Origin of the sequence: Dolichospermum sp. FACHB-1250 (assembly GCF_014696335.1) — a bacterium.
Lineage (GTDB): Bacteria > Cyanobacteriota > Cyanobacteriia > Cyanobacteriales > Nostocaceae > Dolichospermum > Dolichospermum planctonicum.
This window is the reverse complement of sequence record NZ_JACJPZ010000032.1, coordinates 1-53,543: the sequence shown is the minus strand read 5'-3', so window position 1 is coordinate 53,543 and position 53,543 is coordinate 1. Positions and strand designations below refer to the sequence as shown.

Below are 53,543 nucleotides of genomic sequence, written 5' to 3'. Positions count from 1 at the left end.
GATTTACTGTTTCTCAAATGCCTTTTTTCACTTTATATGTTTGTTTTGATGCTCTCTTTAATTTTTTCTCTACGTAATTTACCTCTGTGACAGTTTGGGGTGCGGAATGTGGGATTAAAGACTTTTGCACCTGCCAAGTCGCGGTTATTACCATAGATTGCTGGGAAATAATCATCCGCATAAGTTCCCCAAACCAGCCAACAAGCTGTTAAATTTAGCTCATGCTCAGAACCATTTGGATGTATCCACGCACCGCATAAAGCCACGTCAGCAACATCAAACTTATGGTCATTCCAGATAAAAGCATCAGGAATCTCAGGTAATGATTCTAACATTCCCATCCGACGCGCCCATTCTTTGGAATGATTCCGTGCGGCATCCAAATTAGGATTTAAGGTGGTAGAGAAGGGCATATAAAACTTAGGCAGTTTTACTGATCCTACAGTTTGATAAGGAACATGAGTAAAACTTTTAAACCTTCTCAAACCCAAAGTAGTGGATAAGGATTCTAGCCGCGCGGCCGATGTTCCTAGCCCAGTAGGCCCACCCAAAGTCACAGATGTACCTGAATTATCCGGCTCTTGCTTGTTCATATAGCGGCTTGACCTCATGTGCCACTCGTGACCACCAGATTGCCAATCTTGAAGTCCTTTAATGTAAAGGAGAACATTCACACGCTCTACTGGATCTACTCCGTACTCCTCAAAAAGAGAGGGTAATTCCGTGACAGCAGTGTTGTCAAATTGGTATAAACGGGAGTTGAGTAGTTCGTTAGTGAGGTTAGCGGCCTCTTGGGTACTCACATTCAAGAAACGCTCAACTACAAGCACACAGTTAGAATTTTCACCTTCCTCTTCCACCTCTCTTTGGTAGGAGAATAGATCATTGCGGAGATGTACACCATCAGCAAATGTGTCTTTTAAAACCCGCATGGGTCTAGTTGCCGCAATTTTAGCCGGAACTTCCACAAAGGCCGCGTGTTCGACTAAATCTGCTGACCAAGGTGCGCCCCCAACTTTCCGCCGCATTTCAATGTATTCAATGGGGTTAGCAATACGATTTTGATTAATATTTGCTAGTTCCCACATTGACTCATCTAAAAGATTTTTGGTACTTTCAAAGAATCTTTGCCGCCATTCTACGGACTTAGTAAAGGCAGTACGAGACCACAAGTCAGCTAAACCGCGCTCTACTGGGTTCGTGGGAAAGGGAAGGTTATCTTGGGGATAAATTGGCATAAATGCCGGTAGTCGGTCAAGATACTCCTTTGCCCCAATTAGATCCTGACTGCGCTTATAGATTTCCAGAAAGTGATCATCGAAAAAGAATACCCATACATACCAATCCGTTACCAGATTCAACTCTGTTGAGGGCGTGTCTGGATGAGTATAAGAACAAAGTAAAGCATAGTCGTGAGCATCAAATTTACGTTCATCCCATATAGGCTCACCTTGGGACTCCTCTTTTGAGCCAAGTATTCCCATTTCATAAGCCCAGGCTTTGGAATGCACTCGTGCCGCTTCCAGGTTTGGATTCAGCCGCGCTGGCCAGGGCATATAAAATGCTGGCAGTTTAAATGGTTGCATTGTCTGTCAGCCACATTGTGTTGATTCACACATAACAACAAAATGATTATTTTATATCCTGGATACTTTTTCAACAATCATTTACAAAAGTTAATTTAATAATATGTAATATTGGGACTCAGTTATTTAAAACCCTTTGACAGAGGGAAATTGATATGGGTTTAGTCGCAAGAACCAATGAAACTATAGGCATTATGCAATTCTTATTGAGAATAAAGATTTTTGTCTAATTTTTTAAAAGCCTTATTAATCAAGGATTTTAGAGATTTATCTCTGACCTGAATTTCAGCTTTACTATTCAACTTATTTAATTTATACTCAGTAAATTACTGTATATATGGTATATTAAAAGTATAAAAATACTCCACTAAAATAGATTTTAGTACGTATGAGTGGAGTATACTGCATAAACTCAGACAGTTTGTATCTTATTTAGATACTCCCAGAGTTAAAACTCAATTCAATGATACTAAGGAGTTTTTATATAAGCACTCATGGGTTCTTTGATAAATCGGATGTAAAGATGTCTAAAGGTAGATTTAATCACACGGGGCATGGCAAAATCTATAGGCATTAATTTGTCGGGTAATTGCCAATCTGTAATTTGTAGTAAATCAGGTGATAAATTAGGAAAGTGAATATCATTTAACTCTGGACATATTCCTAATCTTTGAGAGGCTGCAACTGTGGGAACTTGTGCCGGTGCAACTTGGAGAATTTCTAACATTGCTCTATCTAAAGCAAAGACATTACTAGAAGCTGCTAAAATTTCTAAGTTTCGAGGTTCTCCGGCACTAGGTCCATTACCTTCATGACCAATAATACCATCCAAAATTGTTAAAGTGGGATTAATTGCTCTGGCAGTTTCTACTAACATTTCACCGAATTTATTAGCATCTTTACCAGCTTCTAGATGCCACCAGGCTTTCATTTTACCAGGAACACAACCAAACAGATTTTTTACTCCCAATGTTAGGGTTAATTGCAGATGAGATTTAACTTTGGGAAGGTTAATAACCACGTCTGCTGACATTGCTTCTTTTGATAAAAGTAAGTGATTGAAATTGTCATTTACTGTTTGATAACGTTGGCCATGAAATTCAACAAGTGGTAAATTCAGTTCTGCTAAAATTGGTAATAAACCATTGGCTATTGCTACACCTTTAGCACTACCAAAAGCAGGACTATCCCCTAAAAATGGGTTTCCACCAACTGCAATTACCATTTCAGCAACAGCACGGACTAATTCTGGTCGTGTGGTACATTCTTTTGTAGGCCGAGAACCTGTGAGCAGGTTAGGTTTGAGTAAAACCCGATTTCCTGGTTTCACAAAGGCAGCCATTCCCCCCAAAGGTTCTAGCAGTATTTCCAAAGATTCTTTTAAAGCTTCTTGTTCGTAGGATTTGGCACGAATTAGACTAACAGATGGTTTTGGGGTTTGCATGGGTAATAATATGCGTAATAATTTGGTGACATGATCATAATATAAAGCAAATGGCCATAAAATCAATGTTCCCGGCTTCATCAATTCCATGACTACAACAACTGAAAATTATTTATCTAAATAGTGACAGAAAATCGTTAATACTTGTTCTATTGATAGTTTTTAGGAATACCAACTGGCGATAAACCGGCGATTACTTTCAAGTTTTGACAACGAATTAATTCACTAAAATTCAGTCCAGAACGCTCTTCTATTTTTGCTACAGCTTCAATGGCTGTTAACAAATGTTCGGCGGCTTCGGTTTCTGAATAACCTCGTCTTTGGGCAATACGAATAGCCGCTATATCAGCATTTAATTTTGATTCCTGAGATCTATTCATGCGCCAAATCTGTATGGCAGCTAAAGCAGTTAATCCCCCAGATATTACCATACCTACTACATCAGACTGCACCGCCTCCAATATTCCCCCCATAAACCCCGCTAAAACTACTCCTTGATAAATATTGGGTTGTAACCATTTTACCCCTGTTAACCAGCAAACCATCTGCAATAGCAGTAAATCCCGTTGGGGTTTTGTTAACCGTCGCCACAAATCGAAATTAATATATATCGGTCTTGATTGACTCAAAGGCAGGGGAAAAGCAGCATCTATTACCTGTTTTTGTTCTGGTTTACTGAGGATTTTCGTCATCATTCGCCCAGAAGCAGGCATGACATCCAATAAACGACGAATTTCAATATTTGGCTCCATAGCATCCATTATTAGTCATAATTATCTATATTCCGTGGCTATTAAGATTACACTTTATTACACTTTATCACTTTATATTTATATGGACGCTTTTGATCCTCATCCCCCAGAATGGACAAATCAGGCAACTCACGCCTATCAGTTTCATTGTCCCAAATGCCACGCCAGTAGTCGAGAGGCTGTTAATGTGTGGTTAAATAGGCGATCGCCTGTAACTACCGCAGATCGTCTGCGTAAATGGCAAGAATTTTATCATTGTCATTGCGGTTATGTCTGGTGGGCTTGGAGTAATGATCGGCCACCAACAAATTTATCTGCGGAAAAATGATTTTTATCTGATATCCCCGACTGCCTTGAGAAGTCGGGGATCTATCTTAACTAAGACTTTAATGCAACATTTTAATTTAATCTAAATTTAATCTATTAGTTAAATATTTAGGAAAGTTGTGCATTTACTAATTCCCGCAGCCGGAAGTGGCAAAAGAATGGGCGCGAACCGTAATAAACTTTTATTACAGGTACGTTCAAAACCTTTGATTGCTTGGACTTTGTTAGCCGCAGAAGCCGCAAGTTCTATTAGTTGGATAGGAATTGTTTCCCAACCACCCGATTGGGATGATTTTAAATCCATTATCGCTGACTTAAAGCTGAAAAAAACAATAGCATTAATTCCTGGTGGTTCTACTCGTCAGGAGTCTGTTTATAATGGTTTACAGGCATTCCCAACTAATGCGGGACAAGTATTAATTCATGATGGCGCTCGTTGTTTAGTAACACCAAATTTATTTGATGTTTGTTCGGACGCAATTCTAAATTGTTCTGGTTTAATTGCGGCTGTACCTGTTAAAGATACGATTAAAGTTGTTGATGAAAATGGTATTATTACAAGCACACCAGAGCGTAAGCAATTATGGGCGGCTCAAACTCCCCAGGGGTTTGATGTTAATTTGTTAAAACATTGTCATGCTGAAGGTGTACGTCAAGGTTGGGAAGTTACCGATGATGCGGCTTTGTTTGAAAAATGCGGTCTGGAAGTGCGAATAGTTCCTGGGGAGGAGACTAACTTGAAAATTACCACTCCTCAAGATCTAGCGATCGCTGAATTTATACTTAGTCATAGGTAGCAGGCAAGAGGTAAGAGTTTTTTTTAGTGACTAATTTACAAATCTAAAATCCCAAATCTAAAATCTAAAATTCTGAATGGTCAAGAATATATCTATAGCCACAACGATAGAAGCGATTCTTTATTTAAAAGGTAAACCCTTATCTATCAGTGAAATTGCTGAATATGCCAAGTGCGATCGCCCTAGAGCAGAAGCGGGGGTTATCGAACTAATTGAGAATTATGCCCGACGGGATACGGCTTTAGAAGTCGTAGAAACTGAACATGGTTATAGTTTACAACTGCGCTCAGATTTTCATGATTTAGTACAAGTTCTGATACCAGTAGAATTGGGCGTAGGGGCTTTAAGAACATTAGCAGCGATCGCTCTTCATAATCCCATATTACAAAGCGAATTAATTAACATTCGTGGTTCTGGTGCTTATCAGCACGTTCAAGAATTAGTAGAATCTGGTTTTGTTCGCAAACGCCGAGAAAGTGATTCTCGTTCCTACTCCCTGCAAATAACGGCAAAATTTCATCAATATTTCCAAATCGAACAACTTCCTCAAATTTTGACAACTCCAGAAAAAGAACAACAACTAGAACTGAATTTAGAGGATAGTCCCAGCCATTAGGAATCATCACCACACAAACAGAATCCACGCAGGTAGCCTACCATACATTTTATCTATTCCCCGTAGAAAATGCGCTAGTTTACTAATATGGTTTAGAGTAGAATCAGCAGTTAAGCTAATATAAATCGCCAATGGTGTTTGATCCTGACTTTTCGCATGACGACTCTGAGCAACACCCTAATCAACTTCTGAATGATCGCTTTGGGGAAAACCCTAATCAATTACTCAAGTATTTACAGCATCAATCTCCCGAAGTTTTAGCCCGTGTCGCCCAATCTGTCAGCCCCGAAATTAAACAAATCATTTCCCAGAATGTCCAAGGACTAGTGGGGATGATGCCACCAGAGCATTTTCATGTCCAGATTACAACAGATCGGGATAATCTAGCAGGGCTACTGGCCTCGGCAATGATGACGGGCTATTTTCTCCGCCAAATGGAACAGAGAATGCAATTGGAACATTTATCCAATCAATAGTCAACCCCACAGGCGTGTTTATTCATGCCTGTATTTTTATTTATAGCAGTTTTAGGCATTGTGGTATCACTGATGATAATTTGCTGTAACCGCTGCTAACCTCTCCCCTAGATGAACCTATAGATATAAGCAAAATCTTTATCCTATCTTTAAGAATCCGCAACTAAAATCTAAAAATTAGCGATTTGTGGACTTGTTTACATGAAATTTTCCTATTGTTCACTTTGTTTTCTCACATTTTTTAGCACGTTGGGATTATTATCTACACAGCCGCAATCACAAACCGCCAATGCTCGTCCCAGAAATTGCCCTAGTCCGGTTTTAGCTCGTATTCAACGTCATCAGGTAAGCCCTGGTGAAACTTTAGCAGCTATAGCCAGTCACTATCATCTAGCACCAGAAACAATTATCGCTATGAATCCATCCGTGGGGAAGGGGGTGGTAAGTGCGGGAACAACACTACAAATTCCCCCTTTTAATGGCATGGTTGTGGAAATTCCTCCCCATCAAACTTGGCGACAAATAGCATCTAAGTATCAAGTTCGCCCGGATACGGTATTTGAAATTAATGGTTGTCAGGAAAACCCTAAATTTGTCTTTTTACCAATAATTCCAGGTGTAAAATTTCCCCCTAAGATAGCCACAAAAGCTACCACAACCGTGGGTAGTAATGGAAAAATTACTGGTTATCCTCTCCCTAATACTACAAGTGTGGCATTAGGTTATGGTTGGAACTATCACCCCGTGACCAAGGAGGCTGTTTTTCATAGTGGGGTGGATTTATTAGCACCTGTAGGTACTCCTGTGGTAGCGATCGCTCCCGGAATCGTCGTTTTTGCCAAGGAACAGGGTAGTTATGGCAAGTTAGTCATTATTAACCATGCAGATGGCTTACAAAGCCGTTACGCCCAACTTGACGGCATTAAAGTTACTCTAGGTAAAAAGGTCAATAAAGGCGATATTTTGGGAACAGTTGGAACTACAGGACAACCAACCTCTATTCAACCCCATCTTCATTTTGAAATCCGTGTTAACGGTTTCTTGGGTTGGGAAGCCAAAGATCCCAAAGGATTTTTAATTTAAACTCTGTCCATTTTCAAACATCGGGTTTTTCACAAGTTATTCCTGATCATTAACCGCAGATGAATTTCACGATGACGTTGGAAATTTTCTAAGTATATACTATGTATATATAAGTTTTTAATCCTGGTTTAATTCGTGATCGTCTGGAAAACTGAGGACAGGCAAGCGATCACCGCGAAATAATTCCTCACTTGCCTCTCCCAGGCTTACTAAAGCATCACTGGTGGCTTTTTGAGCTATGATCAACATGAGTATAGATACTGTACCAGCTTGCAAAAAACAAGATAGGGGAATGGTGAATGGAATTAAATTTAATCTGGGTTGAGAAAAGAACTGTTGGTTTACAGGTGACATTGTAATTCTTAATAGTTAGTAAATGAATAAATTTTTTCTGCTTTTTCCCAGTCTCTAACTTGATAGCACTATCTTTGTATTTTTGTCAATTTTGCCAGCCGCGAAGGTAACAAAATTGTAAAAAAACCGCTAAAGTGCGATAATTCTATGGTTATAGCTGACAAGTACAGTCAAAATCCTCCAGTACACCCTTCCTGTTAAATTTCACTGCCCATGAAAACAGTATTATTTAAATTATTTAATCGTCAACAATTTTTAGCACCATCGGTGAGTCATGCAGTAAATATAAATACTTACGTAATCAAAGTCCGATGGCTAGGTAATAACCTATATATTCTCTGTGAAAGTGTTGAGTGTCCACAAGGTTGGCAAACCCTGTTGGAGTTACTGCAACAACTAGAAGAAAACAATGTAGACAGCCTGACTAATAATGATCAATCCTCAATATACCAAGTATTAGTTTATGGTCGCAAACTAGGTGAAGATATTGCCCAATGGTGTTATAGATTGTACTTAAATCAACTGAATCAATATTTAGAACAGGTAGAAAAATCATTATTAGCAGGGACAGAAACACCCACAGGCTCAGATAGTCCACTGATGATCTCTAATGAGAGTTTGGCACATCAAAGAGATATAGAGGCAGATTGGCTGTCGCACCTAAATTTGACAACTCCAGAGGTGATGTTAAAACCATGGGATGATTCGGGAAATGTGCCAGCGATCGCTAGAATGTTGGAAACATCTGCTATCCGGGTGATGCTAATTCCCACAGAAGATTTATTACATATTATCTGTGATCATCCCATTTGTCCTACACTCTATCAAGTCTCTAGGAAATTTACTCAATTTATTATCCGCGAACTGCAAATTTCTGCTATAAGTGGTTTTTCTATTGATGTTCGTCGGGCTGCCGATAAAGAACTGATGTGGTTTCATGGACTTAACATGGTAGAACGTTCCCGACTAATCCCCACAGAGACACTGGAATTTGCTGTTACATCTGAATATGTAAGTTACCAGATTACTCATCAGACTCGTGAACCAATTCTATGTCTTAATTCAAGAAATGAGAAAGTACACAATTTGGGCAAACAAATAGCAAAAAATTGGGCAGTAAATATTAATAAACAAATCCGACAGTTACTTTTAAACAGCCAATTATTTACAATATTTAATCACGACACAAATCAAAACCCTGATCATAAAGATCATAAAGGAATTGGTGGTGGTATGATTTGGCTGGGATTAGGATTACTTCTAGCTTTACAAAGTGATTTGATATTAAGTTATGTCTTAGCACGTTCTCTTAAAAGTTATCCCCAAGTTAGTGTTAGTAACAATATTGTTTCACCTTTACCCTTAGCATCTCAGCCATCTTTGCCAAGAGAAAATAATCAAACAAGACCAGTTTCAAATCAATCAGTAACACCGAAATCACTTAATCATGATCAATCTACTTTTAATGCCTCTGGATTTATCAATGATCATGATACTAATTTCGCAGTAGCACCATTAACAGAAAACGCCACTGCCACAGCTATTCTATTAGCGGCCCGATCACAAATGCCCAGTTTTAATGCTAGGCAATTAGATGAGCAATTAGCTCTATATAAACAGCGTTTAGCTATGAAAAAACGCCCACCTGATGTCTTAATTGTTGGTTCTTCCCGCGCCCTCAGAGGAGTTGACCCCCTAGCCCTTTCTAGGGCTTTAGTCAGCCAAGGTCATAGCAATCTTGATATATTTAACTTTGGCATTAATGGAGCAACAGCCCAAGTTGTTGACTGTCTGATTCGTCAGATTTTAGAACCTGAAGAACTGCCGAAACTAATTTTATGGGCTGATGGTTCTCGCGCTTTTAATAATGGACGAGAAGATATTACTTTCAATGCAATTGCTGTCTCACAAGGATATAAACAAGTATTACAGAAAACTAGAACCAGAGTAAATGCTGATGTAGTAAATAAAAATAAAGAAGGTTTTATAGGAGAGATTAGCAGTAAATCAGCAACAAAAGATATTAACATCTATCAAGCGGCTGACAGTTGGCTAAATCAGTCTTTATCTGGGTTATCTGCTAGTTATAAAAACCGTGAGCAAATTAAAACTCTTCTGCAAAAAAAATTTGAAAATCTACCTTTTAGTTATCAACATCTCCAGGTTAAATCAAAGGTTAACCTCACAAGTTACTCCGCAATGACTAATTCTCTACAAGGAGTTGATTTTGATGGATTTCTACCTATATCTGTTCGATTTAATCCGGCTACATATTATCAAAAATATCCAAAAGTTTCTGGAGATTACGACAATGATTATAAATCTTTCCAGCTTGCGGGTAAACAAGAACAGGCATTTCGTTCAGTGTTAGATTTTACTAAAAAAAATAATATATCCTTGGTATTTGTAAATATGCCCCTCACTTCAGATTATTTAGATCCGGTTCGCACAAAGTATGAACAGCAGTTTCAAAAGCATTTATTAAAATTTACAAGTGATCCTCATTTTATTTACCGTGATTTAAGTCAACTATGGCCAACAGCAAGTAATTACTTTTCTGACCCCAGTCACATTAACCGCTATGGTGCCTATGAGGTTTCAAAAAACTTGGCACTAGATCCAATTATTTCCTGGACAAAAAAGTAATTAAATGGGAAAATAGCAAAGGGTATTATGTTATTTTTCCTCTGTGAATAATTCAAAACTATCATAATTAGTAATTAAACAATGAAATTCATATCAATTTTCTATGGGATTTTTCTGTTAAGTGTCTTGGTAATTTACTGGAATGTGTATTTAGCAAATTTCCGATTATGGATTCTCCTAATAGCCAGTATTTTGTTTTACTCATCTTTGCACATTCGATATTTACCATTACTTTTAATACTAACTTTTATCAACTTCCGCTTAGGTTTAGGAATTAGCAATAATACCTCATCAAACAAGCATTCTCAAGACTCGGATTTATCTCCAGAGGAATGGCATCGAAATCGGCGAAATCTATTATGGATTGGTATAGTTTTTAATCTTTTTATTCTCTTGGGTTTTAAGTATATAAATCATCTACAAAATTTATTTTTTCATCTGTTTAATCACTCAGATGGATCATTAACTAAGATAGTTTCTCCCTTGGGAATTTCTTTCTTTACATTTGAATGTATTGCTTATTTGATAGATGTCTATCGTGGTGATCCTGCTGCGGCTAATTTTATAGAATTTGCCACATATAAATTATTTTTTGCAAAACTTATTTCTGGACCAATTACTCGTTATCATCATCTGGAATTTCAATTCAATACACTACAACTTCCTAGTATTGATAGGACGGCTGAAGGACTGTGGTTAATTGCGCGAGGTGCGGTTAAAAAAGGAATTTTTGCCGATAATCTGGGCATATTTGTTGATTTATGTTTTGGTAATTTACAAAGAGCAGGTAGCACTGATTTGTGGTTAGCTACTTTTGCTTATGGACTACAGTTATATTTAGATTTTAATGGTTACGTAGATATTGCCCGTGGTAGTGCTTTACTGTTCGGTTTAGTTTTACCGGAAAATTTTAATTTCCCCTACTTCAGTACCAGTATTGCGGATTTTTGGCGACGTTGGCACATCACATTAGGTGATTGGTTGCGTAATTATCTTTACTTCCCTTTGGGTGGTTCTCGGCGCGGATTGATACGTACTTGCGGAAATTTATTGATAGTAATGCTATTAGCTGGGATTTGGCACGGTTCAGCCTGGGGTTTTATTGTTTGGGGTCTATTCCATGGTATCGCTTTAGCAGTTCATCGTCTCACGGCTTTTTTAAGCGATCGCTTAACAATTCTTAACCTATTTTGGCAAAATCCACTCGGAATAATCTGCGCTTGGCTGCTAACACAAATCATGGTTTTTACATCTTGGATTTGGTTTCGTCTCCCCAACCTCCGGGACTCTAGTTTAGTCATACAGCATCTTTGGGGTTATCCTGCTGATCAACAATTTGCGGAAAAGGTTTATGCAGAAGCTCTGAACAGCAATCAATATCAAATTTTTTACTTATTAGCAAGTATAACCATGCTAATGACTGTATCATATAGCTTCAAAGGAAGGATGAAATTAGATTTTAGCTGGCAAATGAAGATTGTTCTCGTCCCCTTATGCTTTTACGCAGTTTGGTTATTAGCTCCTCAAGGGAGTTTACCTTATATCTACTTTGATTTTTAGAGGAATTATCTGCTCGAATAAATTTCCTGTATACCTAATTACATCAGGAAAACATATAACTGACATAACTAATACTAATTTTAATTATCTTTACAAATTTCAATTTATCCTTTAATGTTGTATTCAGGTAGGCAAAACAACCTACCAAACATCATACGAACATAAAGCACTCATAAAATGACCACCACCTTACAACAGCGCCAAAGCGCCAACGTATGGGATCGCTTCTGCGAATTCATCACCAGCACTGACAACCGTCTATATATCGGTTGGTTCGGAGTATTGATGATCCCTACCCTATTAGCTGCTACCACCTGCTTCATCATTGCTTTCATTGCTGCTCCTCCCGTTGACATTGACGGTATCCGTGAGCCAGTTGCAGGTTCTTTACTATACGGAAATAACATCATTTCCGGTGCAGTAGTTCCTTCCTCTAACGCTATCGGTTTACACTTCTACCCAATTTGGGAAGCAGCTTCTTTAGATGAGTGGTTGTATAACGGCGGTCCTTACCAGTTAGTAGTATTCCACTTCTTGATCGGCGTATTCTGCTACCTCGGTCGTGAATGGGAACTTTCTTACCGCTTGGGAATGCGTCCTTGGATTTGCCTAGCTTTCTCTGCTCCTGTAGCAGCAGCTACCGCAGTATTCTTGATTTACCCCATCGGTCAAGGTTCATTCTCTGACGGTATGCCTTTAGGTATTTCCGGTACATTCAACTTCATGATTGTGTTCCAAGCAGAACACAATATCTTGATGCACCCCTTCCATATGTTAGGTGTAGCTGGTGTATTCGGTGGTTCTTTGTTCTCTGCAATGCACGGTTCTTTGGTAACTTCTTCCTTGGTTAAAGAAACAACCGAGAACGAATCACAAAACTACGGTTATAAATTCGGTCAAGAAGAAGAAACCTATAACATCGTTGCAGCACACGGTTACTTCGGTCGGTTGATTTTCCAATACGCTTCCTTCAACAACAGCCGTTCTTTACACTTCTTCTTAGCTGCTTGGCCAGTAGTTGGTATCTGGTTTACAGCTTTGGGTGTAAGCACAATGGCGTTCAACTTGAACGGATTTAACTTCAACCAATCAATCATTGATTCTCAAGGTCGTGTAATTTCTACATGGGCTGACGTAATCAACCGCGCTAACTTAGGTATGGAAGTAATGCACGAGCGCAACGCTCACAACTTCCCCCTAGACTTGGCTGCTGCTGATGTTGCTCCTGTTGCTTTGAGCGCTCCTGCAATCAACGGTTAATAATTAAAGCTTTCTTAACAGAGCTTAATTAAAGAAATGCTCTCCAGAAATGGGGAGCATTTTTGTTTTATAGAAAACCGCGAAGTTAGTGGAACTTTTACAACTGTTGGGGAATAGGAAGCCGGAGATAACCCCTATTATTGATTATTCACTCTAGAGGAGTTGTAGAGACAGGATTTTAAATCCCATTCTTTGGTGTTTCTGAGGGAGTGGGTTTATGTTCTTTAGGTAGTGCCTGTTTAGCGACATTTTCAGCAGCTTGTTTAAACATTGGTTCTATTTTATCGCGCCAATATTTAATATTAGGCAGCTTTTCCGGGTGGTCTCGATAAGCTAAAACCTGATGCCATTGACCATTATCAATTGCCTTATTAATATCATTAGCTAAAGCTTCTGCTTTTGCCCAATCACTTTGCCATTGATTAACAGTATCAACGGTTTGTTTAATACCAGAAACAGCATTTCCCGATGTTGACTTGAGCAGAGAAATTGCTCCTTGTAAATCTCCTGATTCAAACTTTTCCCTGGCCTTATCTACCGTTTTCACCTGATCCGCAGTAGCGGGTAAGGAAGGCTTTGCTGTGGGATTTACCACCACAGATTTTGCGGGAACTAAAGGAATTGGCCGAGATGTAATTAAAGGAATATCATCTACAGTTTGTATAGCCAAACCTTGGTCACGACGGCAAGAAATCCACTTTTCACGATTAGAAATGACATCAGAATGGGCCCAGGCCAACCTGCCAGAAGAAAGTTTAAGTTCTACCCAACCCCGCTTTGTCTGTTTACCGGTCACTTCAAACTGACTGGCCACACCCAAAGTTTTCAAAATATTATCAGAATTGATAGCGCTGGGTTCAGAACGGATATTAGAATCAGCCGTAACTACAGCTAAACATTTACTGATTAATTTGCTATTTTCTCCTGTCCAATTAATAGTTAAATTTTTAAAATTGGGATATATATTTGTAAATAAAGCCGCGACACCACCCGCTAGTAATATACCAATTAATAAAGGTAAAGGATCGGGTTTATTGGTATCTTGGGGAAGAGATTGTTGAGGAAGAGATGGAGAAGGAATATGATTAGCGGGAGAAACCGCCATTGTTTTTTGTGTCAATCTTGAAGATATAACTTGAGGAGATTGATAAATAATCTTAGGAGCTAGGGAGGGTTGGGAAAATTCAGGGATGATATTCACCAATTCTTGACAAGCTTGTAAAGCTTCCGTTGCTGTTTGATAGCGTTCTTTGAAGTGGTAACGCACCATCTTCGTTAAAATCGCCACCAAATTAGAATTAACGGGTATTAAATGCTGCCAGTTAATTTCCCCGGTATCTGGGTCATCTTGTAATTGACTAGCAGGAACTCCCGTTAATGCTTGAATAGCGATAATTCCCAAAGCGTAAAGGTCACTATTAGGGCGGGGTTTACCTTGACCTTGTTCCGTAGGCATATATCCAGGAGTACCAATAGCTACAGTAGCAGTTTTTTGTCCATTTACTGTCACCAGGGGTGAACGTAATTGTTTAACTGCACCAAAGTCCACTAAAACTAATTTATAATCAGCGGCGCGGCGAATGATATTATCAGGCTTAATGTCGCGGTGAATTACACCTTCTTGGTGAACAAACTCTAAAATCTGCAAAATTTCCAACAACATTTGTATGACTTGGGCTTCACTCCAAGGCTGTCCGGGGATAAGTTCTTCCTGGAGAGTGTGGCCGTCAATAAATTCTTGGACTAGAAAAAATTCTTGATTTTCGTCAAAATAAGCTAAAAGTCTGGGGATTTGGTCATGATTACTCAATTTTTCTAAAGTTTCTGCTTCGCTGTGAAATAGCCGTTTAGCAGTAGTAAAGATTTTAGAGTCAGAATTGGCTGGTTTCAAGTGCTTAACCACGCAGATGGGATTGCCTGGCCGTCTGGTATCCTGGGCAATATAGGTTTGACCAAATCCTCCCGTGGCCAAAATGCGAATGACTTGGTAGCGATGATCTAGCAATTTACCTATCATAATCTCCCTCCCCAGCTTTATAACCTAATTTTACCCATAGTAGTCAATATCTCCCAATTTCCTCCCCTGAGATCAGGTATCTTGAGAAAAGATTTAAATTAAAAGTACAATTCTTTCATCAAACAAAATCGTTAATTTTACTATCAGTATCCCCTTGACTAGGAATGCCACCTAAAATCACTAATTATACCTCATGGCAGCAAGCTGAAATCTTGATGCAACCTGCTTTTATTCGCGTAATTGATAATATTCGTAAGCAGCTTGATACATCCAATTGGCAAGGGACTTACCAAGATGTATTGACCTGGCCTGCTAACACGAGTGATGAAACAAAGTCTTTAGTAACTGAGTTGGTGCGGGAAATGGAAACCGCAACACCAACACAAGTAGAGGAAATTAAAGAAACTCTTGCTAGTTTGCCAATGCCTTATCCAGGATATCATTTACTTTTGCAAAATCAACAGGAACGGGTAAATATAGATTTATGGGATTTGTGTTATCAAATATGTTTTCTCAATTATAGTCCAGAGCAGGGGGCAGTTGATATTGATCCCAACTTAATTGACGAATATGGTGATGTAGACTGGCAAAATTTAGAAAATAAAACTCAGCAGTTAGTTAAACAGCTATTCGCTAGTTTACCAGCCAACCCAGACTAAATTTAAGAAGTTCTTTGAAAATCCTTAGTGTACAGAAAAACCGCTCTGGTAAACATCTCCCCCACGGGGGGAGAGGCTTTGAAAACCTCATTACAGTCACAAAAGTTTTTCCTTTTACCCTCTCTTCCTCAGAAATATGGAAATCATAGTAAAATCAAATACTTATATAGCTGGCTGTAATACTTAATAACTAGGACTGAGGAATTAAGCTGGTTGTTTTGGTGGTGCTATCCCAAACAATCCAGTTAATACTATTATCTAAATTATCGGCATTATTGGTAACTTTAAAATAGAACTTTTCTCCGTTTTTAAACTGGACAGCAAAATCAGCATTTTGGGCAAAAATAACTATAAAACCTCTATCCCGTAAACAATACATAGCCCAATTTTTTAAAGATTGTTTATGGGGTTCGTGGGGAATTGGTGGGTTAGTAATTACGTCGTTAAGAACTTTTAAAACTTTTTCCATGTTCGCATTTAATGAGGATCACAACGAATTTCAATCATAAACCCATCGGGGTCATAAAAATACAGCCCTCTACCTGTGGGACGGGAAACCGGACCATAAGCAATGACTAAATTATGATCTCTGATCACGGCAACGGCTTGATCAAATAATTCTGGAGCAATATCAAAGGCTAGATGATATGCTCTGGTAAAAGACTTGCTGGGATCTGGATCTGGTGGTAATAATTCTGGTTCTGCAAATAGGTCTATAATTGTGCCGTCAGGAGTGATGAAATTAGCGACTTTACCAGCATTGACAAGTTCTATTAATGTTTCTGGTATTTCGTCTCCTGTGAGTTCGTGTAAGCCTAAAATATGACCATAAAAATGGCGAGACGCTGCCATATTTTGGACGTTAAAAGCGATATGATGGACTTTACGGAGGTAGCCATTGGGAATAGTTTTTTGAGAAATCATGATCCCGAAATTTAGAATCTATGGATTTAAAATTATCTGCAAATCGAGAATAAAGCCTGGTAAAATATCTTCACCAGAAAGTTTTGGTGGGTTGTCAAAATCAAAATTTAAAACTTCTACATCCTTTCCGTAACGATAAATTTCTACCAAGGGTGTTTGTGGATCAATTAACCAACCTAAAAGCGCCCCATTATTTTCATATTCTCGCATTTTAGTACGTAATTTTTCTAAACTATCCGTTTCTGATCGCAATTCCACCACAAAATCAGGACAAAGGGGGGGAAACCGTTTTTTTTCTTCTTGACTTAAAGCATCCCAACGTGCTAGTTTTACCCAAGCTGCATCAGGACAGCGATAAGCACCACTGGGTAGTTTAAATTCGGTGGAGGAGTCAAATACTTTACCTAATTTAGTTTGACGATTCCATAAACCTAATTCTATATTAATATCTGAGTTCCTAATTCCACTTTCTCCACCTGTGGGAGGCATAATAATTAATTCTCCGGTTTGGGTAAGTTCTAACTGACAGGGTTCGTTAGCAATGCAAAGTTGATAAAACTGCTCATCTGTTAAATTTACTGCGGGAGGTATGTTTAAAGTGAGGGTTTCCATAGGTTTTGCTTGAGGAGACTAGTTTTATTATCAGATAAAATTCAGAAAAATTTAGGCTAGGCGATCGCTAAAATTGACCCCAATGGTAAAAATGGCGAGATGCTGCCATATTTTGGACGTTAAAAGCGATGTGATAGACTTTACGGAGGTAGCCATTGGGAATAGTTTTGTTAGTCATTTTTGATAGTTAGAGTGATGTTTGGGGAAAGTTTGCGATTACTAGGTCGCGCAACGCTTAAGCTCATGTCCCTTTGCGTCTTTGCTCCTTAGCAACTACCCTATGCCTTCGGCACGCTCCGCGAGTGGGATCTCTACGAAAGATTGCGAGACACAAAAAGCTATGTTGATTACAAAGTATCTTAATAGTATAATTATAAAAAAGTCAAAATTTTAAACAATATGGCAACGGGAATACCTAGTAAAAATGGACGTAATCACAAACAAAATACGACATCTTTCCGAATTGAATATGAAGGAAAAATGCCTGTAGAAGATATATTGAAAATTCAGCCAGCTAACTTAAATCATATAATTAGCGTTGAAGGATATCCTAGAAATCAATTAATATATGGCGATAATTTAAACGTTCTTCGCACATTATTAAATAATGAGAATGTTGCCGGAAAAATTAACTTAGTATACATTGATCCTCCATACTCCACAGGTAGCAGTTTTGAGTCTCGTAATAGCAATCATGCTTATCATGATCTCATGGAAGGTGCAGAATATTTAGAATTTTTGCGTCAACGTCTAATCTTAATCAGAGAAATTCTATCAGAAGCAGGTTCTATTTATCTACATTTAGATGAAAAAATGGCTTTTCCTGTAAAAATTATCATGGATGAAATTTTTGGAGTTAAAAATTTTCGTAATTGGATTACGAGAAAAAAATGTAATCCTAAAAACTATACACGCAAACAATATGGTAATGTTGCTGATTTTATTCTTTTTTATACAAAAACAGATAATTATGTATGGAATCAACCTTTTGAAGCTTGGACAGAAGACTCGATTAAAAAAGAATATCAATATGTGGAAGAAGGAACAGGAAGACTATATAAAAAAGTTCCTATTCATGCTCCAGGGGTAAGAAAAGGAGCAAGTGGTCAACCTTGGAGGGGTATTTTACCACCTCCCGGTAAACATTGGCAATATACACCAGAAACATTAGATGAAATGGATGCAAGAGGGGAAATATATTGGTCTTCAACAGGTAATCCTAGACGAAAAGTATATTTAGATAATAGTCAGGGGATTTCAATTCAAGACATTTGGCTTGATTTTAAAGACGCTCACAATCAAAATATTAAAATCACTGGTTATCCAACGGAGAAAAATTCAGAGATGATCAAACGGATAATTATGGCTTCATCAAATCTAGGAGATATTGTTTTAGATGCCTTTGCGGGAAGTGGAACTACTCTAACTGTAGCTGAAGAATTAGGTAGAAAATGGATAAGTATTGATAATTCTCCATTATCTATTGATACTATAATTCAACGTTTAGTTAATGGTAGTGAAGTAATGGGTGATTTTGTTAATGGCAAAAATGATGGTTGTAAATATAAACAAATAAACTTAATTGACGTTAGTAGAATTTTAAAAACAGGCTTAGACTTGTATATTGAAGAATCAGAAAGTTTAGAGTTAATTTCTGATCAAATCATCAAAAATTGGCATAGTAAACTTAACTATCTAACCAGCCTTGTGTAAGTCTCTCGTCTAACATTTTCAAAGTACAAACCATCACTCTACTTTGTCCATATTTTTCTAAATTAGCGTAATCATTCCACATAGAACCTAGAAGTAATCCAGGACCATCATTCAGCATCAATACTTTTAATGGTAAATTGTATGTCTTAGCATAACCCAAAATTTCTGTTATTTTATCTCGATTGCCACCTGTTCTATCATCTTCCTGAGAACCTCCCCTGTCGGAGTCATAACGAGCAAATCCAACTACTAATGGAGTTCCATCTAAGCGGGAGATTAACATATCCGCAGGAATTTGATATGGAAACTTATTCAAAACCTTATGCAACATTACGTCTTTCCCTGCGCGAACCGGTCCTTGGATAGAATAATTTTGGCTAAATACCTTATTAAACCATAAGAAAAAACTTTCTGTTAAATCATACCCTTTTTTTCCTTTTGTCTTATATTCAAAAAGAAGTGCCATGAGAATTTCATCAGGTATAGGACGGCTTTGCAAATTTCGTTTAACTTCCTCTATCGGACGAAATTTATCACTAAAGTTTATGATAATATTAGGAATGTTACCTTTCTTTTTAGTCATTTCAACTGATGTATCTGGAGAGACGTATCTACGAAAGATTCTCAGTAATTGATTTCGTAAAGGATTATGTTCTTTAGCAATCATCTCCAGTAATTCTGTAGAAGTTTGTGCTTTATCAACAAGTTCTATAAAGCGTACTTGTACTTCTTCATAAAGCATTTTAGCATCATCTAAGTAATCTGGATAAAAAGGGGAATCAAATATAGTAATCCACTTAGATGCTGTTGCTTTATAACTAGCAAATGTAGTCAAAATTATTTCCTTATTTTTATGATCAGTACAGGTTTTTAATATAAACAATAGTGGTATTCTTGTCCAGGTCTTTCTCAAAAAAGTGATATTGGGGGGAAACTGTCCGATTTTTGCGGTGAGGTATGCGATATTAGTGTTTAGATCCCCAACTTCTAATATAAATCTATAATATATTGACAATAATATCAAAGAAGTCGGGGATGTTATTATTCAATTATCGTCTATATTCATCTCCACAATCACCAATTAGTTGATATAAATCCCGCGAATGTTGAGAAACTGCATCTATTTTCCCGATATCTTCTGCATCTAAATTGAAACTAAATACCCTAGCATTATCTGACAAATGTTCTGCAATTCCCAATCTAGCGCCGACAATTACACCCCCCACTGCTGGCTGATTTAAAATGTAATTTACAGCCACATTAGCAATACTCACTTGATGTTTATCAGCAATGGTTTTTAAGGTATTTAGTAACTCTTGAAATAGTCCCCAACCACCCCAATTATCAATCATTTGTTTGTATTTTCTCAAGCTGGTGGTATTTATTTCTGAGCCTTTAGGTTCTGGTTTTTGCAAATATTTTTCTGATAACAAACCACCACAAACAGTACCATAGGTAAACAATTTAATATCATGTTCTTGACAAAAATTAACCATATTTACCTGTGGTCTTCTGTCTACGAGAGAAAACTGCACTTGATTAGAAACAATTTTGATTCCTGCTGCGGTAATAATTTGCAAATGTTCTGTATCAAAATTAGTTAAAGCTAAATGTTTGATTTTACCTTCTGTTTGCAATTCTACCATATATTTGAGAGCATCTAAATAATTAGGATCTCGATATTCCCACCAGTGAAACTGCATTAAATCCAATGATTTAACGTTCATTCTTCTCAAAGAGATATCAATATTTTCCTCAACCAATTTTTTCGTCATTTTCCCAGGACGAGGAACCCATTTTGTAAAGGCTTGAATATTATTTACAGATTCCTCTCCACGAGTTGCGATTAATTGACGACGAAACTCACCAATAAAGTCCTCTGCTGGTCCATAATGGTCTGCTAAATCCCAAGTTGTAAAACCAGCATCAACATATTGAAACATAGACTCAATCGCAGTTTTGGGGTTAATGCGTCCATGTCCTCCCGAAACTTGCCACATTCCATTTAAAATTCGGCAAATTTTCAAATTCGGGGTAAATTGTAAATAGCTTTCTTGAGGTAAAATCATATTGTTTATATTGTTATTTCCAGTTTTTTTCTGCTTGTTCCAAAACATAATTTGCAACTTGTTGAATTTCCGCTGTTGTCAATCTTTCTTTGTAAGCTGACATATTATTTTTACCATTGGTGACAATAGCTGTAATTGCTTCCAAAGAATCCATTTTATATCTTTTGAGTGCATTCTTTTTTAAACTTTTACCGCGTCTAATGATGTTTTCTCCATGAATATGACAACCAGCACAATGGAAATCAAAAATTTTTGCACCTTGAGAAGTATTTAAGGCGTTAACTGGTGAAGTAGAATTAATTATCCACAAGCAAAAAGTGAATAATATCAATGTTACCATTTTTGTTACCATTTTTTTCATAAAGATGCAAAATCTCCTGTAAAACCGACAAATTTTGTACATTCTTCTGCAAAAGCTTCGGCTTCGCTGATATCTTCAATTTTATAAGACATAATGCGTTTTCCGTCGGGCATTTTTTTAGAACCCATTAATTCACCTTTGTAATTTTCTGCTATTTTCTTAAATTCAACACCAGAAAGTTTCCAAGCTTGATCATCACAAGTGATATTTACCTGCCACATAATTTAAAATTTATTTATTGATCAATATTAATTATTTCATAAATTGGCAACATTTAACTAATAACCCTGGCGAATGAAATTCGCGGCTATACAGACAAAACCCACCCAGGTGGGTTAGAAATTTCTCATTCCTGAGTCCGGGTAGACGGACTTTGCTTGTGTAGTAGCGACTTTTAGTCGCCGAATATACTACCTTGAGATAGATATGATTTTCTATCTTTAGGGAGTGTTAATAACAAAAATATTTTACCATACTGAATATAAGTATTGCCTGATATCTTCATTAAATATGGCCATGAATAAGAACATTAAAGAACAAATTCAATTAGATTTACGTCAAGCTAAAGAAACAGGACAATTAAAGTCTGAACGCATTCGAGAAATTGTCAAATCTGCTGTTTCTCAAGTCAGTTCTGAATTTCAAGAAGGTTCTCATGAACTGAGTAATTTAGTTAATGATGCTGTTTCTACTGTCGTTGATAATTTACAGGAGAAAAGCAGTGAAGTTAAGGAGGGGGTAGTAGCTTCAATTGAAGGTGCTATGGAAGCGATAAATCTGAAAAAACACTCAAATATCGTTCAAACTCAAGCAGAAATAAAGCAGTTACAAGCAAAATTAGATCAAGAGGAAGAAAAACTACAAACTGAAATTGAAGGAATTTTTACAAAGATAGTAGAAACAAGTCAAGATAAATCTGTTGATACCAAAATTGCTATTAATTCAGCAATTAATTCTATTAAAGATAGTGAAGAAGTGGGATTATTAAGAAAACGTTATGCACAATTACAAGCACAATTAGCAATTGTCAGAGCAAATTTATTTGCGCGTTATAGCGGAAGTAATCAAGAAGTACAAGATTATTTGAATGAAGCAAAACAATGGTATGATAAATCCCATCCACAAGCTGAATCTATTACTTTACAAGTAAAGGAAAAATACTCCCTGTTAGAACAGAAATTAGCAGAAGCAGGTTCAGCAATAGCTAAACAAGAACGTCAATTAAAACAAACTTTGCGGGAGTTACTATTAGCAACGGCTGATTTATTTAAAGATAAAGATATTCGGGCTTAATATCCGCAATTTTGTTTTCTCAAAATTTCTACATAAATGAGTAAATTAATTTTGATAATTTTTAATTTACTCATTATTTTTATTTATATTATTTTTATTTATAACCTATTAACCTATTCTATTAGAGACTTCCAATTAAATTAAAATTAAGAAAAATTAAGAAAATATCTTAACCTGTAGGGTGTGTTAGCTGTCTTTGTAACGCACCATTCTGATTCTCATTAATTTCATATATTTAATATAAAAATATAAAGATAAAGGTGCGTTGATAACGCACCCTACAAAATTAATAAGTACCTTCCTCTCTATTAATGTTTTCTTCATGCTTGACAATTACCCAAACCGCATGAATGCTACCAGGAAGCCAACCCAGGAGGGTAAGCAAAATATTAATTAACAAAGTTGGACCAAATCCAACTGTAAGGAAAACCCCCAAAGGAGGTAAAAATAAACCGAGAAGTATACGCAATAAGTTCATGGATATTTCCTATTTTTCAAATTGGGTTTACCTATTGACTATCTTGTAACTGAAAACCTTTTTCTGCGAAGTATTTGCTAAGAAATGTATTAGCTAAAGACAGAATTACAGGACCGATAATAAAAGCAATAAATCCTTGAACTTGAAAACCTGGAACTAAAACTGATGCTAACCAAAAGCAAATTCCGTTGACAATTAGGGAAAAACCACCTAATGTGAGATATGTCAAGGGTAAAGATAAGATATTAATCATTGGTTTAATTCCACTATTGATTAAACCAATGACAACAGCAGCAATTAAAGCTGCGGGAAAGTTAGCAATATCTACCCCAGGAACAACTATATCAACAATCAACAAACTTAAAGCTGTAGCAAGTGCGATGAAAAAATATCCCAACATTTTTTACCTCAGTAACAGCAATATCAGTGCTATTTACTATTTTTAAATATAGATTAATATTTGACATCTTTACTTAGGTAGAATCTTGATCTATCTTAGGTTAGACTAAAAGAAAAGATCCCCGATTTCTTAAAGAAGTCAGGGATCTAAATCCCGTTAAGTTTGATTACTATAGTAAAGAGAAGATTTATATAAAACCTGTTCTTGATGAGTTTCTAATACACAATCAGATAAGGGATAACTGACACAGGTAACAACATAACCAGCTTGAATTTCCTGGAGACGCAGAAATTTTTGCTCACTTTGATCAATTTCTCCACTAATAAGTTTAGCAATACAAGCGGAACATTCTCCTTGTTTACAACCTGATGGTAAACGAATACCAACTTCTTCCGCTATGTCAATTATATATTGATCATCTGGTACTTGAATGGTGCGATTCAATTTTAGGTTAGGGTTGATGAGTTGAATTTGATAAATGGCCATACTAATTTAAGATTTTTTCAGTCATAGTCCCAGAGAGAATTAACTTATTGTTTGATTCCTTTCATTGATAAACTTATGCGTTTGAGTTTTTCGTTGATTTCTAAAACTTGTACTTTAACGACTTGTCCAACTTTAACAATTTTTTTGGGATCATCTACAAATTTATCAGCAAGTTGGGAAATATGCACTAAACCATCTTGATGTACTCCAATATCAACGAAAGCACCGAAATTAGCAACATTGGTAATAATTCCTTCTAGTTCCATTCCTACTGTTAGATCTCTAATTTCCTTAACTCCAGCTTTAAAGGTAGCATATTTAAATTCAGCACGAGGATCTCTTCCTGGTTTTTCCAATTCCCTGAGAATATCGCGCAGGGTTGGTTCTCCGATAGTATCGGTTACGTATTTTTTGAGGTTGGCTTTTTTCAGGTTTTCCGCAATTTGTGTAACTTGATTTAAAGATATTCCTAAATCAGCAGCTATAGATTTTACTAAAGGGTAACTTTCTGGATGAACTGCGGTATTATCTAAGGGGTTTTCGCTATCACGAATTTTTAAAAAACCTGCGGCTTGTTCAAAAGCTTTTGGTCCTAATTTTGCTACTTTTAAAAGTTGACGACGATTTGTAAATGCTCCATTTTCGTTGCGATAGGTGATAATATTATTGGCTATAGTTGGGGTGATTCCTGAAACAAATGTTAGCAGTTCTTTGGAGGCAGTATTCAAATCTACACCCACATAGTTAACGCAACTTTCTACAGTTTCATCTAATTTCTTTTTCAGTAATTTTTGATCAACGTCATGTTGATATTGTCCGACACCAATTGATTTAGGATCTATTTTAACTAGTTCGGCTAAAGGATCTTGTAATCTGCGACCAATACTAATTGCACCCCGCACGGTAATATCTAAATCAGGAAATTCTTCCCTTGCTACTTCACTAGCAGAATATATAGATGCACCAGATTCATTTACCATAACTTTAACTGGTTTATGGGCTATATTTGGTAATATTTCGGCGATAAATTCCTCTGTTTCCCGTGAAGCTGTACCGTTACCAATAGCTATTAATTGAATTTGGTATTTTTCCAGTAATTTTTTGATAGTTTGTGCCGCTTTTTGGCGTTGTTCTGCTGCTTGGTGGGGAAACACGGCTTGATATTCTAAAAATTGCCCAGTTTCATCTAAAATAGCTACTTTACACCCGGTTCTAAAACCAGGATCTATAGCCATTGTTGGTTTCATCCCTGCTGGTGCTGATAACAGCAATTCTCGCAAATTTGTCTCAAAGGTTTTGATTGATTCTATGTCAGCATAGGTTTTTTTATCTTTGATAACTTCGCTAATTAATGAGGTTTTCATTAAGCGATTAAAACTATCTTTTAACATTCCTTGATAAAAGTCGCGCAGGTTGCGAACTTTAGTTTTAACTTCCTGAAATTCTAAATAACCCAGAACAAAATCTTCATCAAAAGCAATTTCAAAACTGAGAATTTTTTCCTCTTCTCCTCGACATAAAGCTAACATATTATGAGGAGCAATATTTTTGACTTTAATTTGATAATTTCGGTACATTTCAAATTTTGTCGTCCCTTCGGGATGTTCATCTTTGATATGAGAAATAAATACCCCATTTTCTAGGAAAAAATCCCGGATATATGCCCGTAATTCGGCTTTATCTGCTACTTCTTCCGCTAAAATATCCGATGCACCTTTTAAAGCTTCATCTGCATTTTTTACTCCTAAAGTTTCGGAAATATATTTTGCTGCTTCTGCTTCCAAGGATACAGAAATCGCATTTTTCACATTCACCGATTTAATGAATATTGCCAGGGGTTCTAAACCTTTTTCTCTAGCAATGGTAGCGCGGGTACGACGTTTAGGACGATAGGGTAAATATAAATCTTCCAGTTCAGTTTTTTGTAAACAAGATGCTATTTTTGTGTTGAGTTCTGGAGTAAGTTTATCTTGTTGAGCGATCGCATTCACAATTACTTTTTTTCTTTCTTCCAATTCCGTTAAGTAATTATATCTATCTTGTAAATCCCGTAATTGCATTTCATCCATTTCATCTGTTCGTTCTTTACGATAACGCGCAATAAAGGGAATTGTCGCTCCTTCAGCTAAAAGTTCCAGTGCATTTTGTACCTGGTGGGGCTTAAGTTTTAGTTCACTTGCAAGCAGTTGAGAAATATTCAACATCTGTGAGTTCAATTAAAGAAGTTTGAGAAATTTATATTAGCGTCAATAGGTATTATTATATCACCTAACTCAGAATCGGGTTGTCAGTCACATTATTAGTTTTATATCCCACATCATGAGACTATTTGCCAATAGCTGCACTATGGCTTAATATTGAATGTATTGCCATTTTTCCTTAGTTAAGTATAACATAAATAACGTTGCTGAAAATGGCGCAAATCTACTGGTATTAAACAGTAGTTCGTAGTTTAGAGGTGAGTGCAAATGCCTTTATTTTTCTTAATGACATTATCTATGGGTGTAATTACTGGCTATCTTTTCCAAAGAAAGGATGATGAAATTACCAATATTGCTGGTGTTTTCACAGCTATCATTTTCATTGTGAGTTTAGTATTAGCGCCTTGGCAAGTTCAGTTTGGTCTGTTGATGTTTGTGGTCATTGTTAGTAACAAATTACTGAAGAAAAATTGGTTTTAAGCCAATTTTTTCAGGAACTTTAGCAAGTTAAATCCAAAATCTAATTAAGTCGGCAATTATCCACCCTCTGTCAAAGATAATAATTAAGGGGAATGAGGGTGTTGATAGTTGGATAAAAAATATCATCAGCTTGTCAAGTTCCCTCTGATTGCGCCTTTTTATTACACTAACATCAAAAATGACTATATTAATCAGCAAGACTGATGCAAAATAAAGAAAATTTGATTTAGAATACAAGTATTAAGTAAATAAAATATATGTAGTTTTGATCATGCTGAAAAAACTCATTCTCGAAGATTGGAAAAGTTTCCGTTATGCTGAACTTCCACTTGATCCTTTAACTGTGCTGATTGGCACTAATGCAAGTGGTAAGTCTAATGTGGTTGAAGCTTTGGAATTTTTGCAAAGAATAGCTAACGGTGAAAATATTGAAGCAGCTTTAGCAGGAGATAAAACACTTCCTTCTCTTCGTGGTGGTGTAGAATGGGCTGCAAGAAGACTGTCAAGAAAATTTACTTTAAAGGTAATTATGTCAGATGACGATGGACAAGGAGATTATTTATATTTTATAGAAATATTCACCACAGGAGGAGCAAGGATAACTGAAGAATATATTGAATGTTTAGATATTGAAAAGTGTGATTATATTACCAAAATTAGAATAAAAAATTTCAGAAATGATCATAGAAGTGGCTTGAAACAGTCGGGAGCTTTGATAACAAAGGACTTGTCTTTTAGCGGTATTAATTATGACGAGGATGAATCTGGATTACATCTAGATGGTGGTGAGGAGGCTGAAAATAAGTTTTTAAATTTACAAAGTGAATTTAAAAATTTTGTTTTTCCTATGCTAGAAAATATTTTAATCCTAAATCCCATTCCTTCCAAAATGCGCGATTTTTTACGACTTTCTGAAAATCTAGAAAGCGATGGTTCAAATATAGCTGGAGTATTAGCAGGATTACCAGATGATAAAAAAGCAGAAGTTGAAAATACGCTATCTGAATATTTAAAATATTTACCAGAAGGTGATATTAAAAAAGTATGGGCAGAAAAAGTAGGAAGATTGGGTACAGATGCTATGCTTTACTGTCAAGAAGAATGGAAACCAGGAGAAATAACAGAAATTGATGCGAGAAGTATGTCAGATGGAACATTACGCTTTCTAGCCATTCTCACAGCATTATTAACTCGTCCTGAAGGTAGTCAAATTGTCATAGAAGAAATAGATAATGGTTTACATCCTTCCCGTGCAGCACTACTGGTAAAAATATTAAAAGAAATTGGCAGTAAACGCAATATTGATATTTTACTCACCACCCATAACCCAGCTTTATTAGATGCGTTCGGTCCCGAAATAGTTCCCTTTGTAGTTGTCGCACATCGAGATTCAGAAACAGGAGAAAGTAAACTTACCCTTTTAGAAGATATTGACAACTTCCCCAAATTATTTGCATCTTATTCCTTGGGACAAATGACAACTAAAGGCGCAATTGAACGCAGCCTTTCTCATGGGGAGTAATTAAAAATATGAGAAAAGTTTTATTAATAGATACATCTTTATTGTGTGTTTGGTTAAAAGTTCCAGGTAAAGAAACTACTGGTAATAATAAATGGGACTTTGAACTTGTTAACGAGAAAATTCTCACAGAAATTGAAAAACGAACAACCTTGGTACTTCCATTAGCCACAGTGATAGAAACAGGAAATCATATTGCTCAAGCTAAAACTACAAATTCAGATAGTAAAAGAATAACATCAGAAAAATTCGCCGAAATTATGATTGCTGCTGCTGACGAAAAAAGTCCTTGGGTTGCTTTTCGTGAACAAATTGTATTATGGGAAGCGGAAGGATTAAAAAATTTAGCAGAAAAATTTCCTAATCAAGCTGTAGAAAAAACTTCTATGGGAGATGCGAGTATTGTAGTCTTGGGTTGGTATTATCACCAAAAAGGTTTTCATGTAGAATTTCTGACAGATGATAATCGTTTAAAATCTCAAGAACCACCACAGCCTCACCCACCGACACGCCGCAGTAGTCGCGGAAAATGATGAGAGTATTAAATAGATTCATCTGCAAATGGCGGAAAACCCTACAGCCTAAATGCCAACAATGGCTTTCATAGATTTGTTAGACTAAACACACCAGGATTATTTCAGTTACATCTATAGATAACGCCAGCAGACGAGGCACTTCATGCTTACAAACACCCTACTTCTCTCGAATCAACTCCCCAGTTTACAATATTCGTCCACCACAGAACGCTTCGATGACACTTGGGAAGCCCCCCTGGCAACCCTTTTAGGACTAGGACGCGCCGCTGGGGCAGATTTTGTAGAATACTTCCTAGAACGCCGCAACTACATTAGTTGTCTAGCGGAAGATGACACCATTACTAGCATTTCCCCCAGTTTAGCTACTGGTGCAGGAGTGCGCGTATTTCGCGGTAAAGCTGACTGCTACGTTAGCACCAATAACCTCACATTTGCGGGTTTAAAAGCAGCTTTAGAAAAAGCACTTTCTATTTTGGGACTACAATTACCAGGTCCTAGTGGTTTCATTCCCGAAATCAACCTAGAATTACTCAGAGACTACGCCAGCAAACGCGGTAAAGACGGTTGGCTACCCTTATGTAGTTCTATCCGGGAAATGGGAGAAGTCCTCCTTGATGGTACAGCCCAACTGAACAAAAAAGCTACCCACGTCCAATCTCGCCGCGCTTCCTACTTCCGTGACTGGCAAGAAGTATTAGTTGCTGGCAGTGATGGTACATTTGCTCGTGATATCCGCCTTACCCAGTCCGTGGGCTTTAATCTGCTTTGTGCTGACGGTGCTAACCGTTCCTCTATTGCTGAACGGGCGGGTAATACCAGTGACGCTAACTTCCTGAGAACCTGGGATTATCAACAAGCCTCCGAACAAATCGCCGAATCTGCTGGTAAAATGCTGTACGCAGATTACGTAGAATCAGGAACTTACCCCATTATCATGGCCAATCATTTTGGCGGTGTAATTTTCCATGAAGCCTGTGGACACCTTTTAGAAACCACCCAAATTGAACACAAAACCACACCATTTGCCGATAAAAAAGGTGAAAAAATTGCCCATGAAAGCCTGACCGCTTGGGACGAAGGACGGGCAGAAAATGCCTTTGGGACTATTGACATGGACGATGAAGGAATGCCCGCTCAAAGAACATTATTAATTGAAAAAGGCATTCTCAAAAACTTCTTAGCGGATAGAACCGGTTCAGTGCGGACTGGACACCCCAGAACAGGTAGTGGCCGCCGTCAAAATTACACCTTTGCTGCCGCTAGTCGGATGCGAAATACATACATTGATTGTGGTGAACACACAACAGAAGACCTATTTGCCTCCGTTGATAAAGGCATTTATTGTAAGAAAATGGGAGGCGGTAGTGTCGGACCTACTGGTCAATTTAACTTTAGCGTTGATGAAGCTTACCTAATAGAAAATGGTAAAATCACTAAACCATTAAAAGGTGCTACCCTCATCGGTGAAGCTAAGGAAATTATGAACAAAATTTCCCTATGTTCCCAAGATTTAGAACTAGCTCCCGGCTTTTGTGGTTCAGTTAGCGGTAGCATTTACACCACAGTTGGACAACCCCATATTAAGGTTGATTCTATTACTGTTGGTGGCAGATAACTAAATTTTAGATTTTAGATTTTGGATTTTGGATTGTGAATGAGCAACAGTTTAAGACCAGAACAAAACAACTTGCATTAAGAGTCATTCGTCTAGTTGAATCATTACCGACAACTAAAACTGCTGATGTTATTGGTAAACAAGTTTTGCGCTCTGCTACTTCTGTAGGTGCTAATTATAGATCAGCTTGTCGTGCTAAGTCTACGGCTGACTTAATTGCTAAACTTAGTATTGTAGAAGAAGAAGTTGATGAAACTCTTTACTGGTTAGAACTCCTGATTGAATCAAGATTAATAACCGGAGAAAAACTTAACAATTTAATGCAAGAAACTAGCGAAATTCTGGCTATGACAGTTGCTTCAATAAAAACTCTCCTACAAAAACCCAAATCATAACATCCAAACTCCAAAATCTAATTTCTAAAACAGTTCTTTATGGAATCCAAAATCTAAAATCTAAAATCCAAAATTCATTCACCATGTCTAACATTCAACAAATCGCCACCTACGCCCAAGAAAATGCCGCCAAACTCGGCATTAAAAAATTCGATATTTACGGCTCAACTGTGGATGATACCAGCGTTCAAGTTGACCAAGGTGAACCCAAACAAGTTAAAGCTTCTAATCGTTCTGGGGTGACAGTTCGGGTCTGGAATGAAGAAAATACCATGGGTGTTACCAGCACCACAGATGTAGATGATAAGGGATTAGAATTAGCTCTAAAAACAGCTTATGAAGCCAGTTTTTTTGGTGTGAAAGAAAATATTCCTGATTTTAGTCCAGAAGCAACTATTCCCATTCCTGATAAACATCAAGAAAAAGCCCTGCAAGCACCTGTTTCTGAATTAATAGAAAAGCTATTAGTAGCAGAAAAAGAATTAATGGCAACTCATCCTGCTATTACCAGTGTGCCTTATAATGGTTTAGCACAAAGAGATATTGACAGATTTTATCTCAATAGTGAAGGTGCGTTAAGAACTGAATCTCATTCTTTAGCTTCTATTTATTTGTACAGCAAAACTGAAGAAGAAGGTAAAAAACCTCGCAGTGCCGGGGCTTATCGAGTTAAGGAAAGTGTAGCTGATTTAGATATTGCCGGTTGTATCAAAGAAACCGCCCAGAAAACTATCAGTCATTTGCATTATGAAAAAATCAAAACTGGTAAGTATCAAGTAGTTTTTTCTCCTGAAGCTTTTTTAAGTTTGTTGGGCGCTTTTTCTAATTTATTTAACGCTCAAAGTATTCTGGATAATCAAAGTTTATCAAAAGTTGATGATATCGGTAAAGCAATTGCTTCACCTTTACTGTCAGTTTATGATGATGCTTTACACCCCGCTAATATTGGTGCAGAAAGTTTTGATGGTGAAGGTACTCCTACTCGACAAATTAAGTTAATAGAAAAGGGCATTTTAACTAGCTTTTTGCATAGTGCGGGAACTGCTAAACGGTTAAATGCTCAACCTACGGGTAATGCTAGTATTGGCGCGAAAGTCAGTGTCAGTCCTAATTTTTATCACGTTTTTGCAGCAGAAAATCCTGAGCAAGAATTGAGTTTAGAAACTGCGGAAAATGTGATTTTAATTGATGATTTACAAGCTCTTCATGCGGGTGTTAAGGCTTTACAAGGTTCTTTTTCTTTACCTTTTGATGGTTGGTTAGTTAATAAAGGTGAGAAAATTAGTATTGAGTCCGCAACGGTAGCTGGTGATTTTTTGGAACTTCTCAAATCTATTGTTTATGTGGAGAAAGAGGTGGAATTAACACCAGGAGGAGTTGCTCCCAGAGTTTGGGTGAGTGAACTTTCTATTACTGGAGATTAATATCTTTTTCACTCTGTGCGTCTGCGGTTTAAAGATATTTTATCGAACCACAGAAGCACAGAGGACACGGAGGAAGAAGGTTAAGAAGGAATTTTTTTATGGTTAATTCTTTGATGTAACCAAGCTATGGCTGCTCCGGTGGTTTCTGCTAAGATGCTAATGAGCCGATAAAGAGCGATCGCACTAATTACTAAAGCCGCCGGAAAATGATATTGTAATAGTAATATGGCTATGGTTTCAAAAACGCCTAAACCACCGGGCGCTCCCGGCATAACTAATCCCATTACCCAAGCACAACTAAAAGTGCCGAATAATAAGGGTATTTGCTGCCAAGTTAAGGAATTTATCGCTAACATAGTTAAAATGAATCCAGCCCCACGCAACCCTAAAAAAACTATTTCTCCTAATAAGGGTTTCACAGGGTAGCGGTTGATTCTAAAACTATCTATTAACTGGTTTTCTAGGTGAGATTTTTTATTTTTCCACCTGTCTAAAAGTTGAATGACTGGATTTAAAAATCGAGGATGAAGTATACCCAAAACAATTATTAAACCCAATAATTGCAGCATAACTAAATTAATTTTCCAATTATTTATATTTACAACAATTTGACTAGCAAATAAAACAATAATAATTAAAGCGGCTGCTAACATTAAGAGTGGTTCTAATAAAACACTCAAAGTAGCAATATTAGTAGTAATATTAGCGTTTTTTGCTGACATAATTCGTCCATAATAATGCCAGACATTCCCAGGTAAATATTTAGCAATATTCGTTTTTAAATAAACTTGAATAAACTCCATGGAAGATACAGATTGATTTAACTCCTTTAGCACCCAAGTCCAAACCCAACCCGCCCAAATATGTGCCAATAAAGTTACACCCGTAGCAGTACCTAATATTAACCAGCCGGTGATATTAATCCGAATAGCACTAACTCCCAACCAATTATCTTTGAAGGCTTTTAATAAAAAAAACAGCGTTCCCCCTAAAATCAACCACCGGAAAATTTTTTTCATTTTTTATTTGTGAAAATTGTAAATATCGAGAATTACCTATTTTTAAAACTAGGCACAATACCCGTAATAATATATTACTCTTTTGGGGTAGGCTTCTAGCCTACCCATTTTCTATTTAATCATTTATACCTTGTTAATTTTGATATTTTAAATACCAACTTTCTAATGCCAAACGATAAATTTCTCGCCAAGGAATATTATTTTTTCCTGCTAAAACTGCACAATCTTCATATTCAGGCTGGACATTTGTAATTACCTTTTCTGTCGCTTTTTCTCTCCAGGCCACTTTTACTGATATTGTCCCATAAATAGTTTCCACTTTTTGCATTTCTCTATGTAAAATTGATCGTTGTTCAGTAGTGCGACGAATCCCTAAAGTGCTGGTTTCTCGAAATAACACCGCTTCACAATTATCTAATTTATCTGGATGACAAATCACAGTTAACAAAATTCCGGGACGAGATTTTTTCATTCCTATCGGTTGGGTAAAAACATCCAGCGCCCCAGCAGCAAATAAAGCCTCAAATAAATAACCGAATACTTGGGGATTTAAGTCATCTATTTGAGTTTTTAATACAGTAATGGTTTCCAAATTTGGGGAATGTTCCACAAAATCAGAATTATCAGTCTGTAAAGACTCACTTTCACCAAACCAAAGCCGTAGTATATTCGGAACGGGTAAATCTAGAGAACCTGCCCCTAATCCTACCTGTTTGATAGTCATTGGTGGCGGTGAACCAAAGTCCTGCACTAAAGTAGTAGTAATCGCTGCCCCCGTCGGTGTTACCAGTTCTCTATCAATACCATTGCTATAAACTGGACAACCCCGCATTTCCCACAATTTTAACACCGCTGGCACTGGTACTGCCATTCGTCCATGGGACGCATGAACAGTTCCACCCCCCGTAGGGAAAGCCGAACAGTATAGCAAGGGAAAGCCCTGCTGATTGCTGTCAATACCCAACCAATCCAATCCTAAGCAAGTACCAACAATATCCACAATCGCATCTACAGCACCTACTTCATGAAAATGAACTTTTTCCGGTGCAATGCCGTGAACAGCCCCCTCAGCTATTGCCAAACGTCGGAAAACAGCTAAACTCCAAGCTTCCACCCGCTTTGGTAACTTGCCATTGAGAATCATCTTCTCTATTTCTGGTAAATGACGGCCATGGTGATGATCATGTTTATGTTTATGATGATGGTGATGATCTAATAAATCAACATGAACTTTAGTCGCCTCTTGAGTTTGCCGGTGGACAAATTCTGCCCACAGTCGGTATTCTTGCTCAATTCCCAAACTATTGAGTTTTTCTACTAAATACTCCACAGGCACACCTAAACTGACTAACGTTCCTAAGCACATATCGCCAGCAACCCCTGTTGGACATTGAAAATAAGCAATTTTATTCATAAATTTATTAGTCCGTTGTGCGTTATCCGTTGTCAGAAGAAAGAAGGAAAACTTTTACCCATTACCCATTACCCATTACCAACCCTATTATGGCCAAAATATTCACCATTCATCCTGATAATCCTCAAAGTCGCCGAATAGAGGAAATAAAGTTGGCGCTATTAGGTGGCGCTATTATGCTCTACCCTACTGATACAGTTTATGCAATTGGTTGTGATTTGAATGCCAAGTCGGCGGTGGAAAGAGTGCGGCAAATTAAACAGTTAGCAAATGATAAACCCCTGACATTTTTATGTCCCTCACTTTCCAATGTGGCTACTTATGCCTTCGTAAGTGATACAGCCTACCGGATTATGAAGCGGTTAATACCAGGTCCCTACACATTTTTGCTCCCTGCTACCAAATTAGTACCGCGACTAGTGCAAAATCCCAAACGCAAAACCACAGGAATTAGAGTGCCAAATCATAACGTTTGCTTGGCATTACTGGCGGCCTTAGGAAACCCGATTATTTCGACTTCGGCTCAAAGCCAAAGCGTGAATGACGAAGATGAGGAAATAAATGGAGACGGAGTACAACCAATACTGTCACGGGTAGATTTATATGACCATTTAGATAAACTGGTAGATATCATCATTGATACGGCTCAAGAGCCGACATATCAAGTGTCTACCATTTTAGACTTGACCGATGAAGAACCAGTTATTATTCGCAGAGGTTTAGGTTGGGAAGCCGTAGCCACTTGGGTTTAAGGATAAAGTTTAACAAGTACAACCCTTTGTTTTGGACTCGGTTGCGCTAATTTATGATCACCTGACTCCAAGGAAATTGTCATCCTTACGGGTGCTGTAATCCTAATTGATCAAATTATGGCTACGCCACGCAGGCTATAGGCCAATTTTACCATGACTAACCTTTTGGCGATTTGTCCTCAAAGTGAATATCTATTATGCCATCTTTGATTTAGTTGCTAAAAACAAAGCGACACAATTAACAAGCCCTTAACTTGGGAAATTTCCTACAGTATCTAAATTTCAGCCGTCCAGGTGGTGAATCTTCACAGAAAGAATACTCAAAGGTTCTCACTGCCGTGACTGCTCTTAAATACTGTATCTGCATTTGAGTTAAGGTGCAATACCAATTTTACAGAAAAGTCATGAAAGCTAATATCGCCAATCTGTCTAATTCTACATCTGCTTTTAATACCTATATTTCTCTGGAAGAATTGTCTGTTGTCAACAGCGATACATTGGTGCAACTTTTATCCCAGGAAATGCAATCTCAAGTTAAAGCTACATCGATTGGTGTGCAAGATGTCGTCGGGCGCATAGCCAAGGAAGTAGAACGGATATGTGATAAAAGCTCCCGCATCCAAAATTCAGGACAAATTCAGTCTTGGCAAATTACTTTAGGAAGACATCGTTTACAAAAGTGCCTGCGTTACTACCAACTCGGTTCTAGACAAGGACGGGTGGAATTACATAGTAGTTTGGGGGCTATTGTTTATCGTCACGTTGCTGTTGCCGGCTCAGATTTAGGCTTTGACGCTCGTTACAATCTCATTGAAGATTTTTTACAGGCTTTTTATATCGAAGCTATTAAAGCTTTTCGTCGGGAAACCGAATTACCTGAAGATTACACCCCCCGGACTCAGTTACAAGTGGCCGAGTATATGGCTTTTACAGAACAGTATGCCAAACGCCGGATTAATTTACCAGGTGGAGCTAATCAACAGTTAATTGTTTTACGCGCTCAAGGTTTTGCCCGTCGTCAACCTCAAGAAACTACTGTAGATATTGAAATGGCTGTAGATTCTGCGAAAACGGAAGAAGCGGAATCTTATCAGCGTAATGTGGCTGTGCAGCAAATTCGCTCACAAATGATTGCTAAACCTGGTTTTGACCCTTCTGAGGAGTCGGAACGCAATCGAGTAATTACGGAATTAATGAAATATCTGGAGTCTCAAGGACAATCTGATTGTATGGATTATCTGACTCTTAAACTTCAGGATCTCTCTGCACCGGAAATTGACCAAATTCTCGGTTTAACTAGTCGTCAACGCGATTATTTACAACAAAGATTTAAGTATCACGTTGAGAAGTTCGCTAAACAGCACCAATGGCAATTAGTTCATCAATGGTTGGGCGCTGGTTTGGAACACAAGTTAGGTCTATCTTCTCAGCAATGGGATACTTTTTGGCATCAACTCACACCACAACAACAGCAAATTTTTGAGTTGAAAACTGCTTGTCAAAGTGATTTACTTATCTCTAAAGCTGTTCAATGTACTCCTAAACAACTCCAAAAACGCTGGACTCAAATGTTAGAACTAGCATGGTCTATTCGTAATGGTCATGCTGAACCTAAGAGCAATTAAATTTAATTCGGTAAGTTGGGTTGACGCAAGGAAACCCAACAAAATCATGTAAATGTTAAATGTCACAATGTTGGGTTTCACTTTGTTCTACCCAACCTACAATTTTATTACCACAAGTAACAAACTAGCAACTTTAGATTTTAGTAGGACTTACGCACGAGTCACGGAATAACGAACCACTCCAGGCACAGAGGTCACGGATAAATGGGGGTTTAGGGAGAGATATTTTGCGTAAGTCCTGTTTAGCTAGAAATTAATATAGTTGTTTTTCAGTACAAAGGTATCATATTATTTTTATCGTAGTTTAGAAAAATTAAAAATTCTTATGAGTTAATCACGCCTTACTACTGCTTTTATGGAATGCTATAATAGGTATGACTTTTAGTAGGGGGGTTAAGCATGACTATGACTCAGGGTAGAAAAGCAGCTAAGGCCGGCAGTGTCTTAGAGACAACTGTAGAAGGGACTTTGTTAGGTCATAAATATGCCCAGGTAGGTTCTGATTTACCAGAAAAAAAACGCCTTGAATGTCTTTTAAACTCGAATCAATTACTCAAAAGATATGCAAAGCAAGTTCATATTGGAAAAGGAATTTATGGTAGCGAAATAACTGTAGACTTTTATATTATTAATTCTACCTCAATCTCCGATGGGCTAATTATTGAATGTAAATGGCAGAATAGCAGTGGTTCAGTTGATGAAAAACTACCCTATCTCAATTTGAATATTCAAAATTGCTATCCTGTACCAGCCCTTGTATTAATTGATGGCGGTGGCATGAAGTCAGGAGCAATTAACTGGTTAAAAACACAAGTTAATACGAATAAAAATCTCCTAGGTGTTTATGATTTGAGTTCATTTATTGCCTGGGCTAACAATAATAATCTCTAATAAGAAGTTACTAATAATTCATTTATTTTTCCTCGTTTTTGACCATGAGAATTAATTGACCTTGCTGCTAATATAGTATGAATATTAAACCCAGCATAAAGCTCACGAACAAATGGACAATCAGAATTAGATAGCATAACTTTTACACCTTTATTAGCTAATTTACTAAAAATATCCCTCAGTTTTATTTGTTGATTCTCATCAAAACAAAAATTACTATAAGCTGTAAAATTGCTAGTTCTATTTAGAGGATAATAGGGGGGATCAAAATAAACAAAGTCATTACTACCAATTGGATAATTTAAAACCTCATCAAAATTCCCTTGTTTAATTTCTACATTCTTGAGTGCAAACGACGCTAATTTTAAAACTTCTTCCTGACAAATACCAGGATTTTTGTATTTCCCCACAGGAACATTAAATTTACCCTGAGAATTAACCCGATAAAGTCCATTAAAACAAGTTTTATTCAGATAAATAAACCGAGCCGCCTTTTCTAAATCTGTCCCACCATGATGATTTCTTGCATCATAATAATAATCTGAATTATGCTTAATTTGATGATATTGCAACAGAGTTATTAACTCTCCCAAATTATCTCTAACGCACCGATAAGTAAGAATTAAATCTGCATTAATATCAGTTAAAACCGCTTGAAATGGTTGCAAATAGAAAAAAACTGCTCCACCACCTAAAAATGGTTCATAGTAAGTTTCGTAATGTTTAGGAAAATAGTCTTTATATTGCGAAATTAATCTAGTTTTACCCCCAGCCCACTTTAAAAATGGCCGTGGGTAAATTTGTTGAGGAATTTGACTTACCATCTACTTACTGTTAAAATAAAAACCAAATTAATCTAAGTTATCTATTCCCTGTTCCTTCCCGCTCCCTGCTATATGATGGTTATATTGGTTATATATTATAATCAGAGTAGGTAAAGAACACAAAAACAAACTTGCATTATATCACAAGGCGGTTTAAATTCAAATGTTTGATGGATTTTGGGATAACGTCTTCCGCTACCCTCGTTACTTGGTTAGTATCGTCTTAGGTATTTTTCTCAACACTTTTGAGCCGCTGTTTCCTCTGTTGAAACGTCCTGTGACACTGATTGCTATTTTAGGCTTTTTTGCTGGTGGTCTTTTTTTCGTAACCCTTACTCTCCGGGCTATGTTGGGGTTAAATACAATCTAGACTAGGGAAAGAAAAAGTTTTAGTCTATTGGACTTTTACTCTTGATTTAATCACATCAAGCACAGTCCACTCTAACTTACATTTAGAATCATGTTATCAAAACTTTGTGAGAAGGCGGAATTTATATGGCTACAAATCGCCGCGTTTCCCGCGTTGCTGAATTAATTAAACGGGAAGTTAGCCAAATGCTACTCAACGGGATTAAAGACGACCGTGTGGGTACGGGAATGGTGAGTGTCACGGATGTGGATGTTTCTGGAGATCTGCAACACGCCACAATCTTTGTCAGTATTTATGGGACCGAGGAAGCTAAAGCGGAAACAATGGCAGGTTTAAAATCTGCTACAGGTTACGTCCGCAGTGAACTTGGGGCGAGAATTAGATTACGGCGCACTCCAGAAGTGCTATTTGTTGAAGATAGGTCTATAGAAAGAGGCACTAAGGTGCTGAGTTTATTAAACCAACTTCAGCAGCAACGGACATTGTCAAGTATAGATGAGGTGGCAGAAGAAATGGTTGAATGATTCAAAACTGACCGGAATATAGAGAAATCTTGATATTATTGGTTGTAGGACTTACGCATGAGTCACGGAATAACGAACCACTCCAGGCACAGAGGTCACGGAGAAATGGGGGTTTAGGGAGAGATATTTTGCGTAAGTCCTGGGTTGTTCTGGAGTAATTAAGATCATGCTGCGATTAATTTAGAAAAAGAAGCGGTCAGGTTGACGGTGGTAGCCTGGGGACTGGATAGTGATATTGTTAGCTTATGTTAGCTTTTTGGGATCAGATCATCTTCCCTATTTTTAAATAATTAAAGGTGTTGTAGATCCTGTATCCTGGGATAGATGTCAAATCCCATAAATACACCTAAACTAGTACAGTTAACGTTAGAACAAGTCCAGTATAGTTTTAATAGTTTTTTCATAGATTAATGTAGAAGTTGTTGAAAATGGAAATATTTAGGTTTGAATAGTAAAATTAGTTTCTTTTATCTTGGGAATATGAAATCCAAATACCATAAATGTCATATTTTCTTGACAAATTTAACATTTCTTTAGATAATTTAGAAGTGTATAGCGTCAAAATGATAATAGTTCCGTATAGCAAACTACAAAACCCTGGATACAGGTTTAATTATTGCCATCTTTGTTCCTAGTTCCTAGCGAATAATGGGAACGCTTTCTAAATGTAATTTTGTGAGTAAAAAACCATGACTGTAAATACGGTGCCTTCTATCAATTACAATTACTATTCTCTGAATGTTATCCAGGACGAAGCCCGTCGACTGGTAGAAAGGGGAATGGTTGGCCGTCAGCAACCAATATATACACTTTGCCAATTTATACCTGCTAGGGAGTGGGTTTGCGTTGAATGTGAATTAGAAAAATGTGATTTTTTACTCCGTGATCGTATCGGTGATTTAATCGGCCGCGAAGAATGGGATAACGATTAATCTAGTCTTTATTTAATAAACTGCTGTTATTTTTAACTGTACTTGTTTGTAGTTTCTGGCTACAGGCAAGTATATTTTTTGATTTTAATTTATTTACTACTGGGTATTTCTGGAAGGGTTTTCTCACGCCAAAGCGCAAAGGCGCGGAAAGGAAGAGGAAATAAATTCCGTGAACATTTTATGGTAGCAATAAATATAGTTTATGTAGGGATAGGAATAGCTGTTATCCCCACATAAACACTTTTTAACGCAGAATATAGCAATATATATGCTGCGATATGATTATTTGCGCTTGCTAGTGCTACGTCGGGCTGCGCGGGTTTCGTCTTCGAGACGACGACGGTCGCGCCAATCTGCTAATGTTAGGTAAACAACACCACCAGTGACTCCTACCAGCAGCACTACGCCAAATAAGGCTAAAATACCCAAAAATGGACTTTCCACGATTCCTCTATAGTCCGTTGCGTCCCCAAACTACCATAGAAATCGACCAAGTAAACACAACTAACAGTGATACCCAACCCAGTGTCAAAATCATAGTTCTACTTTTCAAATAATTACAAAACGTCTCTAATATTTATCATACTGGGAAAACGCGGTTGATTCATTAACTATATTCATAGCAGGTTTGGCAATATCATGGAACTAATGGCAGAACGGTTAGAATCCCTAAAAGCGGGAGTAATTGGTAGTATATCTTTAGGTTTAGCTTTCCTTAGCACTAGCTTGATTAATGTTTTATGGCTGTATAAGTATTTTTCCTTGGTTGGTTATCATACCATTAATATGGTAAGTTTACAGGTGTTATTAAGTGGTGTAATAGCAGGGTTTTCTGGGTTTCTATTTGGTGTCACCTACCGTTATATTATCCGCGTAGATACAAATCCTCACCTGAAAACTGGGGGAATTTTGGCTTTTGGTTTAGTGCGGGGATTAACTCAAATCGAAGTTGGCTGGAATATAAATAATCCGCTTTTGCCTTTTTTAATCTTAGTAGCAGAAAGTATATTGTGGTTTGCCCTGGCGGCTTTTGCTTTAGATACTGCTATTTTACGAAAATGGCTTAAACCGTTTTCATGAATTTATAAATAACATACAGCAAGTAGCTTTGAGTGAGGTACACTTTGTGCGGGCATCTTGCCCGCACCACAAAAGTTTTATCATTAATATCTGTACTTCATAATATCGGAAACTGCTGTAAAAATAATATCCCCAACTTCTTTGAGAAGTCGGGGATATATCAAGTTTAGCAAATTTTGTTCAAAACTCAAATAGGAGTCTTATATGTTATCGAAAAATTACAGAATATCCCAGAAGTGGAGAAAGCCTTGACCGGAAAATAGTTCAATTAAAGCTGCTGCTAAAAAACCAATCATTGCTAAACGGCCATTCCAGATTTCTGCTTCCGGTGTGAAACCCCAACGCCAAGCATTGCGGTCAGTAGCTACAGGTGTAGTAGCTGTTTTTGTTGCATTAGTCATGGTTAGCACTCCAATTAGGATTTACTAAGCTATATTGCTTTATGTAAATAAATATAACAAATTTATTCAAAAATGCAACATTGTATTATTGTATTAAAATTCTTCAGACAACGTGGTCGGGTTCTAAAGCGCAGGGATAAGCAGAATCCCCCGTTTCTACCTGAATAGTAGCGTGTTTGATCCCAAAATGGTGTTCAAGTTTCCGACAAACTTCCCATAAAAAAGCATCACCAGGATAGCCTTCTGGCATGACTAAATGAACCGTGAGTGCCGTTTCCGTCGTACTCATAGCCCAGATATGAAGATCGTGAATTTTTGATACTCCAGGACGTTCCATTAAGTAATTTTTCACAGCCCGCAACTCAATTCCTGCTGGTACTCCATCAAGTGCCAAATTTATAGAGTCCCTAAGTAATTGCCACGTACCAATCACGACAACGACGACAACAATTAAACTTACCAATGGGTCAAGCCACACCCAATGGGTGAATAAAATAGCAATCCCCGCTACCACCACTCCCAAGGATAGCAACGCATCCGCAGCCATGTGTAAGAATGCTCCCCGAATATTCAAGTCACTTTTGCGTCCTGACATAAACATCATTGCCGTCAAAGTATTGATGATAATTCCCACCATGGCAACACCAATAATAGTTTCACCTGATACAGAAGTAGAATCATTAAAGCGGCGGATAGCTTCCCAGCCAATAGCACCCATAGACAAAAGTAAGACCACAGCATTTGTTAAAGCGGCCAAAATTGAAGAAGCACGTAAACCATAGGTATAGCGGTGGCTGGGAGGACGACGGGACAGGGAACTTGCACCCCACGCTAGGAGGAGTCCCAATACATCACCCAGGTTGTGACCAGCATCAGCAAACAAAGCCAGAGAGTGTGCTAAATAACCATAAGTTATTTCACAGAGGACAAAACCTAAATTAAGTACAGTACCAATAGCAAAAGCACGAGTAAATGTTGCCGGAGCGTGACTGTGATGATGGTGTCCATGTCCATGGTGATGATGGTGTTCGTGGTGGTTGTCCTGTGTCATAACTGATAAATAAACAACAAAAAAACTGAAAAATTCCCAACTCTCACTCTCCGCGCCTTCTGCGCCTCTGCGTGAAATAAATCTTCATTAAACATCTACTTCCACCACAGCAATAATTTTCTCATCTCGATTGAGTTGACAAATACTTTCACCTTTAGTATCTTTGCTGAAGCTAGGAATTATATCCACAGATACCCGAATTACCCGGTCTTTATTGGTCATGAGTGCGACTTCTCTCCCTGGTTTTACTTGTACCATTGCCGCTAAATTGTCTGTTTTGTTATGAAATTTTAAAACTTGGATACCTAAATCTCCCCGATTTGCAACCCTCAACTGATTAGCAGTCGAGGATATTGCAGTGGCAAATCCTTCTTGAGTTACTAGTAATAATTTGTGATCTTGATTAAGATTGACACAACCAACCATTTGCTGATTTTTTAAAAGGCGGAATGCTTGTAATCCCATAGCAGCGCGACCCATAATCGGTAGTTGTTCATCATTAACGGGAAACCTCAACAAACGACCGCTAGAACTCGCCAAAATTATATGTTGTCCGCTAGTAATGAATTGAGTAAAAGCTAATTCATCATTATCCTTCAGCTTTAAAATTGTAATGCCTCGCCGGGAAAGATTCACAAATTCTGATAAAGATAGGCGTTTAATACGTCCTTCTTTGGTCAACAACACCATTTCCTGGGTTTCGGGTTTTTCTGGGAGCAAGAAACGGCTAATGACACCTTCTGTGTTACCTTGGGCAGTATTGGTAAGCATGGTAATTAATGGCGTTCCCCTGGCTGCACGTCCTGTAGTGACGGGAATATCTCCCACAGTAATGGGGTAAACTTTACCACTGCTGGTAAGGATTAATAAGTCTTTGTGGGTATTAGTTAATTCGGTTTGAATAATGAAATCATGGTCTAACAACCCATTCTCCCCTCTTGATTTTTTGCTACTAGGAGAAATACGGCGCACATAACCCCGTTGAGTGACTTCTAAAATCGTTTCTTCAGTGGCCAGTTTTGCCACCTCTGTTTTGATTTCTTTCTTCTCCTGACTCCCTACTCCTGTTTTACCTTTCTCTCCTGAAACAGGGTTTTCTTTAGTGTTAACTATTTTGGTGCGTCGCGGATCATTGTATTTACGTTTGAGCGATCGCAAATCCTTTTTTAAAGCTTTGAGTAATTCCTGTCTATCTTCCAGTAATTTCCGCAATACGCTAATCTCGCGGTTAAGTTGGTCAAATTCCTCTTGTAAGTTTTGTTGCTCTAAACTGGTGAGACGACGTAATGGCATGGACAGAATTGCATCCGCTTGTAAATCGCTCAAATCTAGGCGGCTACAAAGTGTCATTTTGGCTGTACTTCCGTCCGCAGCTTGCCGTAATATAGTGATGACATCATCCAAATTTGATAAAGCTTTGAGTAATCCTGAGAGGATATTAACCCGATTTTCTGCTTTTCCCAATTCATAACTGTAGCGACGGTTGAGAGTATGTTCTCGAAACTTGAGAAATTCCTGCAATAGTTGTCGTAAGCTTAATTGGCGGGGTTGTCCATCAACTAAAGCCAATAGAATCGCGCCAAAAGTCGTTTGTAAAGCCGTTTGCTGATACAGATTTTGAAGCAGTTCTTGTGAATTTGTATCGCGTTTAAGTTCAATAACTACGCGCATACCCTCCCGATCACTTTCATCTCTAATGTCAGAAATTCCCTGTAAACGACCTTGATTGACTAAATCGGCGATTTTTTCAATCCAACCAGCCTTATTAACTTGAAAAGGCAGTTCTGTAACTATTAAGGCTGTGCGACGTTTACCCCCCCTAGTGGCAGGAATTTCCTCCACTGTTACTATACCCCGCAGGACAATACCGCCCTTACCAGTGGTATAGGCTTCTTTAATTCCCCCATGATCAACAATTTCCCCACCTGTGGGAAAGTCAGGACCGGGAATTAATTGAAATAATTTTTCATCACTTAAATCAGGATTGTCAATTAAAGCAATTAAACCATCAACAATTTCCCCCAAATTATGGGGAGGGACATTTGTAGCCATTCCTACAGCAATTCCCGCACAACCATTAAGTAATAAAAATGGTAATTGAGCCGGTAGTACCGTTGGTTCTTGTTGGGAATTGTCAAAATTACCCGTAAAATCCACAGTTTCCTCAGCAATTTCCGTTAACATTCCCTCCTGTCCCACAGGAGCGAGGCGGGTTTCCGTATAACGCATGGCTGCTGGCGGGTCATTATCAACACTGCCAAAATTACCATGTCCTCCCAGTAAGGGATAACGGCTGGAAAAGTCTTGTACTAAGCGCACTAAAGCATCATAGACAGATTGATCACCATGAGGATGGTACTTACCTAGAACATCTCCCACCACACGGGCGCATTTTCGATAAGGCCTATCTGGCGTTAAACCCAGTTCGTGCATAGCATATAAAATACGTCTATGTACTGGTTTTAAGCCGTCACGGACATCTGGTAAAGCTCGCCCCACAATCACACTCATGGCATATTCTAAGTATGACCGTTGCATTTCGGTGTGCAGGGCGGTGGTGATTACCTGTCCTTTAGAGAGAAGGTTTAACTGTTTTGCCATGAAGTTTTTCCCTGAATTTTCCCTGAATTTTCACTACACAACAGTCGCTAAAAGATAACATACCCCGCAATTTACCATCACGGATTAAATAGAAATACTCACACAATCTTAATAGTCATGAAGATAAAAAGCAGTAGTATTATCCTTGATGGGATCTTTGTAGCTTATAGATTATTAAAAATACAATAGACATTGCCCAGGTGTTAACTCTATGAGTATAAAGTTTCATGAAAACAGTTCTAATTGTCGACGATGATTTAATTAATGCTCGCGTTTTTTCTAAAATTCTGACTAAACGCGGCGGTTTGAGTGTAAAACATACAGAAAATGTGGAAGAGATTCTCAAAATTGCCCTGTCAGGAGCGGCTGACTTAATTTTAATGGATGTCTCTCTGTCCCGTAGTGTATATCAAAGTAAGTCCGTTGATGGGATCAAAATTACCCAAATGTTGAAATCTGACCCACAAACGGCTAAATTACCAGTGATTTTAGTGACAGCACACGCAATGGAAGGAGATCGAGAAAATTTTTTGAAACAAAGCGGTGCTGATGGTTACATTTCTAAGCCTGTAGTTGATCATCAACAGTTTGTTGACCAAATTTTAGGACTCTTACCACAAGCATAATTAGGTCATGAGTAATTTTATCTACTCCTTACCCCCTACTCCCTGGACTTTTGTTTGATTAGGGCGTTGGCGCTTGTCTGAGCTCCTGTAATGCTGATTTAACCTCCGGTAATTCTAAGAACTTTTTGGCTTCTAAAAGTAACCGTTCACCCCAAAGATTCTCTTTGAGAAAATCTAAATCAGCATAACGGGAATCAATGCGGAGTGCAGATACTCCCATTTTTACCCCTTGCTGGATTTCCCCTTTATTGTAGGTAGCTATTGCTAAAGCTAATAAAGGTTCTGCGGCTTTTTTATCAATCTTAACTGCCGTTTGCCATTGCTGAATTGCTCCCGAAATATCCCCTTGTTGATGTTTGATTAAGCCGATATTATTAATTGCTGGCCAAAACTTTTGATCTTGTTTGACAGCCAAATTGAATTGAGCGATCGCTTCGGGTAATTTATTGAGCATATAATAAGCATTGCCCAAATCAAATAACCCTCCCGAATAATTGGGTTTTAATTTCAAACCTGCTTGATAATCAGTGATTGATCCTTGGTAATCTTTTTTTTGAAACTTGGCTGAACCCAAAGCAAACAGCACTTCAGCATTTTTGGGGTTGAGTGTTTGGGCTTTATTCAGGGTGGTAATAGCTTGATCAAATTCTTTAGTTTGTAGATACAAACTCCCTAGTAACCACCAGACTTTATCATTCTGCGGAGCCAGTTTCACCGCCAATTCGGCTCTGATTAAGGCTGGTTCAATTTGCTGAAACTGAGCTAATTGAGCCGCCTCCCGTGCAAAGTTCAAACCCTGCTTTTCCAACTGTGCGTGATCAATTTGCACTGTATGGGGTATAAACGCTTGAGCATGAGCAGAAGAGGGAATACTCCATAAACTACAAGCAACTAAAAGAGAAACTAACCGAATGTGTTTTGGCACACTACCACCTCCTAGTCCGAATATTGGCATCTTTAGGCTAATCTCACGCTACACTATCACATAGCTTAACAAAATCAGATGGATAGGCCTATTGGTCAGTTGTCAATTTAATTCCGAAATTGGCGGTTTTAGGGGTAAAATCACAATGAAAGTAGTACCTACACCCAGTGTGCTGACTACTTGAATTTGTCCTTGATGATGAGCGATAATGGCTTGAGCGATCGCTAATCCTAATCCTGAACCAGTATTTGTAGTTGAGCAGCTTTTTTCGCTTATATGTGTCCGGGCTGGATCAACTCGGTAAAAGCGGTCAAATAATTTTGGTAGTGCCTCCGTAGGAATACCAATTCCCGTATCACTAACTTTAATTTGTAAATGAGAATTGGTGCAACGCATTCCTCTAACTCGATTTATGCCTTCAATTCTTTCTAGCTCCACTTTTATTACTCCCTGTACAGGAGTATAATGCAAAGCATTACCAATCAAATTTGTAAATAATCTGACTAATTGCTCCCAATTTCCGATGAGAGTAAACCAACTTTCTTGTAATTCAGCATTAACTTCCGTCCCCGGAGAAGCGACTAAATTCAAAACCAAATTAATTTGTTTTTCCCTCGCTACAAGTTGTTGTTCTTCCACCACTTCCATTAATAAAGCATCAAGAGGACAAAGGGAAAATACATCTGTGTTAATTCCACTATCTTGTCTAGCTAAAAATAGCAAATCATTAACTAACTTCCCCATGCGTTGAGTCAGTCTTTCCATGATTTTTAATTGTTGACGATATTGAACAGTATTATTTTCTTCTTTGACTAAATCTAAATCAGCCAAAGCCACCTGGACATTAGTTTGAATTAAAGCAATAGGACTTCTTAATTCATGGGAAGCATCAGCAGTAAATTGTTTTAAACGCTGGTAAGATTCTCCCACAGGTTTCATGGCTTTACCCGACAAAAACCAACCACTAGCTGCTACTGACAATAGCATTAAACTAATTCCTAAAGCCAAATCAAAAATTAATTGTCGGCTAGGTTTTGTCACCTCAAACCAAGGATGACTTACTCGTAAATATCCTAAAACCTGTCTTCCTCTTTCTATTCTTTTGGTAACTTGTCTTAATAATTGTGCAGATTCTGCCCATCCTCCCTTGCTTGCTACTCGCACAGTTTCACCTGTATGATTAGGATGAATAGGAATATTTAATATTTCCGAAAAAGTTGACCACAATAATTCACCAGTAGGACTAAACCACTCTAAATCAATGCGATCATCTTCGGCATTTTCAGCATTATTAGGAAAACTAGATTTTACATTTACTCGCAATTGATGAGGTTGCAGGTTTATCTGTTCAATGACTAAAGAACGCTCGACAACTTCCACCACATGATATAATGTATCATCAACTCTTTCAATTAATGTACTGTGAACATATAAATATACACCACTAGCAAATAATAATAATAAAATCGCAGTTATAGCCGTGTACCAAATCGCTAACCGACGACGAGTTGCTTGAAATAAGTAAATGGACATAAAATTAATATGTAGCAATTCTATTTGAGTCATGAACGGGATTTTCTTGATACCATACAAGTTACACTCAGGATGTTATTATTTTCTGTGAATACTTGCATTCATAATGTATTTTTATACATAAAAATACCATATTAAGAACTTGCTCAAGTTTTTATATCAGGAACTGTAAAAATCTATGCAGTAGCAATTAAGATATTTATATTCATACTTCATAAACAATATCTACTTTATCTAAATGATCATGGCGAAATCAAAAAAAAATCATACCTTTATTAATCTAAGTGATCCACAATACTACATTAACCGGGAGTTAAGTTGGCTAGAATTTAATAACCGGGTGTTACATGAAGCTTGTGATCCTAGAACTCCCCTATTAGAAAGGCTGAAATTTCTGGCCATTTTTAGTTCTAACTTAGATGAGTTCTTCATGGTGCGAGTAGCAGGTTTAAAGCAACAGGTAGAAGCTACTGTTAATTTATTAACACCTGATGGACAGACACCACAAAAACAACTAGATGATATTCGTTCACATCTCAAACCCCAACTGAAAAGACACAACGTGGAATTTGAGAAAGTTCTCCGACCACTTTTAACCCAACGGGGAATTTACATTTTAGATTACATAGAATTGAATCAAAAACAGCGAAATCACTTAAATAATTATTTTCAGGAACAGGTTTTTCCCGTTCTTACTCCTCTAGCTGTTGATCCTAGTCATCCCTTTCCCCACATTTCTAATCTCAGTTTAAATTTAGCAGTGGTGGTCAAAAATCCTGAAACAGACGAGGAGTTTTTTGCTAGAGTGAAAGTTCCCAAAGTCTTACCCAGATTTTTGCCCATACCGCCAGAATTAGCAACCCAGGAAGATTATAACACTATTCACTGGACAGGAGTTCCTTTAGAACAAGCGATCGCCCATAATTTAGAATCCCTCTTTCCAGGAATGATTATTCAAGAATATCACCCTTTCCGTATTACCCGGGATGCTGACTTGGAATTGGAAGAAGACGAAGCAGATGATCTCCTCCTAGCTATTGAACAAGAACTCCGCAAACGCCGCATGGGTGGAAATACTGTCAGGTTAGAAATTCGTTCCCAAACCCCTGTATCAGTTCGTTCTCGTCTCCTCCAGGATTTAGGATTAACTGAAAGCGATGTTTACGAAGTTGATGGTCTTTTAGCACTGCGAGATCTAATGTATTTTCTCGCATTACCCCTACCAGAACTCAAAGATCCCCCGCGTCAATCTGTTGTTCCCTTCCGGTTACAAAGACTTAGAGAACCCAGTATTGATACTGATATCAACGAACCAGAAGAAGGAAAAGACTTTTTCTCCGTAATTCGAGAAAAAGATTTACTAGTGCATCATCCTTATCAATCCTTCTCCGGTACAGTGGTACGCTTTATTACTAGTGCCGCCCAAGATCCCCATGTTTTAGCCATCAAAATGACCCTTTATCGGACTTCTGGTGATTCACCTATAGTCAATGCTTTAATTACTGCGGCGGAAAATGGCAAACAAGTTTCCGTATTAGTAGAATTAAAAGCACGGTTTGATGAAGAGAATAACATTTATTGGGCCAGACGTTTAGAAAGAGTGGGTGTTCATGTTGTTTATGGTTTAGTAGGCTTAAAAACCCATAGCAAAATAGTTCTAGTAGTGCGACGGGAAAAAGATAAAATGCGTCGCTATGTACATATTGGTACTGGCAATTATAATCAGAAAACAGCACGACTCTATACAGATTTAGGCTTATTTAGTTGTCGGGAAGAATTGGGTGCAGATTTAACAGATGTATTTAATTTCTTAACAGGTTATTCTCGCCAAAAATCCTATCGAGAAATTATGGTAGCACCTGTGAATATGCGCGATCGCTTTCTCGGATTAATTCGGCGGGAAATTGCCAATGTCCAAAATGGATTTTCCGGCAGAATTGTTGCGAAAATGAATGCTCTAGTTGATCCACAAATCATTTCTACATTATACGAAGCCTCTCGTATTGGCGTACAAATTGACCTGATTATTCGCGGTATTTGTTGTTTACGTCCCGGAATACCAAATCTCAGCGAAAACATTCGTGTAATCAGCATTATTGGCCGCTTTTTAGAACACTCTCGCATATATTACTTTCACAATAATAGTCAAGAAGAAATATATATCGGTAGTGCTGATTGGATGTGTCGTAATTTAGATCGCCGCGTCGAAGTAATTACACCAATAAAAGACCAAGATATTGCCAAAGATCTACAAGAAATATTAGGAATTATGTTAGCAGATAATCGCCATGCTTGGGAACTACAACCTGATGGTAATTATATCCAAAGATGTCCCGGTGATAACTGTCCAGAAGCCAATTCCCAAAAAACTATTATGTCCATGGCATTACGTTCTACTGGTATTAATTAGAGAATATCTCAAAAAGCTATCTGCAAAGATACAGCATTTTCCGAGATTATGAAGTACAGATATAGGAATCCGGTTTGATTCTGTGAATTTACTTGTGTGGTCAGGGAACAGGGAACTCTTAACTGGGAACAGGGAACTCTTAACTGGAAGAAAGACAGAATTGATACCTACTAATTCTTGTATGGCTACGCCACGCAAGCTATCAAAAATCAAATAGGAGTCCTATATTAATAATAAAAATCTTGTGGTACGGGCATCTTGCCCGTCAAAATCGTACCTCACCCTGATGGTAATTCCCTGTCATACCCAAGGGTAACGCTATTATCAAACCAAAATCCCCTTTGGAACTCAGAAAAAATCAAGGTTTCCAAACCCACGCAAGTGGGTTTTTTCTGTTTAGGTGCGGTTTCTAACCACCAAACTAGTATTAGTGATACTAGATATCAATTTAGACTTTGCCAACTCTCCATAATAGCAAATAATTTAATTTTTCATAAAATCATGATGCGAAAAAGACATGACTAAATCTTTTTTCTGCATAAAAATATTTTTTTAATCACTAAAATTCATCCATAAGATAGAGTGAATTATTTTACTAATAATCATAAACTATAAAAGTTCATACTATTTGCGATTTTAAATTGTCAATAAATTACTAAATCAGCACAAAATTGACAACTTTTTAGCTGCGACAATCATTTCTCAAATTAGTATTAATTTACATTTATTCTTTCTCTGGAATGTTAATGTTGTCCCCTGAGTGTTCTAACTTGGATATTCTCGTAGTTGATGATCATGAACTGACTCGTTTAAGCTTACAATTAGTTTTTTCTATTCAAGAAAATATTCATGTTGTTGGTTTAGCCGCTAATGGTCAAGAAGCTATAGAAATGGTTAAATTATATCAACCTCATGTCGTTATCCTCGATTTACAAATGCCAATTATGGATGGTTGGGTAGCGTCTCATTACATTAAAGATATATCTCCAAATACTCAGATTTTAGCTTATTCATCTATAGATGAAACATCTTTTCAGCAAAACCAAACTCAGCATAAATTTGATAAAATTTGCAAAAAAGATATTCGTACAAAAGAACTCATTACCTTAGTTAAACAGTTAGGACAGCGAGTTAAGTATTTTTCCTATTCAGCAGAAAAATTTAACCCCGTCTAGTCTAGTATCAATTATAAATTATAAATTATCAATTCTGTCACTGTCAAAATTCTTGTCAAAATTCTTATCAAAATTAAATTGCGTCGGGTATATTGTTCATAACAAACACCCGACGCTAATCTTTATTATTAATTAAATCTGCTTAATTATTTCACGCATTAGGAACAGTGCGTTTAAATTCATCCAGTAGATCATCTAGTTCTTCCAATGCTTGATTAACATCAACCCTTAACGTTCCTAAATTAGGTTGTTCGAGTAAACTCAGCAACCGTTCACGTTTAGCTTGAACCGCGCTAATTCGGTCTTTAATTGTCTGAATATCCATTTTTTGCTTCCAGTCCTTAAACACTTCAAATCTAAAGTTAACGCAAAAAACAAGAATATTAATTTCTGTGTCAATTTGCCCCTAATCAGCGATGATAATAGAACTAAGAATGAAAATAAATTATACTAATCTCAAATTATGCTCGGCGGAATTTCTTTGGGAACACTTGGTTTAACAATCGGTAGTATACTCACTATTACAGGTTTTGTTGCCTATTTTGCAGATAACGCTACCCTCAATTTAGTGGGGTTTTTCTATGGTTTTCCGCTGCTATTGGGAGGTTTAGCTCTCAAAGCTAATGAACTCAAACCCATACCCTTCAGCCAAGCCACCACACCATCAATTTTAGCACTCAGAAAACAACAAGCAACTGTCACACAAACTAAAATCCGTAAAGACATCACACGCTACTGCTATGGACAAAAAGCCCATTTAGACGAAGCTCTAGCTTATCTAGGTTTAAGTCCCACGGACGATTCCAGACCAATAGTGACAGGTTTACGAGAAACCGAAATCAATGGGGCTTATACCCTAATTTTAGAATTTGATTCGCCATTAATTAGCTTTGATGCTTGGCAACAAAAGCAAGAAAAAATGACCAAATATTTCGGACCTAATGTAGAGATTAGCATGACACAGCCCAGAGAAGACTATATTGAACTGTCTTTGATGAAGCAGAAATAGTAGCAGCGGGGTTTCCCCGCTTATCTTGTTTCTTGGTATAGTATAATCATCCCTAGAAATACCCAGCAGCTACCATGAGTCAATGTCTTAATCCTACCTGTCTTCATCAAAATCCCCAGGGTACTAACTTTTGTGAAAACTGTGGGAGTAAAATCCTTTTAGATGATCGTTATCGTCCCATTAAATTTCTCGGAGAAGGTGGTTTTGGCAGAACATTTCAAGCAATAGATGAAAAAAGATTAAATACTCCCTGCGTCATTAAACAATTCTTACCCCAACAAGCTGGAAGTGCGGCTTT

The 53,543-nt window shown here is 37.5% G+C and carries 56 protein-coding genes; 29 read left to right on the top strand and 27 right to left on the bottom strand.

Translation table 11 applies throughout. The features are described 5' to 3' along the window. Positions 1 to 32 precede the first annotated feature (32 nt). From H6F39_RS21170 to H6F39_RS12925, 3 genes are all read right to left on the bottom strand, one after another. Positions 33 to 1,586 carry a hypothetical protein gene (locus H6F39_RS21170; protein WP_370539390.1) on the bottom strand — a complete coding sequence of 518 codons (1,554 nt, stop codon included), beginning with the start codon at positions 1,584 to 1,586 and terminating at the stop codon, positions 33 to 35. A gap of 469 nt (positions 1,587 to 2,055) precedes the next feature. Further along, positions 2,056 to 3,030: a DUF362 domain-containing protein gene (locus H6F39_RS12930; protein ID WP_137908156.1), complete on the bottom strand. Its 975-nt coding sequence runs from the start codon at positions 3,028 to 3,030 to the stop codon at positions 2,056 to 2,058. Between the two features lie 149 nt (positions 3,031 to 3,179). Further along, positions 3,180 to 3,782 carry a DUF3318 domain-containing protein gene (locus H6F39_RS12925; RefSeq protein ID WP_190396821.1) on the bottom strand — a complete coding sequence of 201 codons (603 nt, stop codon included), beginning with the start codon at positions 3,780 to 3,782 and terminating at the stop codon, positions 3,180 to 3,182. A gap of 82 nt (positions 3,783 to 3,864) precedes the next feature. On the opposite strand from H6F39_RS12925, the gene H6F39_RS12920 reads away from it, so the two are divergent. From H6F39_RS12920 to H6F39_RS12900, 5 genes are all read left to right on the top strand, one after another. Further along, the gene (locus H6F39_RS12920) at positions 3,865 to 4,110 is read left to right on the top strand and encodes a hypothetical protein (protein WP_137908154.1); all 246 of its coding nucleotides are present in this window, start codon (positions 3,865 to 3,867) and stop codon (positions 4,108 to 4,110) included. A gap of 118 nt (positions 4,111 to 4,228) precedes the next feature. Then, entirely contained in the window at positions 4,229 to 4,906 is a 678-nt protein-coding gene (gene ispD, locus H6F39_RS12915) for a 2-C-methyl-D-erythritol 4-phosphate cytidylyltransferase (protein WP_137908135.1), read from the top strand. Between the two features lie 76 nt (positions 4,907 to 4,982). Continuing rightward, positions 4,983 to 5,522: an SMC-Scp complex subunit ScpB gene (scpB, locus tag H6F39_RS12910; protein WP_137908134.1), complete on the top strand. Its 540-nt coding sequence runs from the start codon at positions 4,983 to 4,985 to the stop codon at positions 5,520 to 5,522. 131 nt (positions 5,523 to 5,653) lie between these two features. Further along, positions 5,654 to 5,998, top strand: coding sequence for a DUF760 domain-containing protein (locus H6F39_RS12905; protein WP_137908133.1), 345 nt, complete (start codon positions 5,654 to 5,656; stop codon positions 5,996 to 5,998). A gap of 201 nt (positions 5,999 to 6,199) precedes the next feature. After that, positions 6,200 to 7,081: a M23 family metallopeptidase gene (locus H6F39_RS12900; RefSeq protein WP_137908132.1), complete on the top strand. Its 882-nt coding sequence runs from the start codon at positions 6,200 to 6,202 to the stop codon at positions 7,079 to 7,081. A 117-nt stretch (positions 7,082 to 7,198) separates the two neighbouring features. Here the strand turns inward: H6F39_RS12900 and H6F39_RS12895 are convergent, their stop codons facing one another. Beyond that, the gene (locus tag H6F39_RS12895; protein WP_137908131.1) at positions 7,199 to 7,435 is read right to left on the bottom strand and encodes a hypothetical protein; all 237 of its coding nucleotides are present in this window, start codon (positions 7,433 to 7,435) and stop codon (positions 7,199 to 7,201) included. 213 nt (positions 7,436 to 7,648) lie between these two features. Here H6F39_RS12895 and H6F39_RS12890 point away from each other — a divergent pair, with 213 nt between their 5' ends. The 3 genes from H6F39_RS12890 to psbA all read left to right on the top strand — a co-directional run bounded on the left by H6F39_RS12890 (position 7,649) and on the right by psbA (position 12,901). Next, positions 7,649 to 10,081: a DUF1574 family protein gene (locus tag H6F39_RS12890; RefSeq protein ID WP_190396820.1), complete on the top strand. Its 2,433-nt coding sequence runs from the start codon at positions 7,649 to 7,651 to the stop codon at positions 10,079 to 10,081. An 81-nt stretch (positions 10,082 to 10,162) separates the two neighbouring features. Further along, positions 10,163 to 11,641, top strand: coding sequence for an MBOAT family protein (locus tag H6F39_RS12885; protein WP_137908129.1), 1,479 nt, complete (start codon positions 10,163 to 10,165; stop codon positions 11,639 to 11,641). Between the two features lie 177 nt (positions 11,642 to 11,818). Next, entirely contained in the window at positions 11,819 to 12,901 is a 1,083-nt protein-coding gene (gene psbA / locus H6F39_RS12880; RefSeq protein ID WP_137908128.1) for a photosystem II q(b) protein, read from the top strand. Between the two features lie 178 nt (positions 12,902 to 13,079). Here psbA and H6F39_RS12875 read toward each other — a convergent pair whose 3' ends face one another. Further along, on the bottom strand, positions 13,080 to 14,918 hold the full coding sequence (locus H6F39_RS12875) for a serine/threonine protein kinase (RefSeq protein ID WP_190371450.1): 1,839 nt from the start codon (positions 14,916 to 14,918) through the stop codon (positions 13,080 to 13,082). A gap of 164 nt (positions 14,919 to 15,082) precedes the next feature. Between H6F39_RS12875 and H6F39_RS12870 the strand changes: the two genes are divergently transcribed. After that, on the top strand, positions 15,083 to 15,577 hold the full coding sequence (locus tag H6F39_RS12870; RefSeq protein ID WP_137908126.1) for a hypothetical protein: 495 nt from the start codon (positions 15,083 to 15,085) through the stop codon (positions 15,575 to 15,577). 190 nt (positions 15,578 to 15,767) lie between these two features. Here H6F39_RS12870 and H6F39_RS12865 read toward each other — a convergent pair whose 3' ends face one another. Genes H6F39_RS12865 through H6F39_RS12855 form a run of 3 tightly spaced genes read right to left on the bottom strand, consistent with a single transcriptional unit; the run spans position 15,768 to position 17,113 of the window. Continuing rightward, entirely contained in the window at positions 15,768 to 16,046 is a 279-nt protein-coding gene (locus H6F39_RS12865) for a hypothetical protein (protein WP_028084785.1), read from the bottom strand. A gap of 8 nt (positions 16,047 to 16,054) precedes the next feature. Continuing rightward, on the bottom strand, positions 16,055 to 16,501 hold the full coding sequence (locus H6F39_RS12860) for a VOC family protein (RefSeq protein ID WP_137908125.1): 447 nt from the start codon (positions 16,499 to 16,501) through the stop codon (positions 16,055 to 16,057). 18 nt (positions 16,502 to 16,519) lie between these two features. Next, the gene (locus tag H6F39_RS12855) at positions 16,520 to 17,113 is read right to left on the bottom strand and encodes a Uma2 family endonuclease (protein ID WP_137908124.1); all 594 of its coding nucleotides are present in this window, start codon (positions 17,111 to 17,113) and stop codon (positions 16,520 to 16,522) included. 399 nt (positions 17,114 to 17,512) lie between these two features. On the opposite strand from H6F39_RS12855, the gene H6F39_RS12845 reads away from it, so the two are divergent. Continuing rightward, on the top strand, positions 17,513 to 18,826 hold the full coding sequence (locus H6F39_RS12845; protein WP_137908123.1) for a site-specific DNA-methyltransferase: 1,314 nt from the start codon (positions 17,513 to 17,515) through the stop codon (positions 18,824 to 18,826). On the opposite strand, the gene H6F39_RS12840 is transcribed toward H6F39_RS12845, so the two are convergent. The 4 genes from H6F39_RS12840 to H6F39_RS12825 form a co-directional block, all read right to left on the bottom strand. Further along, a complete protein-coding gene (locus H6F39_RS12840) occupies positions 18,801 to 19,661 on the bottom strand; it encodes a hypothetical protein (RefSeq protein ID WP_190371448.1) in 861 nt (286 codons plus the stop codon). The genes H6F39_RS12845 and H6F39_RS12840 overlap by 26 nt on opposite strands. A 214-nt stretch (positions 19,662 to 19,875) precedes the next feature. Then, complete coding sequence (locus H6F39_RS12835; protein ID WP_190396819.1) at positions 19,876 to 20,895, bottom strand: aldo/keto reductase; 1,020 nt, start codon at positions 20,893 to 20,895, stop codon at positions 19,876 to 19,878. Between the two features lie 13 nt (positions 20,896 to 20,908). Then, the gene (gene petJ / locus H6F39_RS12830; protein WP_190371446.1) at positions 20,909 to 21,235 is read right to left on the bottom strand and encodes a cytochrome c6 PetJ; all 327 of its coding nucleotides are present in this window, start codon (positions 21,233 to 21,235) and stop codon (positions 20,909 to 20,911) included. A 17-nt stretch (positions 21,236 to 21,252) separates the two neighbouring features. Continuing rightward, entirely contained in the window at positions 21,253 to 21,477 is a 225-nt protein-coding gene (locus H6F39_RS12825; protein ID WP_137908120.1) for a hypothetical protein, read from the bottom strand. A gap of 295 nt (positions 21,478 to 21,772) precedes the next feature. On the opposite strand from H6F39_RS12825, the gene H6F39_RS12820 reads away from it, so the two are divergent. Further along, a complete protein-coding gene (locus tag H6F39_RS12820) occupies positions 21,773 to 22,549 on the top strand; it encodes a histidine kinase (RefSeq protein ID WP_137908119.1) in 777 nt (258 codons plus the stop codon). Positions 22,550 to 22,835: 286 nt separating this feature from the next. On the opposite strand, the gene H6F39_RS12815 is transcribed toward H6F39_RS12820, so the two are convergent. From H6F39_RS12815 to H6F39_RS12800, 4 genes are all read right to left on the bottom strand, one after another. Then, positions 22,836 to 23,027 (bottom strand): YqaE/Pmp3 family membrane protein, encoded by a 192-nt coding sequence (locus H6F39_RS12815; protein ID WP_028091704.1) that lies wholly within the window; start codon positions 23,025 to 23,027, stop codon positions 22,836 to 22,838. A gap of 31 nt (positions 23,028 to 23,058) precedes the next feature. Continuing rightward, positions 23,059 to 23,427: a phage holin family protein gene (locus H6F39_RS12810; RefSeq protein ID WP_190396818.1), complete on the bottom strand. Its 369-nt coding sequence runs from the start codon at positions 23,425 to 23,427 to the stop codon at positions 23,059 to 23,061. A gap of 156 nt (positions 23,428 to 23,583) precedes the next feature. Further along, complete coding sequence (locus tag H6F39_RS12805) at positions 23,584 to 23,913, bottom strand: 2Fe-2S iron-sulfur cluster-binding protein (RefSeq protein ID WP_028091706.1); 330 nt, start codon at positions 23,911 to 23,913, stop codon at positions 23,584 to 23,586. A 44-nt stretch (positions 23,914 to 23,957) separates the two neighbouring features. Further along, the gene (locus H6F39_RS12800; protein ID WP_137908117.1) at positions 23,958 to 26,117 is read right to left on the bottom strand and encodes a Tex family protein; all 2,160 of its coding nucleotides are present in this window, start codon (positions 26,115 to 26,117) and stop codon (positions 23,958 to 23,960) included. Positions 26,118 to 26,381: 264 nt separating this feature from the next. On the opposite strand from H6F39_RS12800, the gene H6F39_RS12795 reads away from it, so the two are divergent. From H6F39_RS12795 to H6F39_RS12770, 6 genes are all read left to right on the top strand, one after another. Beyond that, a complete protein-coding gene (locus H6F39_RS12795) occupies positions 26,382 to 26,594 on the top strand; it encodes a hypothetical protein (protein ID WP_190371443.1) in 213 nt (70 codons plus the stop codon). Between the two features lie 271 nt (positions 26,595 to 26,865). Continuing rightward, positions 26,866 to 28,116, top strand: coding sequence for an AAA family ATPase (locus H6F39_RS12790; RefSeq protein WP_190396817.1), 1,251 nt, complete (start codon positions 26,866 to 26,868; stop codon positions 28,114 to 28,116). 8 nt (positions 28,117 to 28,124) lie between these two features. Continuing rightward, positions 28,125 to 28,646, top strand: coding sequence for a hypothetical protein (locus H6F39_RS12785; protein WP_190396816.1), 522 nt, complete (start codon positions 28,125 to 28,127; stop codon positions 28,644 to 28,646). 145 nt (positions 28,647 to 28,791) lie between these two features. Continuing rightward, positions 28,792 to 30,264 (top strand): TldD/PmbA family protein, encoded by a 1,473-nt coding sequence (locus H6F39_RS12780; protein WP_137908113.1) that lies wholly within the window; start codon positions 28,792 to 28,794, stop codon positions 30,262 to 30,264. A gap of 35 nt (positions 30,265 to 30,299) precedes the next feature. Continuing rightward, positions 30,300 to 30,659 (top strand): four helix bundle protein, encoded by a 360-nt coding sequence (locus tag H6F39_RS12775; protein ID WP_137908112.1) that lies wholly within the window; start codon positions 30,300 to 30,302, stop codon positions 30,657 to 30,659. Between the two features lie 83 nt (positions 30,660 to 30,742). Then, positions 30,743 to 32,083, top strand: coding sequence for a TldD/PmbA family protein (locus H6F39_RS12770; protein WP_137908111.1), 1,341 nt, complete (start codon positions 30,743 to 30,745; stop codon positions 32,081 to 32,083). A gap of 80 nt (positions 32,084 to 32,163) precedes the next feature. On the opposite strand, the gene H6F39_RS12765 is transcribed toward H6F39_RS12770, so the two are convergent. Next, positions 32,164 to 33,102 carry a YbhN family protein gene (locus H6F39_RS12765; protein ID WP_137908110.1) on the bottom strand — a complete coding sequence of 313 codons (939 nt, stop codon included), beginning with the start codon at positions 33,100 to 33,102 and terminating at the stop codon, positions 32,164 to 32,166. 133 nt (positions 33,103 to 33,235) lie between these two features. Then, positions 33,236 to 34,516: a nickel pincer cofactor biosynthesis protein LarC gene (gene larC, locus H6F39_RS12760; protein ID WP_190396815.1), complete on the bottom strand. Its 1,281-nt coding sequence runs from the start codon at positions 34,514 to 34,516 to the stop codon at positions 33,236 to 33,238. A gap of 89 nt (positions 34,517 to 34,605) precedes the next feature. On the opposite strand from larC, the gene H6F39_RS12755 reads away from it, so the two are divergent. The 3 genes from H6F39_RS12755 to H6F39_RS12745 all read left to right on the top strand — a co-directional run bounded on the left by H6F39_RS12755 (position 34,606) and on the right by H6F39_RS12745 (position 37,784). Beyond that, on the top strand, positions 34,606 to 35,268 hold the full coding sequence (locus H6F39_RS12755; protein WP_137908152.1) for an L-threonylcarbamoyladenylate synthase: 663 nt from the start codon (positions 34,606 to 34,608) through the stop codon (positions 35,266 to 35,268). A gap of 404 nt (positions 35,269 to 35,672) precedes the next feature. Next, on the top strand, positions 35,673 to 36,893 hold the full coding sequence (locus H6F39_RS12750; protein ID WP_137908108.1) for a HetZ-related protein: 1,221 nt from the start codon (positions 35,673 to 35,675) through the stop codon (positions 36,891 to 36,893). Between the two features lie 405 nt (positions 36,894 to 37,298). Further along, a complete protein-coding gene (locus tag H6F39_RS12745) occupies positions 37,299 to 37,784 on the top strand; it encodes a PD-(D/E)XK nuclease superfamily protein (RefSeq protein ID WP_137908151.1) in 486 nt (161 codons plus the stop codon). Here H6F39_RS12745 and H6F39_RS12740 read toward each other — a convergent pair. Beyond that, positions 37,781 to 38,608 carry a DNA adenine methylase gene (locus H6F39_RS12740; RefSeq protein ID WP_137908107.1) on the bottom strand — a complete coding sequence of 276 codons (828 nt, stop codon included), beginning with the start codon at positions 38,606 to 38,608 and terminating at the stop codon, positions 37,781 to 37,783. The two genes, H6F39_RS12745 and H6F39_RS12740, sit on opposite strands and share 4 nt — an antisense overlap. A gap of 163 nt (positions 38,609 to 38,771) precedes the next feature. Here H6F39_RS12740 and H6F39_RS12735 point away from each other — a divergent pair, with 163 nt between their 5' ends. From H6F39_RS12735 to H6F39_RS12725, 3 genes are all read left to right on the top strand, one after another. Then, on the top strand, positions 38,772 to 38,978 hold the full coding sequence (locus H6F39_RS12735) for a DUF751 family protein (protein WP_137908106.1): 207 nt from the start codon (positions 38,772 to 38,774) through the stop codon (positions 38,976 to 38,978). 125 nt (positions 38,979 to 39,103) lie between these two features. Continuing rightward, the gene (rbfA, locus tag H6F39_RS12730; protein WP_137908105.1) at positions 39,104 to 39,502 is read left to right on the top strand and encodes a 30S ribosome-binding factor RbfA; all 399 of its coding nucleotides are present in this window, start codon (positions 39,104 to 39,106) and stop codon (positions 39,500 to 39,502) included. 689 nt (positions 39,503 to 40,191) lie between these two features. After that, a complete protein-coding gene (locus H6F39_RS12725) occupies positions 40,192 to 40,434 on the top strand; it encodes a DUF4327 family protein (protein ID WP_028091717.1) in 243 nt (80 codons plus the stop codon). Between the two features lie 282 nt (positions 40,435 to 40,716). On the opposite strand, the gene H6F39_RS12720 is transcribed toward H6F39_RS12725, so the two are convergent. Continuing rightward, positions 40,717 to 40,878 (bottom strand): hypothetical protein, encoded by a 162-nt coding sequence (locus H6F39_RS12720; RefSeq protein ID WP_190371442.1) that lies wholly within the window; start codon positions 40,876 to 40,878, stop codon positions 40,717 to 40,719. 7 nt (positions 40,879 to 40,885) lie between these two features. After that, the gene (gene petN, locus H6F39_RS12715; protein WP_013189847.1) at positions 40,886 to 40,972 is read right to left on the bottom strand and encodes a cytochrome b6-f complex subunit PetN; all 87 of its coding nucleotides are present in this window, start codon (positions 40,970 to 40,972) and stop codon (positions 40,886 to 40,888) included. 101 nt (positions 40,973 to 41,073) lie between these two features. Between petN and H6F39_RS12710 the strand changes: the two genes are divergently transcribed. Beyond that, positions 41,074 to 41,514 carry a hypothetical protein gene (locus H6F39_RS12710; RefSeq protein WP_190371441.1) on the top strand — a complete coding sequence of 147 codons (441 nt, stop codon included), beginning with the start codon at positions 41,074 to 41,076 and terminating at the stop codon, positions 41,512 to 41,514. A 218-nt stretch (positions 41,515 to 41,732) separates the two neighbouring features. Here the strand turns inward: H6F39_RS12710 and H6F39_RS12705 are convergent, their stop codons facing one another. From H6F39_RS12705 to gyrA, 3 genes are all read right to left on the bottom strand, one after another. Then, on the bottom strand, positions 41,733 to 41,915 hold the full coding sequence (locus H6F39_RS12705; RefSeq protein ID WP_137908103.1) for a chlorophyll a/b-binding protein: 183 nt from the start codon (positions 41,913 to 41,915) through the stop codon (positions 41,733 to 41,735). 103 nt (positions 41,916 to 42,018) lie between these two features. Beyond that, positions 42,019 to 42,966 carry a cation diffusion facilitator family transporter gene (locus H6F39_RS12700; protein WP_137908102.1) on the bottom strand — a complete coding sequence of 316 codons (948 nt, stop codon included), beginning with the start codon at positions 42,964 to 42,966 and terminating at the stop codon, positions 42,019 to 42,021. A gap of 87 nt (positions 42,967 to 43,053) precedes the next feature. Continuing rightward, complete coding sequence (gene gyrA, locus H6F39_RS12695) at positions 43,054 to 45,567, bottom strand: DNA gyrase subunit A (RefSeq protein WP_137908101.1); 2,514 nt, start codon at positions 45,565 to 45,567, stop codon at positions 43,054 to 43,056. A gap of 227 nt (positions 45,568 to 45,794) precedes the next feature. Between gyrA and H6F39_RS12690 the strand changes: the two genes are divergently transcribed. Next, entirely contained in the window at positions 45,795 to 46,193 is a 399-nt protein-coding gene (locus H6F39_RS12690) for a response regulator (protein WP_028082090.1), read from the top strand. 58 nt (positions 46,194 to 46,251) lie between these two features. Here the strand turns inward: H6F39_RS12690 and H6F39_RS12685 are convergent, their stop codons facing one another. Both H6F39_RS12685 and H6F39_RS12680 read right to left on the bottom strand, forming a co-directional pair. After that, positions 46,252 to 47,118: a tetratricopeptide repeat protein gene (locus H6F39_RS12685; protein ID WP_137908150.1), complete on the bottom strand. Its 867-nt coding sequence runs from the start codon at positions 47,116 to 47,118 to the stop codon at positions 46,252 to 46,254. Positions 47,119 to 47,220: 102 nt separating this feature from the next. After that, positions 47,221 to 48,684 carry a cell wall metabolism sensor histidine kinase WalK gene (locus H6F39_RS12680; protein ID WP_228036500.1) on the bottom strand — a complete coding sequence of 488 codons (1,464 nt, stop codon included), beginning with the start codon at positions 48,682 to 48,684 and terminating at the stop codon, positions 47,221 to 47,223. A gap of 211 nt (positions 48,685 to 48,895) precedes the next feature. Between H6F39_RS12680 and ppk1 the strand changes: the two genes are divergently transcribed. Both ppk1 and H6F39_RS12670 read left to right on the top strand, forming a co-directional pair. Further along, positions 48,896 to 51,061 carry a polyphosphate kinase 1 gene (gene ppk1, locus H6F39_RS12675; RefSeq protein ID WP_137908100.1) on the top strand — a complete coding sequence of 722 codons (2,166 nt, stop codon included), beginning with the start codon at positions 48,896 to 48,898 and terminating at the stop codon, positions 51,059 to 51,061. Positions 51,062 to 51,801: 740 nt separating this feature from the next. Further along, positions 51,802 to 52,236, top strand: a complete 435-nt coding sequence (locus tag H6F39_RS12670) for a response regulator transcription factor (protein ID WP_137908045.1) — start codon at positions 51,802 to 51,804, stop codon at positions 52,234 to 52,236. Positions 52,237 to 52,387: 151 nt separating this feature from the next. Here the strand turns inward: H6F39_RS12670 and H6F39_RS12665 are convergent, their stop codons facing one another. Then, the gene (locus tag H6F39_RS12665; protein WP_190371439.1) at positions 52,388 to 52,561 is read right to left on the bottom strand and encodes a hypothetical protein; all 174 of its coding nucleotides are present in this window, start codon (positions 52,559 to 52,561) and stop codon (positions 52,388 to 52,390) included. A 138-nt stretch (positions 52,562 to 52,699) separates the two neighbouring features. On the opposite strand from H6F39_RS12665, the gene H6F39_RS12660 reads away from it, so the two are divergent. Beyond that, positions 52,700 to 53,245: a DUF2854 domain-containing protein gene (locus tag H6F39_RS12660; RefSeq protein ID WP_137908046.1), complete on the top strand. Its 546-nt coding sequence runs from the start codon at positions 52,700 to 52,702 to the stop codon at positions 53,243 to 53,245. 74 nt (positions 53,246 to 53,319) lie between these two features. Then, the coding region (locus H6F39_RS12655; protein ID WP_370539389.1) for a 4-Cys prefix domain-containing protein at positions 53,320 to 53,543 on the top strand (224 nt) is incomplete at its 3' end.

Coding starts and splice junctions, on each gene's coding strand:
- petJ (WP_190371446.1), bottom strand. CDS start 21,235: ATGGTAACATTGATATTATTCACTTTTTGCTTGTGGATAATTAATTCT.
- H6F39_RS12780 (WP_137908113.1), top strand. CDS start 28,792: ATGCTTACAAACACCCTACTTCTCTCGAATCAACTCCCCAGTTTACAA.
- H6F39_RS12930 (WP_137908156.1), bottom strand. CDS start 3,030: ATGCAAACCCCAAAACCATCTGTTAGTCTAATTCGTGCCAAATCCTAC.
- H6F39_RS12835 (WP_190396819.1), bottom strand. CDS start 20,895: ATGATTTTACCTCAAGAAAGCTATTTACAATTTACCCCGAATTTGAAA.
- H6F39_RS12920 (WP_137908154.1), top strand. CDS start 3,865: ATGGACGCTTTTGATCCTCATCCCCCAGAATGGACAAATCAGGCAACT.
- H6F39_RS12845 (WP_137908123.1), top strand. CDS start 17,513: ATGGCAACGGGAATACCTAGTAAAAATGGACGTAATCACAAACAAAAT.
- H6F39_RS12825 (WP_137908120.1), bottom strand. CDS start 21,477: ATGTGGCAGGTAAATATCACTTGTGATGATCAAGCTTGGAAACTTTCT.
- H6F39_RS12820 (WP_137908119.1), top strand. CDS start 21,773: ATGAATAAGAACATTAAAGAACAAATTCAATTAGATTTACGTCAAGCT.
- gyrA (WP_137908101.1), bottom strand. CDS start 45,567: ATGGCAAAACAGTTAAACCTTCTCTCTAAAGGACAGGTAATCACCACC.
- H6F39_RS12785 (WP_190396816.1), top strand. CDS start 28,125: ATGAGAAAAGTTTTATTAATAGATACATCTTTATTGTGTGTTTGGTTA.
- H6F39_RS12660 (WP_137908046.1), top strand. CDS start 52,700: ATGCTCGGCGGAATTTCTTTGGGAACACTTGGTTTAACAATCGGTAGT.
- H6F39_RS12895 (WP_137908131.1), bottom strand. CDS start 7,435: ATGTCACCTGTAAACCAACAGTTCTTTTCTCAACCCAGATTAAATTTA.
- H6F39_RS12710 (WP_190371441.1), top strand. CDS start 41,074: ATGGAACTAATGGCAGAACGGTTAGAATCCCTAAAAGCGGGAGTAATT.
- psbA (WP_137908128.1), top strand. CDS start 11,819: ATGACCACCACCTTACAACAGCGCCAAAGCGCCAACGTATGGGATCGC.
- H6F39_RS12725 (WP_028091717.1), top strand. CDS start 40,192: ATGACTGTAAATACGGTGCCTTCTATCAATTACAATTACTATTCTCTG.
- H6F39_RS12795 (WP_190371443.1), top strand. CDS start 26,382: ATGCCTTTATTTTTCTTAATGACATTATCTATGGGTGTAATTACTGGC.
- H6F39_RS12765 (WP_137908110.1), bottom strand. CDS start 33,102: ATGAAAAAAATTTTCCGGTGGTTGATTTTAGGGGGAACGCTGTTTTTT.
- larC (WP_190396815.1), bottom strand. CDS start 34,516: ATGAATAAAATTGCTTATTTTCAATGTCCAACAGGGGTTGCTGGCGAT.
- H6F39_RS12755 (WP_137908152.1), top strand. CDS start 34,606: ATGGCCAAAATATTCACCATTCATCCTGATAATCCTCAAAGTCGCCGA.
- rbfA (WP_137908105.1), top strand. CDS start 39,104: ATGGCTACAAATCGCCGCGTTTCCCGCGTTGCTGAATTAATTAAACGG.
- H6F39_RS12680 (WP_228036500.1), bottom strand. CDS start 48,684: ATGACTCAAATAGAATTGCTACATATTAATTTTATGTCCATTTACTTA.
- H6F39_RS12905 (WP_137908133.1), top strand. CDS start 5,654: ATGGTGTTTGATCCTGACTTTTCGCATGACGACTCTGAGCAACACCCT.
- H6F39_RS12800 (WP_137908117.1), bottom strand. CDS start 26,117: ATGTTGAATATTTCTCAACTGCTTGCAAGTGAACTAAAACTTAAGCCC.
- H6F39_RS12925 (WP_190396821.1), bottom strand. CDS start 3,782: ATGGAGCCAAATATTGAAATTCGTCGTTTATTGGATGTCATGCCTGCT.
- H6F39_RS12745 (WP_137908151.1), top strand. CDS start 37,299: ATGACTCAGGGTAGAAAAGCAGCTAAGGCCGGCAGTGTCTTAGAGACA.
- H6F39_RS12735 (WP_137908106.1), top strand. CDS start 38,772: ATGTTTGATGGATTTTGGGATAACGTCTTCCGCTACCCTCGTTACTTG.
- H6F39_RS12865 (WP_028084785.1), bottom strand. CDS start 16,046: ATGGAAAAAGTTTTAAAAGTTCTTAACGACGTAATTACTAACCCACCA.
- H6F39_RS12750 (WP_137908108.1), top strand. CDS start 35,673: ATGAAAGCTAATATCGCCAATCTGTCTAATTCTACATCTGCTTTTAAT.
- ppk1 (WP_137908100.1), top strand. CDS start 48,896: ATGGCGAAATCAAAAAAAAATCATACCTTTATTAATCTAAGTGATCCA.
- H6F39_RS12790 (WP_190396817.1), top strand. CDS start 26,866: ATGCTGAAAAAACTCATTCTCGAAGATTGGAAAAGTTTCCGTTATGCT.
- H6F39_RS12855 (WP_137908124.1), bottom strand. CDS start 17,113: ATGGAAACCCTCACTTTAAACATACCTCCCGCAGTAAATTTAACAGAT.
- H6F39_RS12900 (WP_137908132.1), top strand. CDS start 6,200: ATGAAATTTTCCTATTGTTCACTTTGTTTTCTCACATTTTTTAGCACG.
- H6F39_RS12805 (WP_028091706.1), bottom strand. CDS start 23,913: ATGGCCATTTATCAAATTCAACTCATCAACCCTAACCTAAAATTGAAT.
- H6F39_RS12810 (WP_190396818.1), bottom strand. CDS start 23,427: ATGTTGGGATATTTTTTCATCGCACTTGCTACAGCTTTAAGTTTGTTG.
- H6F39_RS12885 (WP_137908129.1), top strand. CDS start 10,163: ATGAAATTCATATCAATTTTCTATGGGATTTTTCTGTTAAGTGTCTTG.
- H6F39_RS12770 (WP_137908111.1), top strand. CDS start 30,743: ATGTCTAACATTCAACAAATCGCCACCTACGCCCAAGAAAATGCCGCC.
- H6F39_RS12860 (WP_137908125.1), bottom strand. CDS start 16,501: ATGATTTCTCAAAAAACTATTCCCAATGGCTACCTCCGTAAAGTCCAT.
- scpB (WP_137908134.1), top strand. CDS start 4,983: ATGGTCAAGAATATATCTATAGCCACAACGATAGAAGCGATTCTTTAT.
- petN (WP_013189847.1), bottom strand. CDS start 40,972: ATGATTTTGACACTGGGTTGGGTATCACTGTTAGTTGTGTTTACTTGG.
- H6F39_RS12890 (WP_190396820.1), top strand. CDS start 7,649: ATGAAAACAGTATTATTTAAATTATTTAATCGTCAACAATTTTTAGCA.
- H6F39_RS12700 (WP_137908102.1), bottom strand. CDS start 42,966: ATGACACAGGACAACCACCACGAACACCATCATCACCATGGACATGGA.
- H6F39_RS12665 (WP_190371439.1), bottom strand. CDS start 52,561: ATGGATATTCAGACAATTAAAGACCGAATTAGCGCGGTTCAAGCTAAA.
- H6F39_RS12815 (WP_028091704.1), bottom strand. CDS start 23,027: ATGAACTTATTGCGTATACTTCTCGGTTTATTTTTACCTCCTTTGGGG.
- H6F39_RS21170 (WP_370539390.1), bottom strand. CDS start 1,586: ATGCAACCATTTAAACTGCCAGCATTTTATATGCCCTGGCCAGCGCGG.
- H6F39_RS12705 (WP_137908103.1), bottom strand. CDS start 41,915: ATGACTAATGCAACAAAAACAGCTACTACACCTGTAGCTACTGACCGC.
- H6F39_RS12740 (WP_137908107.1), bottom strand. CDS start 38,608: ATGGTAAGTCAAATTCCTCAACAAATTTACCCACGGCCATTTTTAAAG.
- H6F39_RS12690 (WP_028082090.1), top strand. CDS start 45,795: ATGAAAACAGTTCTAATTGTCGACGATGATTTAATTAATGCTCGCGTT.
- H6F39_RS12870 (WP_137908126.1), top strand. CDS start 15,083: ATGCCACCTAAAATCACTAATTATACCTCATGGCAGCAAGCTGAAATC.
- H6F39_RS12875 (WP_190371450.1), bottom strand. CDS start 14,918: ATGATAGGTAAATTGCTAGATCATCGCTACCAAGTCATTCGCATTTTG.
- H6F39_RS12670 (WP_137908045.1), top strand. CDS start 51,802: ATGTTAATGTTGTCCCCTGAGTGTTCTAACTTGGATATTCTCGTAGTT.